This window comes from Massilia sp. GER05, assembly GCF_052056005.1.
GTDB classification, from domain to species: Bacteria; Pseudomonadota; Gammaproteobacteria; order Burkholderiales; family Burkholderiaceae_D; genus Telluria; species Telluria orientalis.
On record NZ_CP178858.1, the window covers coordinates 3,208,810 to 3,264,739 of the forward strand.

Annotated in this window: 52 protein-coding genes, 1 pseudogene and 1 riboswitch (2 of these 54 running past the window's edge); of the genes and pseudogenes, 19 read left to right on the plus strand and 34 right to left on the minus strand. The window is 67.5% G+C overall.

The window, feature by feature from the left end; genetic code table 11:
* From ACL58G_RS14395 to ACL58G_RS14405, 3 genes are all read right to left on the minus strand, one after another.
* A protein-coding gene (locus tag ACL58G_RS14395) for a TonB-dependent siderophore receptor (RefSeq protein WP_440967470.1) crosses the window boundary here: on the minus strand, positions 1-901 show its beginning. 1,235 nt of this gene lie to the left of the window's left edge; the window shows 901 of its 2,136 coding nt (coding positions 1-901); it begins with the start codon at positions 899-901; its stop codon lies off the left edge, out of view.
* An 84-nt stretch (positions 902-985) separates the two neighbouring features.
* A riboswitch (TPP riboswitch) is annotated at positions 986-1,085 on the minus strand.
* Between the two features lie 72 nt (positions 1,086-1,157).
* Complete coding sequence (locus tag ACL58G_RS14400; protein WP_440967472.1) at positions 1,158-2,315, minus strand: iron-containing alcohol dehydrogenase; 1,158 nt, start codon at positions 2,313-2,315, stop codon at positions 1,158-1,160.
* A gap of 75 nt (positions 2,316-2,390) precedes the next feature.
* Positions 2,391-3,347, minus strand: coding sequence for a DUF535 family protein (locus tag ACL58G_RS14405; protein WP_413341541.1), 957 nt, complete (start codon positions 3,345-3,347; stop codon positions 2,391-2,393).
* Between the two features lie 252 nt (positions 3,348-3,599).
* Here ACL58G_RS14405 and ACL58G_RS14410 point away from each other — a divergent pair, with 252 nt between their 5' ends.
* On the plus strand, positions 3,600-4,307 hold the full coding sequence (locus tag ACL58G_RS14410) for a glutathione S-transferase (protein WP_440967473.1): 708 nt from the start codon (positions 3,600-3,602) through the stop codon (positions 4,305-4,307).
* Positions 4,308-4,352: 45 nt separating this feature from the next.
* Here ACL58G_RS14410 and dkgB read toward each other — a convergent pair whose 3' ends face one another.
* Together dkgB and ACL58G_RS14420 are read right to left on the minus strand one after the other, a co-directional pair.
* Positions 4,353-5,162: a 2,5-didehydrogluconate reductase DkgB gene (dkgB, locus tag ACL58G_RS14415; RefSeq protein ID WP_440967475.1), complete on the minus strand. Its 810-nt coding sequence runs from the start codon at positions 5,160-5,162 to the stop codon at positions 4,353-4,355.
* A 16-nt stretch (positions 5,163-5,178) separates the two neighbouring features.
* Positions 5,179-6,387, minus strand: coding sequence for an MFS transporter (locus ACL58G_RS14420; protein WP_440967477.1), 1,209 nt, complete (start codon positions 6,385-6,387; stop codon positions 5,179-5,181).
* Between the two features lie 136 nt (positions 6,388-6,523).
* Between ACL58G_RS14420 and ACL58G_RS14425 the strand changes: the two genes are divergently transcribed.
* From ACL58G_RS14425 to ACL58G_RS14440, 4 genes are all read left to right on the plus strand, one after another.
* Positions 6,524-7,420 (plus strand): LysR family transcriptional regulator, encoded by an 897-nt coding sequence (locus ACL58G_RS14425; protein WP_440967479.1) that lies wholly within the window; start codon positions 6,524-6,526, stop codon positions 7,418-7,420.
* A 25-nt stretch (positions 7,421-7,445) separates the two neighbouring features.
* Positions 7,446-8,297, plus strand: coding sequence for a PhzF family phenazine biosynthesis protein (locus ACL58G_RS14430; RefSeq protein ID WP_440967480.1), 852 nt, complete (start codon positions 7,446-7,448; stop codon positions 8,295-8,297).
* 129 nt (positions 8,298-8,426) lie between these two features.
* Positions 8,427-9,200 (plus strand): hypothetical protein, encoded by a 774-nt coding sequence (locus ACL58G_RS14435; protein ID WP_440967482.1) that lies wholly within the window; start codon positions 8,427-8,429, stop codon positions 9,198-9,200.
* Positions 9,201-9,300: 100 nt separating this feature from the next.
* Positions 9,301-12,261: a putative bifunctional diguanylate cyclase/phosphodiesterase gene (locus tag ACL58G_RS14440; protein ID WP_440967484.1), complete on the plus strand. Its 2,961-nt coding sequence runs from the start codon at positions 9,301-9,303 to the stop codon at positions 12,259-12,261.
* A gap of 77 nt (positions 12,262-12,338) precedes the next feature.
* On the opposite strand, the gene ACL58G_RS14445 is transcribed toward ACL58G_RS14440, so the two are convergent.
* The 8 genes from ACL58G_RS14445 to ompR form a co-directional block, all read right to left on the minus strand.
* On the minus strand, positions 12,339-12,680 hold the full coding sequence (locus ACL58G_RS14445) for a DUF4124 domain-containing protein (RefSeq protein ID WP_413384545.1): 342 nt from the start codon (positions 12,678-12,680) through the stop codon (positions 12,339-12,341).
* A gap of 62 nt (positions 12,681-12,742) precedes the next feature.
* Positions 12,743-13,696, minus strand: coding sequence for a DMT family transporter (locus ACL58G_RS14450; RefSeq protein ID WP_440967486.1), 954 nt, complete (start codon positions 13,694-13,696; stop codon positions 12,743-12,745).
* 107 nt (positions 13,697-13,803) lie between these two features.
* Positions 13,804-14,445, minus strand: coding sequence for a hypothetical protein (locus ACL58G_RS14455; protein WP_413384549.1), 642 nt, complete (start codon positions 14,443-14,445; stop codon positions 13,804-13,806).
* A 164-nt stretch (positions 14,446-14,609) separates the two neighbouring features.
* Positions 14,610-14,993 carry a hypothetical protein gene (locus tag ACL58G_RS14460; RefSeq protein ID WP_413384551.1) on the minus strand — a complete coding sequence of 128 codons (384 nt, stop codon included), beginning with the start codon at positions 14,991-14,993 and terminating at the stop codon, positions 14,610-14,612.
* 61 nt (positions 14,994-15,054) lie between these two features.
* Positions 15,055-15,783, minus strand: a complete 729-nt coding sequence (locus ACL58G_RS14465) for a helix-turn-helix transcriptional regulator (protein ID WP_413384553.1) — start codon at positions 15,781-15,783, stop codon at positions 15,055-15,057.
* 248 nt (positions 15,784-16,031) lie between these two features.
* Positions 16,032-16,391, minus strand: a complete 360-nt coding sequence (locus ACL58G_RS14470) for a YXWGXW repeat-containing protein (RefSeq protein WP_413384555.1) — start codon at positions 16,389-16,391, stop codon at positions 16,032-16,034.
* A 107-nt stretch (positions 16,392-16,498) separates the two neighbouring features.
* Positions 16,499-17,845, minus strand: a complete 1,347-nt coding sequence (locus ACL58G_RS14475) for an ATP-binding protein (RefSeq protein WP_440967489.1) — start codon at positions 17,843-17,845, stop codon at positions 16,499-16,501.
* Positions 17,846-17,874: 29 nt separating this feature from the next.
* The gene (ompR, locus tag ACL58G_RS14480) at positions 17,875-18,639 is read right to left on the minus strand and encodes an osmolarity response regulator transcription factor OmpR (RefSeq protein ID WP_056137191.1); all 765 of its coding nucleotides are present in this window, start codon (positions 18,637-18,639) and stop codon (positions 17,875-17,877) included.
* Positions 18,640-18,858: 219 nt separating this feature from the next.
* Here ompR and ACL58G_RS14485 point away from each other — a divergent pair, with 219 nt between their 5' ends.
* The 4 genes from ACL58G_RS14485 (at position 18,859) to ACL58G_RS14500 (ending at position 23,182) form a co-directional block, all read left to right on the plus strand.
* The gene (locus tag ACL58G_RS14485; protein WP_413337438.1) at positions 18,859-19,239 is read left to right on the plus strand and encodes a hypothetical protein; all 381 of its coding nucleotides are present in this window, start codon (positions 18,859-18,861) and stop codon (positions 19,237-19,239) included.
* 117 nt (positions 19,240-19,356) lie between these two features.
* A complete protein-coding gene (locus ACL58G_RS14490) occupies positions 19,357-19,881 on the plus strand; it encodes a hypothetical protein (RefSeq protein ID WP_440967492.1) in 525 nt (174 codons plus the stop codon).
* Entirely contained in the window at positions 19,781-21,241 is a 1,461-nt protein-coding gene (locus tag ACL58G_RS14495; RefSeq protein WP_440968037.1) for a flagellar assembly protein A, read from the plus strand. The genes ACL58G_RS14490 and ACL58G_RS14495 overlap by 101 nt, the downstream gene beginning before the upstream one ends.
* Before the next feature lie 75 nt (positions 21,242-21,316).
* Positions 21,317-23,182, plus strand: coding sequence for a M2 family metallopeptidase (locus tag ACL58G_RS14500; RefSeq protein ID WP_440967494.1), 1,866 nt, complete (start codon positions 21,317-21,319; stop codon positions 23,180-23,182).
* Between the two features lie 160 nt (positions 23,183-23,342).
* Here the strand turns inward: ACL58G_RS14500 and ACL58G_RS14505 are convergent, their stop codons facing one another.
* Complete coding sequence (locus tag ACL58G_RS14505; RefSeq protein WP_440967496.1) at positions 23,343-24,374, minus strand: HDOD domain-containing protein; 1,032 nt, start codon at positions 24,372-24,374, stop codon at positions 23,343-23,345.
* 152 nt (positions 24,375-24,526) lie between these two features.
* Here ACL58G_RS14505 and ACL58G_RS14510 point away from each other — a divergent pair, with 152 nt between their 5' ends.
* Complete coding sequence (locus ACL58G_RS14510) at positions 24,527-24,991, plus strand: chemotaxis protein CheW (protein WP_413384565.1); 465 nt, start codon at positions 24,527-24,529, stop codon at positions 24,989-24,991.
* Here the strand turns inward: ACL58G_RS14510 and ACL58G_RS14515 are convergent.
* From ACL58G_RS14515 to dapC, 8 genes are all read right to left on the minus strand, one after another.
* Complete coding sequence (locus tag ACL58G_RS14515) at positions 24,988-26,955, minus strand: ATP-binding cassette domain-containing protein (protein WP_413384567.1); 1,968 nt, start codon at positions 26,953-26,955, stop codon at positions 24,988-24,990. The genes ACL58G_RS14510 and ACL58G_RS14515 overlap by 4 nt on opposite strands.
* Positions 26,956-27,081: 126 nt before the next feature.
* Positions 27,082-27,969, minus strand: coding sequence for a 50S ribosomal protein L3 N(5)-glutamine methyltransferase (gene prmB, locus ACL58G_RS14520; protein ID WP_413337432.1), 888 nt, complete (start codon positions 27,967-27,969; stop codon positions 27,082-27,084).
* Between the two features lie 15 nt (positions 27,970-27,984).
* Complete coding sequence (gene dapE / locus ACL58G_RS14525) at positions 27,985-29,136, minus strand: succinyl-diaminopimelate desuccinylase (RefSeq protein WP_413384570.1); 1,152 nt, start codon at positions 29,134-29,136, stop codon at positions 27,985-27,987.
* Positions 29,133-29,495, minus strand: coding sequence for an ArsC family reductase (locus ACL58G_RS14530; RefSeq protein ID WP_413384572.1), 363 nt, complete (start codon positions 29,493-29,495; stop codon positions 29,133-29,135). Before ACL58G_RS14530 ends, dapE begins: the two co-directional genes overlap by 4 nt.
* Before the next feature lie 313 nt (positions 29,496-29,808).
* Positions 29,809-30,489, minus strand: a complete 681-nt coding sequence (locus ACL58G_RS14535) for a hypothetical protein (protein WP_440967499.1) — start codon at positions 30,487-30,489, stop codon at positions 29,809-29,811.
* Between the two features lies 1 nt (position 30,490).
* A complete protein-coding gene (locus tag ACL58G_RS14540) occupies positions 30,491-31,633 on the minus strand; it encodes a PilT/PilU family type 4a pilus ATPase (RefSeq protein ID WP_440967500.1) in 1,143 nt (380 codons plus the stop codon).
* Positions 31,634-31,832: 199 nt separating this feature from the next.
* The gene (gene dapD, locus ACL58G_RS14545) at positions 31,833-32,672 is read right to left on the minus strand and encodes a 2,3,4,5-tetrahydropyridine-2,6-dicarboxylate N-succinyltransferase (protein ID WP_440967502.1); all 840 of its coding nucleotides are present in this window, start codon (positions 32,670-32,672) and stop codon (positions 31,833-31,835) included.
* 25 nt (positions 32,673-32,697) lie between these two features.
* Positions 32,698-33,918: a succinyldiaminopimelate transaminase gene (dapC, locus tag ACL58G_RS14550; protein WP_413384580.1), complete on the minus strand. Its 1,221-nt coding sequence runs from the start codon at positions 33,916-33,918 to the stop codon at positions 32,698-32,700.
* 108 nt (positions 33,919-34,026) lie between these two features.
* Between dapC and ACL58G_RS14555 the strand changes: the two genes are divergently transcribed.
* On the plus strand, positions 34,027-34,797 hold the full coding sequence (locus tag ACL58G_RS14555) for a YoaK family protein (protein WP_413384582.1): 771 nt from the start codon (positions 34,027-34,029) through the stop codon (positions 34,795-34,797).
* A gap of 166 nt (positions 34,798-34,963) precedes the next feature.
* On the opposite strand, the gene ACL58G_RS14560 is transcribed toward ACL58G_RS14555, so the two are convergent.
* On the minus strand, positions 34,964-37,174 hold the full coding sequence (locus ACL58G_RS14560; RefSeq protein ID WP_440967504.1) for a glycoside hydrolase family 31 protein: 2,211 nt from the start codon (positions 37,172-37,174) through the stop codon (positions 34,964-34,966).
* A 103-nt stretch (positions 37,175-37,277) separates the two neighbouring features.
* Positions 37,278-38,291, minus strand: a complete 1,014-nt coding sequence (locus ACL58G_RS14565; protein WP_440967506.1) for an AraC family transcriptional regulator — start codon at positions 38,289-38,291, stop codon at positions 37,278-37,280.
* Between the two features lie 95 nt (positions 38,292-38,386).
* Between ACL58G_RS14565 and ACL58G_RS14570 the strand changes: the two genes are divergently transcribed.
* The 4 genes from ACL58G_RS14570 to ACL58G_RS14585 all read left to right on the plus strand — a co-directional run bounded on the left by ACL58G_RS14570 (position 38,387) and on the right by ACL58G_RS14585 (position 43,747).
* Positions 38,387-39,979 (plus strand): FAD-binding oxidoreductase, encoded by a 1,593-nt coding sequence (locus ACL58G_RS14570; RefSeq protein WP_440967508.1) that lies wholly within the window; start codon positions 38,387-38,389, stop codon positions 39,977-39,979.
* The gene (locus ACL58G_RS14575; protein ID WP_440967510.1) at positions 39,976-41,544 is read left to right on the plus strand and encodes an FAD-dependent oxidoreductase; all 1,569 of its coding nucleotides are present in this window, start codon (positions 39,976-39,978) and stop codon (positions 41,542-41,544) included. Before ACL58G_RS14570 ends, ACL58G_RS14575 begins: the two co-directional genes overlap by 4 nt.
* Positions 41,534-43,111, plus strand: coding sequence for an FGGY-family carbohydrate kinase (locus tag ACL58G_RS14580; protein ID WP_440967512.1), 1,578 nt, complete (start codon positions 41,534-41,536; stop codon positions 43,109-43,111). Before ACL58G_RS14575 ends, ACL58G_RS14580 begins: the two co-directional genes overlap by 11 nt.
* A 78-nt stretch (positions 43,112-43,189) precedes the next feature.
* A complete protein-coding gene (locus ACL58G_RS14585) occupies positions 43,190-43,747 on the plus strand; it encodes a GNAT family N-acetyltransferase (RefSeq protein WP_440967514.1) in 558 nt (185 codons plus the stop codon).
* Between the two features lie 30 nt (positions 43,748-43,777).
* Here the strand turns inward: ACL58G_RS14585 and ACL58G_RS14590 are convergent, their stop codons facing one another.
* From ACL58G_RS14590 to ACL58G_RS14610, 5 genes are all read right to left on the minus strand, one after another.
* On the minus strand, positions 43,778-44,164 hold the full coding sequence (locus tag ACL58G_RS14590) for a hypothetical protein (RefSeq protein ID WP_440967516.1): 387 nt from the start codon (positions 44,162-44,164) through the stop codon (positions 43,778-43,780).
* Between the two features lie 15 nt (positions 44,165-44,179).
* On the minus strand, positions 44,180-45,508 hold the full coding sequence (locus ACL58G_RS14595; RefSeq protein WP_440967518.1) for a diguanylate cyclase: 1,329 nt from the start codon (positions 45,506-45,508) through the stop codon (positions 44,180-44,182).
* A 188-nt stretch (positions 45,509-45,696) separates the two neighbouring features.
* Positions 45,697-46,890: an aminotransferase-like domain-containing protein gene (locus ACL58G_RS14600; RefSeq protein WP_413343329.1), complete on the minus strand. Its 1,194-nt coding sequence runs from the start codon at positions 46,888-46,890 to the stop codon at positions 45,697-45,699.
* A gap of 129 nt (positions 46,891-47,019) precedes the next feature.
* Positions 47,020-47,481 (minus strand): RidA family protein, encoded by a 462-nt coding sequence (locus ACL58G_RS14605; protein WP_413384600.1) that lies wholly within the window; start codon positions 47,479-47,481, stop codon positions 47,020-47,022.
* 81 nt (positions 47,482-47,562) lie between these two features.
* Positions 47,563-48,483, minus strand: a complete 921-nt coding sequence (locus tag ACL58G_RS14610) for a DMT family transporter (RefSeq protein ID WP_440967520.1) — start codon at positions 48,481-48,483, stop codon at positions 47,563-47,565.
* Between the two features lie 110 nt (positions 48,484-48,593).
* Between ACL58G_RS14610 and ACL58G_RS14615 the strand changes: the two genes are divergently transcribed.
* Entirely contained in the window at positions 48,594-50,027 is a 1,434-nt protein-coding gene (locus ACL58G_RS14615) for a PLP-dependent aminotransferase family protein (RefSeq protein WP_440967522.1), read from the plus strand.
* A 3-nt stretch (positions 50,028-50,030) separates the two neighbouring features.
* Here ACL58G_RS14615 and ACL58G_RS14620 read toward each other — a convergent pair whose 3' ends face one another.
* Positions 50,031-50,957 carry a DMT family transporter gene (locus ACL58G_RS14620; RefSeq protein WP_440967524.1) on the minus strand — a complete coding sequence of 309 codons (927 nt, stop codon included), beginning with the start codon at positions 50,955-50,957 and terminating at the stop codon, positions 50,031-50,033.
* A 1-nt stretch (position 50,958) separates the two neighbouring features.
* Positions 50,959-51,168, minus strand: coding sequence for a hypothetical protein (locus ACL58G_RS14625; RefSeq protein ID WP_440967526.1), 210 nt, complete (start codon positions 51,166-51,168; stop codon positions 50,959-50,961).
* A gap of 97 nt (positions 51,169-51,265) precedes the next feature.
* Between ACL58G_RS14625 and ACL58G_RS14630 the strand changes: the two genes are divergently transcribed.
* The 3 genes and pseudogenes from ACL58G_RS14630 (at position 51,266) to aroQ (ending at position 53,444) form a co-directional block, all read left to right on the plus strand.
* Entirely contained in the window at positions 51,266-52,123 is an 858-nt protein-coding gene (locus tag ACL58G_RS14630) for a LysR family transcriptional regulator (RefSeq protein WP_440967528.1), read from the plus strand.
* 58 nt (positions 52,124-52,181) lie between these two features.
* Positions 52,182-52,958: pseudogene (locus ACL58G_RS14635) on the plus strand (transporter substrate-binding domain-containing protein); the annotation flags it as partial.
* A gap of 12 nt (positions 52,959-52,970) precedes the next feature.
* Positions 52,971-53,444 (plus strand): gamma subclass chorismate mutase AroQ, encoded by a 474-nt coding sequence (gene aroQ, locus ACL58G_RS14640; RefSeq protein WP_440968039.1) that lies wholly within the window; start codon positions 52,971-52,973, stop codon positions 53,442-53,444.
* Here the strand turns inward: aroQ and ACL58G_RS14645 are convergent.
* The 3 genes in view from ACL58G_RS14645 to ACL58G_RS14655 are tightly spaced (at most 4 nt apart) and all read right to left on the minus strand, a layout consistent with a single transcriptional unit that may run on beyond the window.
* Positions 53,422-54,030, minus strand: coding sequence for a GyrI-like domain-containing protein (locus tag ACL58G_RS14645; RefSeq protein WP_440967530.1), 609 nt, complete (start codon positions 54,028-54,030; stop codon positions 53,422-53,424). The genes aroQ and ACL58G_RS14645 overlap by 23 nt on opposite strands.
* Before the next feature lie 4 nt (positions 54,031-54,034).
* Positions 54,035-55,330, minus strand: coding sequence for an RNA polymerase sigma factor (locus ACL58G_RS14650; protein WP_440967532.1), 1,296 nt, complete (start codon positions 55,328-55,330; stop codon positions 54,035-54,037).
* Position 55,331: 1 nt separating this feature from the next.
* Positions 55,332-55,930: the 3' portion of a YciI family protein gene (locus ACL58G_RS14655; RefSeq protein ID WP_440967534.1), read on the minus strand. 283 nt of this gene lie beyond the right edge of the window; the window shows 599 of its 882 coding nt (coding positions 284-882); the start codon falls outside the window, past its right edge; the stop codon is at positions 55,332-55,334.

Genomic DNA, 55,930 nt, shown 5'->3' on the forward strand with positions numbered 1-55,930 from the left:
TCCAGTCCTGCGCCAGCTTGTATTCGAAGCGCAGGCCCACGTTGCTGTCCTTCGTCGTGACGGGGCGCGTCCACGGCTGGTCGTTCAGGAGCATCCTGGCCGACACGCCGGTCGGCAGCGTCGTGCCCTGGATCAGCTGGAAGCCGGGCGCCGTGATCTGGGCCTTGCGCTGGTAATCCATGTCCAGCTGCAGCAGCGCATCCGGCGTGATCTGCCAGTCGAAGGCGGCCGACACGAACTGGCGGTCGCCGTTCGCGCCGCGCACGTACGGGTGCAGGTCGGCGGCGGCCGCGTTGATGCGGTAGCCGAAACGGCGGTCCTCGAAGCGGCCGCCGAGATCGACGGTGCCGTACAGGGTGCCGCGCTCGGACACTTCCACGGTCGCGGAGCGCAGCGGCCCATTCGTCGGGCGCTTGGTCACGTAGTTGACGATGCCGCCCGGCGTGGCGATGCCGGCCGTGAGGCCCGCGAGGCCTTTCAGGATTTCGAAGCGTTCCTTGTTCTCCAGCGGGATCTGCGTATCGCCCGGGATCGCGAAGCCGTCCTTGCGATAGCTGTAGTTGTTGTCGAGGGCGAAGCCGCGGATGGAGAACTGCTCGGCATAGCCGACGGCGTTGTAGGCGTCGGCGACGGATGCGTCGAAGCGCACCGCCTCGGTCGTCGAGCGGATCGACAGGTCCTGCATCTGCGTGCGGCCCATGGAGATGATGGAGGCCGGGGTGTCGAACAGCGACGCTTCGCCGAAGCCGCCGACGCTGGCGCGGTCGACGGCGATGAAGCGGTTGCCCGTCACGACGACTTCGGCGACGGGGTGGGTGTCTTGTACCTGCGCGCAGGCGACGTGCGCGTACGCTTGCATCAGCGCGCAGGCCAGGATGGAGTACTTCAGTTGACGGTTCATGGTTTGCTCGTGTTCGCGCGCCGGCGATGGGCGCGCTGCTTTTTCTTAAAAGCCGGAGCCAACGGGGGAAGGGCAAACAAGGATGGGAACTGCGTTGCGCTTTCCTTCGCTGGCATTATCCAGATCAGGTACGAAGGGTATCTCTCACCCGGGAAGCGAACTCCCAGGACCCCTAGCGAAGGCGCGAGTGTAGCACAACGCGCCCTGTCGTGATGGTTCAGACAATAGACATGTTGTAAAGCGGATGGTTCCGCGATCAGGCGGCGCCGTCCAGCACCTCGCGCGCCACGTCCAGCGTGACCTCGCCGGTCTCGCCCATGCGCGTCATGCCGTGCGCTTCCAGTGCGGCGATCACGGCCGGGATCGCATCGCGGCCCAGGCCATAGTCGGACAACTTTGTCCCCACGCCCATGGCACGGAAGAAGTCTTCCGTGCGGGCGATGGCTGCCTCGATGCGCGCGTCCTCGTCGCCGCTGTGGAGGTCCCACACGCGGGCCGCATATTGCAGCAGTTTCGCCCGCTTGGCCGCGCGGCGCACGCGCAGCATCGACGGCAGTACGATCGCCAGCGTCTGCGCGTGGTCGAGGCCGTACAGCGCGGTCAGCTCGTGGCCGATCGTGTGCGTGGACCAGTCCTGCGGCACGCCGGTGCCGATCAGGCCGTTCAAGGCCAGCGTGGCCGTCCACATCAGGTTGGCGCGCACGTCGTAGTCGGCAGGCAGCGCCAGTGCTTGCGGACCGTCTTCGACGAGCGTCAGCAGCAAGCCTTCCGCAAAGCGGTCCTGCACCTTGGCCTGGGCCGGGACCGTCATGTATTGCTCCATCACGTGCACGAACGCGTCGACGACGCCGTTGCCCACCTGGCGCGCGGGCAGCGTGTAGGTACGGGTCGGGTCGAGGACGGCGAACTGCGGGTACACGGAGCGCGCGACGAACGCGAATTTTTCCCGCGTGCGCTTGCGCGTGATGACGGCGGCCGCGTTCATCTCGGACCCCGTCGCCGGCAGGGTCAGCACGACGCCGATGGGCAGCGCCGCGTGCACGTTCTTGGCGTGCTGTTCGAGGATGGTCCACGGGTCGGCGTCGAGCATGGCGCCCGCCGCGACGAACTTGGTGCCGTCGATGACGGAGCCGCCACCCACGGCCAGCAGGAAGTCCACGCGTTCGCGGCGGACGAGCGCGATCGCTTCGGATAACGTTTCGACCGTGGGATTCGGCTCGATGCCGCCGAACTCGAACACGGTGCGGCCGGCCAGTGCGGCCATCACGGCGTCGAACGTGCCGTTGGCGCGGATGCTGCCGCCGCCGTACAGCACGAGGACGCGCGCCTCGGACGGGACCAGTTTGCCGATGCGCTCGATCTGGCCGTCGCCGAACAGGATGCGGGTGGGATTATGAAAGTCGAAGTTGTGCAAGGTGATCCTCTGGTTTTGCTCAGAGGATCATTATCGCGCAGGTGTCCTGCCGGCGTGCGCCACGCCGGCAGGCTTTCAGGCCGGTTCGGGCACCGCGGCCGGATGCGCCACGTGCGCGCGCGCATGCAGCAAATGGCGCTGGATGACGGCGCGCGACGCGTCGCCGATCAGCCGCCAGTGCTCGCGCCGCAGCGCCGCGCGCTTGCGGTGCTTGGACGGCATCTCGGACAACGGCTTCACGTAGAACGGCAGCGGGATCAGGTAGCCGTCGCGGCCCGGCATTTCCTCGCCGCCGAGGATCTTCCAGAAGCCGTCATACGCGTTGGCGAAATGTTTTTCCGGATCGGGATCGTAGGCGATGTGCGCTTCGCTGCGGATCGCGACGACCTTGTCCATGCCGAGCGCCAGCGCGATGCCCTGCATGGCCGCGAAGCAGAAGAAGCTGGGCGAGTTGTTCGGGAAGACGCGTTCGAACGCTTCGAACGCGGCGCCGGAATCGATCCAGCGGCCCTGGTTGCGCGCGATGAACGGGACGACGGGCATGTCGACGCCCACCATGTCGCCTTCGAGCCAGCTGAAGGACAGGCGGTGCAGGCATTTGCCGTCCGCGATGAGGGCGAGGGTGAGGTCGCCTTCGGCATTGCTGCGCGAGGCCATCTCGAGCTGGATCATGAACGTGCTGCCCTCGGCCTCCTGCTGCCACAGGGGGAGGCAGCGCTGGCCGTAGACGGCGTCCAGGTAGCCGTCGTTGAACGTCGTTTCCTCGAAGCGGTAATGGCTCAGCACGGCCTGCACGCGCTGGCGCGGGCTCAGGCCCTTGATGAGGTAGTCGCGGTGGCTGAGGTGGTGGAACAGGTCGTCGCCGGCGTCTTGCGCGACGTGGTTGCGGTAGACGCCGAGCTGGCACAGCGCGCGGTGGTCGCGGTAATAGGCCAGCACGCGCAGGCTGCGCGCGATGCACAGCACCCACGACGACAGGCTGTACTGGCGGCGCCGGGCCATCCAGTGTTTGGTCAGGTGAGCGAAAATCATGATGCGCTCCGGGCAATCGTTATCGGTGGATTCGTCTTCGTACTTTGCTGAACGGCAGTGAATTGTTCAGCAGATCAAGATCGTAACCACCTACACCCCATCCCTCTATTATGATTTTCCGTTTTCATGTCTCTCATTTTTGTTGATTTTTTGTCAGGCAAGCGCCAGACGCAAGACTAGCACGATTGCCGCGCCGAACATCAAAATCCTGCTCGATAATTGAGTCAGACCGAACAAGTTGAGGAGGATGGCATGGTGTATGAACTTTTTTATTGGCCGAGCATCCAGGGCCGCGGCGAATTCGTGCGCCTGGCGCTGGAAGAGGCGGGGGTGCAATACGTGGACGTGGCGCGCGAGCCGGGCGGCATGGCGCGCATGATCGCGGCGATGGACGGCGCCGACCACCCGTCGTTCGCGCCGCCGTTCCTCAAGGCGGGCGACGTGACGGTGGGCCAGACCGCCAACATCCTGATGTTCCTGGGCGAGCACCATGGGCTGGCGCCACGGGATGTGCAAGGTAAATATTGGGTGAACCAGATCCAGCTGACCATTGCCGACCTGGTCGCCGAGACGCACGACACGCACCACCCGATCGCGACGTCGCTGTATTTCGAGGACCAGCGCCCGGAAGCCAAGCGCCGGTCGGCCGATTTCATCGACACGCGCATCCCGAAGTTCTTCGACTGGTTCGAGAACATCCTGGCCCGGCCCGAACCGAAGGACTACCTGCTGGGCGACACGGTCACGTACGCGGACCTGTCGCTGTTCCAGCTCGTCGCGGGCCTGCGCTACGCCTTCCCGAAGGCGCTGGGCCGCATCGACGCGGGCTATCCGCTGCTGGCGGCGCTGCACGACCGGGTGGCCGCGCGGCCGCGCATCGCGGCCTACCTGAAGTCCGGGCGGCGGATTCCCTTCAACGAGGAAGGGATCTTCCGCCACTACAAGGAGCTGGACAGGTAGGGCGGGCACACCGTGCCCACGCGTGACGCATGCGGTGTGTTGGCGTTACGAGTCCCACTGCGGCGCGAAGTCGGGGCTGACGAGCCGTTCGCCCCGGTCCAGCGCGTCGATGTCGGCGATGTCCTGCCGCGACAGGATCAGGTCGCGCGCCCGCAGGTTGCTCTCCAGGTTCGCGCGCTGCGTCGACGACGGGATCACGGCATATCCTTTCGCCATCGCCCACGCCAGCGCCACCTGGGCCGGCGTCGCGCCGTGCACCTGCGCGATGCGGGCGATGGTGGCATTGTCCATCACCTTGCCGTAGGCGAGCGGCATGTAGGCGGTGAGGTGGATGCCGGCATCGACCATGAACGCGTCCACTGCGCGGTTCTGCAGGAACGGGTGCAGCTCGACCTGGTTCGTCGCGATGTTGTCCGCACCGACGGCCGCAATGGCTTCGCGCAGCAGAGGAATCGGGAAGTTCGATACGCCGATGGCACGCGTCAGGCCGGACTCGCGCGCGGCCAGCAGCGCTTCCATGGATTCCGCGACGGACACCGCGGCGCCCGGCGACGGCCAGTGGACCAGGGTGAGGTCGACGTACTCCGTGCGCAGTTTCACGAGGCTTTCTTCGAGGCTGGCGCGCAGGCGGTTCGCGGCCAGGTTCTCCGTCCAGATCTTGGTGGTGACGAAGACGCCGCCGCGCGCCACGCCGGATTCTGCCAGCGCCTGGCCGACTTCGGCCTCGTTGCCGTAGATCTGCGCCGTGTCGATGTGGCGGTAACCCAGTGCCAGGCCGGTGGCGACGGAATCGATGGCTTGCCGCTCCTTCAGGCGGAACGTGCCGAGGCCCAGTTGCGGGATATTTGTATGCATGGTTTCTCCTTTCGATTCAATGCGTGGCGACGGCGCGTTCGCCGCGGACGGCGTGCCGCGGCGCCGGATCGCGCCGGTCCAGCCAGCCGGCCAGCGTGGTGAGGGCGAGCGCGCCGCTGACGATCAGGGCGCCGATCCACGGCGTGTGCATCAGGCCGAGGTGTTCGACGATCAGGCCGCCGCCCCAGGCGCCGATGGCGATGCCGACGTTGAACGCGGCGATGTTCAGGCCCGATGCGACGTCGACGGCACCCGGCGCATCGCGTTCGGCGCGCTGCACGACATAGACCTGCAGGCCCGGCACGTTGCCGAAGGCGACGGCGCCCCAGGCCAGCACGGTGACGAGGACGGCGATCTTGTTCGCGGCCGTGAAGTCCAGCACGAACAGCACGGCGGCCAGCAGCGCGAACACGATCTGCAGGGCGCGCACGGGGCCTTTGCGGTCCGCCAGCTTGCCGCCCCAGATGTTGCCGAAGGCGACCGACACGCCGTACACGAGCATCACGAGGCCGACGCTGTTCGACGAAAAGCCGGCGACCTGTTCGAGGATCGGCGCGAGGTACGTGAACGCGATGAACGAGCCGCCATAGCCCAGCGTGGTCATCGCATACACGAGCAGCAGGCGCGGTTTCTTCAGCACGGACAGTTGCGTCACAAGGCTAGCCGGCTTGCTGCCGGCGATGCCGCGCGGGACGAGCAGGGCGATGCCGGCGAACGCGATCACGCCCAGCAGCGCGACGGCCAGGAAGGTCATCTGCCAGCCGAAGTGCTGGCCGATGAACGTCCCGAGCGGGACCCCGGTCACGAGGGCCACGGTCAGGCCGCTGAACATCAGCGCGATGGCGCTGGCCGCTTTTTCTTTCGGCACGAGGCTCGTGGCGATCGTCGAACCGATCGAGAAGAAGACGCCGTGCGCGAGGCCCGTCAGTACGCGGGCGGACATTAGCGCGCCATAGCCGGGGGCCATCCACGCGGTCAGGTTGCCGGCCGTGAACAGCAGCATGAGGCCGAGCAGCAGCGTCTTGCGTGGCACCTTGCCGGTGAGGGCGGTCAGCACCGGCGCGCCGATGGCGACGCCCAGCGCGTACAGGCTCACGAGCAGGCCGGCGGACGGCACGGAAACGTTCAGGCTGGTTGCGATGGTGGGGATCAGGCCGACGATCACGAATTCCGTCGTGCCGATGGCGAAGGCGCTCAGTGTGAGGGCCCATAAAGCGAGTGGCATATTGTTCTCCTGTGAACCGTCGGGAACGACGATGGTTGCGGGGGCGCCGCTGGTTGCGTCGAGGAGGCATTCTCTCCGGCTGGTCTACAAAGAAAAACCCGCCGCCGTACAATAGACTTTTGACCTGGGAGCAAAAATGCTGGACGTGGGCGCGTTGATCGCATTCGCCGCCGTGATCGACACGGGTTCGTTTTCCAATGCCGCCGAGCGGCTGGGGCAGACGCCGTCCGGCGTGTCGCGCACCATCTCGCGCCTGGAGCAGCAGCTCGGCATGACCCTCATCCACCGCACGACGCGCCGTCTCGACCTCACCGAGGAAGGCAGCTGGCTGCTGGCCCGCGCGCGCCGCATCCTCGCCGACCTGGAAGAGACGGAGTCGCAGGCCGCCCTCGCGCGCGCGCAGCCCGCGGGCCTCGTGCGCGTGAATGCCGCCACGCCGACCCTGGATCACCTGATCGCCCCGCAGCTGGCGGACTTCCTCGATGCGTACCCCCAGGTGCAGGTGGAACTCACGAGCGGCGAGACCGTCGTCGACCTGATCGAAGAGAAGGCCGACGTCGCGATCCGCATCGGCCAGTTGACCGACTCGACGCTCAATGCCCGCCGCCTGGGCCGCAGCCGCATCCGCGTGCTCGCCGCCCCCGGCTATCTCGAACGCCACGGCACGCCGCGGCAGGTGGAAGACCTGCTGAAGCACCGCCTCGTCGGCTTCGTCGCGCCCGCGTCCCTGAACACGTGGCCGCTGCGGGCCGGCAAGGAAGAGGGCTGGCGCATCGCACCGCACGTGACGGCCACCAGCGGCGAGACGGTCCGCCACCTCGCGCTGCAGGGTGCGGGCATCGTCAGCCTGTCCGACTTCCTCACGCGCGCCGACGTCGCCGCGGGCCGCCTCGTGCCGCTGCTGGAAGAGGCGGCGCTGCCGTGGACCCAGCCCGTGTGGGCCGTGTTCTACAAGCAGGGCGCGCTGGCGCCGCGCGTGAAGGCGCTCGTCGACTTCCTCGCCGACCGGCTGGCCGGCGTGCTCGAACCCTGACCATCCATCCCCACAAGGAGACCGCATGACCATCACGACTTCGCACATCCTTCGCATCGCCGCATTCTCGGACGGCGACGCCGGCGGCAATCCGGCCGGCGTCTGGATCGGAGAGTCGATGCCGCCGGCCGACGAGATGCAGCGCCTGGCGCATGCCGTCGGCTATTCGGAGACGGCATTCGCTGCGCCGCACGGAAAGGGCTGGCGCGTGCGTTACTTCTCGCCCGCGTCCGAAGTGCCGTTCTGCGGCCACGCGACGATCGCGCTCGGCGCCGCGCTGGCCCGGCGCGACGGCGACGGCGTGTACGCGCTCGCGCTGAACGATGCCGACATCACGGTCGAAGGGCGGCGCGCAGGCGAGCGCGTGGCCGCCGCGCTGCAATCGCCGCCGACGTGGAGCCGCCCGGCCGCGCCGGAACTCGTCGCGGACGCATTGATGTTGTTCGGTTACCACGACGCGGACCTCGACCCCCGCATTCCGCCCGGCCTCGCGCACGCGGGCGCGAACCACCTCGTGCTGGCGCTGGCCAGCCGCGATCTGCTGGCCGCCATGCGCTACGACCTGGAGACGGGCCGCGCGCTGATGGAGAAGCACGGCCTGACGACGATCGTGCTGGCCTGGATGGAATCGCCGCGGCGTTTTCATACCCGCAATCCGTTCGCGATCGGCGGCGTTTACGAGGACCCGGCCACGGGCGCCGGCACGGCCGCGCTGGCCGGCTACCTGCGCGACCTCGGCTGGCCGCACGGCGGTGCCGTCGACGTCGTGCAGGGCGAAGACATGGGGATGCGGTCGTTATTGCATGCCGAAATCGGTCCGGAACCGGGTGGTTCGATCCGCGTTAGCGGGACGGCAAGAATGTTGGTGAAAGAATAATGAAATTGATCATGATTTATTGAAAATTGAAATAGGGGCAAAAGACACGCTTTTTCGACAATTTGTTAACCCCTGCAACGTTGATAAAGTTCAAAACATCCGTTTCTGAACATCAACACAGGAGTCAACATGGAAATGCGCCACCCTGGCGTTCTTCGCCCCGTCGTTACAGGCCCCGCCGCCGGCGTGGGCAAGCCGACCGAACGCCTGCCCTTCACCATCCGCCGCGTGGACAACGAGGCCGACTTGTGGAAAGCCGTCCGCGTGCGTCACGCGGCGTATGCACGCCACGTCCCGGACTTCGCGCGGCAGCTCGTCAAGCCCGAGTCTTCCGACTACGGCGACGACGCAATCGTTTTCCTCGCCGAATCCAAGCTGGACGGCGCCCCGCTGGGCACGGCCCGCATGCAGACGAACCTGCACGAGCCGCTGCATGTCGAAGAGTCCGTCGCGCTGCCCGACTGGCTGCGCGGCCAGCCGCTGGCCGAGATGAGCCGCCTGGGCGTGGACAACGGCCGCATCGGCCGCATGGTCAAGACCGCGCTGCTGAAGGCCGGCGTCATGTATTGCCAGCAGAATGGCATCCACTGGGCCCTGGCGACGGGCCGCGCGCCGATCGACCGCCAGTACGAACAGCTGACCTTCGTCGACGTGTTCCCGGAACTGGGCTTCGTGCCGCTGCGCCACGTGGGCAATATTCCGCACCGGATCATGGCGTTCGACATCACGACGATCGAGGAGCGCTGGACGGCCGCGCAGCACCCGCTGCTGAACTTCTTCTGCCACACGCACCACCCGGACATCGATGTCCGGGGCCATGCCGGTGTGCGGCCGCCGTTACCCAACGCGGGCAGGATGGGTGTTGTAATGCAGGCATCGGAATGGCATGAACTTGTTGCCTGATCCATTAATTGCATGACGGCACTACTGTAAAGCTGTATCCTTGCGAAACGATAACGGCCGCCCGCGCCCACGGGCCGCGATACGAGCTTCGCAGATACTCATGCAATTCACATCATCCGGTCGCTGGAAACTGCCGGGCATGGCGCAGTCCGCGCTGGACCTGACGTTCAAGGCGTTCGCCTATTATCTGATTCCGATCGTGATCGGTGTCGTTTCCATCGTCGCCCTCGTGTGCTGGGACAGCCAGTACGTGGCGGGCAGCAGCGATGCGCGCGACATCCGCGTCCTGAAGGAAACGGCTCCGCTGAGCCCGCCCGCGGCCAACGCCCGCCTGCATGCCGCCGTTCCGGTGTCGTACTTCGACACCCACCTGTCCGAAGCGCCCGTGTGGTTCCGCTTCAGCACGCGTCCGCGCGCGCCCGGCAGCATCGTCGGCGACGTCATCGAATTCCCGTCGCGCCACGCGGTCGATATTTCCTGCTGGGACGCCGCCACCCTGCAACTGCTCGGCATGGCCACGCGCGAGCAGGGCACGCCCTATCTGCATTCGTCCAAGGCCGGCTTCGCCCTGCAACTCACCGATCTGCCGCGCGAGATCCTGTGCCGCGGCACCTTCGCCGGCCCCGCGCGCGTGAACGTCGTGCAATGGCCGGAGACCCAGTTCGACCTGTCCGTCGAGGGGTTCCACCGCAAGTCGGGCCTGCTCGACGGCGGCATGATCGTGCTGTCGCTGTTCGTCCTGATCACCGCGCTCATCAACCGCCAGCCGCTGTACGTGCTGTTTTCCGGCTGGCTGCTGTTGAACCTGCGCATCGCCGGACTGTCGGCCGGCTGGGACATCCAGTGGCTGGGCATGACCGTGCCGCCGCAATGGATGCTGCTGGGCCGCTCGCTGACGATCGCGTTGTATGGCGTGTCCACGCTCACGCTGTACCAGGCCCTGTTCCGCGAAGAGCTCGTCAAGACGCGCTGGGCGATCCCGCTGCGCATCACGCAATGGGCGTGCATCCCGCTGCTCATCGGTGCCGTCACCATGCCGTACGGGACGTTCCTGCCGATGCTGTGGGTCATCATGGCCTTCGGCTTCACGCTGATGACGCTGGGCCTCATCACGATCATCATCCGTTCGCGCAACCGCGTGGCGGGCTGGTTCGCGGCCTCGTTCGCGCTGACCTATGTCGCCTCGCTGGCCGAGGTCGTGTCGGCGGCGCTCGGCATGCACCAGGTGCTGAACGTGATCAACAGCGTGACGGCGGCGCTCGCGTCGAGCCTGCTGGCCGCGCTGGCCGTCGCCGAGCAGATGCGCATGGAAACGCAGAAGCGCCGCGAAGCGCAGGAAAAGCTGGAACATGCCTACGAGGCGATGCCCGTCGGCCTGTTCACGCTGGACATGTACGGTAATATCGTGAGCGCCAACCCGGCCATGCGCAAGATGCTGGGCATCACCGAGATCGTCCCCGGGCGCACGTCGTGGAAGCAATTCTTCGCCGACAGCCTGTGGTCGGAATTGCTGGAGCAGGTGCACTTGCGCAGCGACGCCGAGATGCAGATCGCCAGCCGCGACGGCGCCCAGCGCTTCATGGTCAGCGCCACGCTCGCGCGCGGCCGCGTGGAGGCGGTGCTGCAGGACGTCACCGAGCAATACCAGGCCACCGAGCAACTGCGCTTCATGGCCAACAACGACCCGCTGACGAAAGTCTTCAACCGGCGCGGCATCGAAAAGATGTTCGAGGGCGCGGCCCAGCTGCTCAACGCGGGCAAGCCGCTGGCGCTGGCCTACATCGATCTCGACCGTTTTAAACTGATCAACGACCTGTTCGGCCACGCGGCCGGCGACGAAGTCCTGAAGCAGGTGTGCGAACGCATGGAACTGACCCTGGCGGGCGGCCAGAAGATCGGCCGCGTGGGCGGTGACGAATTCGTCATCGTCATGCCGGACACCGCGATCCCGCTGGCGTCGCTGATCTGTCGCGGCATCGTCGACCGCATCGGCGGCACGCCGTACCGCGTGGGCGACAAGGCGTTCCACGTGCGCGGCTCCGTCGGCCTGATCGAAGTCTCGCCGGGCATGCCGATGAAGGATGCCGTCTCCACCGCGGACCGTGCCTGCCGCGAGGCGAAGGGCGGACACCACGAAGGCCTCGTCGTGTACGAACGCGGTTCGAACGCGTTCCAGGAGCGCACCAACGAATTGAACCTCGTCGCGCGCCTGTCCGGTCCGGACGCCACCGAGGGCATGTTCCTCGAGATGCAGCCGATCATGTCGCTCTCCGCGCCGTACGAATCGCTGAACTTCGAGGTGCTGCTGCGCATGCGCGAGGCGGATGGCCGCGTGGCCCCGGCCGGCCCGCTGATCGCCGCCGCCGAGAAGAGCGGGCGTGCGGGCGTGATCGACCGCTGGGTGCTGTCGACGACGCTGTCGTGGATCGAGGACAACCTGGAATCGCTGACCAATACGCGCTTCGTGTGCATGAACCTGTCCGGCGCGTCGCTCAACGACGAGCGCTTCGTGCAGGACACGCTGGAAGTCCTGGCCCGCTACACGCACGTGGCGAGCCGCCTGTGCATGGAGATCACGGAAAGCGTGGCGCTGCACGACCTGGACAACACGCGCCGCTTCATCGACCAGGTGCGCAACTTCGGCGTGAAGGTGGCGCTCGACGATTTCGGCGCGGGCTACACGTCGTTCTCGTACCTGAAGGAGCTGCCGGCGGACGTGCTCAAGATCGACGGCAACTTCATCGTCAACATCAACGCGCACCCGGCCAACGTGGCCATCGTGGAAGCGATCGTCAGCCTGGCCGGCAACCTGGGCATGCGCACGATCGCGGAGTGGGCCGAGGACGCGGCCACGATCCGCACGCTGGCGGAAATCGGCGTCGACTACGTGCAGGGCTATGCGGTGGCGCGTTCGCAACTGCCGGAAAAGCTGCTCGCGGCAAGTTCATCGGCGAGCTTCATCCAGGGCGAGGACGTGCTGCAGCTCGTGCGCACGCTGGGCAGCTCGGCCAACGAGGCGGACCTGCGCGGGTTTGTCCCTTACGACGAACATTTGCTGTAGGGTGGGCGGCCTCCGCCCACGCTCGACGTCAACCTACCGCACAAGTCACGCGTGGGCTCGGGTGGGGGCCCCCCACCCTACTGGAGCCCCGCCAGGCGCGGGCGCGCATCCTGCAGCATCAGCATGCGCCGCGCTTCCTTCAGCGTGGCGATGTCGCGCGCCAGCTTCACGGGCGCCGCGAGATTCGGCCGTTTCCACGTCACGCGCGGCAGCTCGGCCGCGGGCAGCACGTGGCGCTGCGGCGGCAGAGGGCCGGTGTCGCGCGACACGGGCGTCGAGACCGAACCGGACGCGCAGGGCTGGTCGGTCAGCGTGACGTGACCATTGCTGTCCACACATTTGACGATCTCGCCGGCCCATGCCGGCGCCGCCAGTACCGCGGCGGCGATCATGCTCAGCAGTCTAACTGGGCGTTTCATGGTGTTCTCCTGTGCTAGGTTCCCATCGTGCCCGGCGCGGCCGCCTGCCTCTGTTCGGTGCTTCACCCAGTGCGCATGTCGGCCTCCAGCGCCGTCGTGACGCGCGTTTCTTCGCGATGGGCCCGGGTGCACAGGACAACTCCCGCGACCAGCAGCACCAGCGCGACCGCTTCGAGCGGCGTCGGCCAGCGGCCTTCCCACAGGTAGCCGTACAGCGACGCGAAGATGGTCTCGAACACGATCATCTGCCCCGTGAGCGTGAGCGGCAGCGCGCGGCTGGCCACGTTCCACAGGCCATTGCCGAGCACGGAACAGAACAGCGCCATCGCGCCGATGAGACCGGCGAAGCGCAGCCAGTCCGCGTTCGTGTGGACGAGCGTGTCGCCATACAACGCGGGCACCGCCAGCACGATCGCCTCGAGGCCCGTGACGACGCCCGTCAACAGGTTCCAGTCCTGCGCCGACACGTGGGCCAGCCGCGCCAGCCAGCGGCTGTTGCTGACGGCATACGTCGTCCACGACACGAGCGCGCCACCGGCGCACAGCAAGCCCGTCAGGGAGCCCCAGCCGGAGGTGGCAAGCGATTGCGAGCCGATGCAGACGAGCCCCGCCGTGCTGCAGGCCAGCGAGGGCAGCAGTTCGCGCAGTGTCGGAGAATGGCGCTCGCGGCTGCCGACGAGCGTGACGGCGAGCGGCAGCAGGCCGATCACGAAGGCCGTCATCGCGACGCCGCCCGTCTGCACGGCCTTGGCCAGCAACACGTAGTACAGGATATTGCCGATGAAACTGAGCCACGCGAGCGCCCGCCACTCGCGCCACCCGAGCGCGCCCTTCAGCCGGCGCCACGACGGCGCGACGAGCACGGCGGCGACGAGCCCGTAGGCGAGATAGCGCCCGGCGGACAGCTGCAGCGGCGGAAAATCGGCGGCCAGCCTGGGGGCCAGGAAGACGAGTCCCCAGAACGCGCCGGCGACGATGCCGGCCGCGATGCCGAGGAGGGTTTTGTGCGTGCTCACGGGATGCTCCAGATGCGGAAAGCATCCATTGTCGGGGGAGGGCGGCAGGGTGTCTTGGCTGGAACTACTGGCGAATTGACCGCGTCTCTCGATGCCTGTTTTGCGCGCTAGAGCACTGCCCGATTCTGCGAAATCGACCGGTTGAATTCGAGCCAGCTATTGCCGAGCTCCGTGATCTGGTAGTCGTTGCCGATACGCTGCAAAAACAGATTCGATTCCAGCCAGATCCGGATTTCCTCGCTCATCATGGGCGCTTCGAGGCCGCATTGAATGCTGTTGAGCGCACGCACGCAGGCATAATGCTTCAGCGCCTGCCGCCCTTTCACGGTGATCACGGGCTTGCCGTCGTCATCCAGGTGAATCAGGCCAAACCGTCGCAATTCAACGGGACACTCGGCAATCGTCATCCGGTGCATGCCGGTGTCCGCTTCAAAGCGAAGACGGTGCAGGATCGCCATCGCTGCCGCGTCGAGCGTGACCGGTTCGTCGTCGTCGGTCGACGCTGGCTGCGGCGCCGCGGACGCAGACGGCGCTTCATCGGTACGACGTCGCTGCGCGCGGCGTTCCTCGGGAATGGCCAGCACGCGCTCGACCAGCGCCTCGTCGAGGCCATTGCGCAAGAGTAGATTTTTCGCGGCGGCGTTGCCGAAACTGCGCCGCATGGCGAACATGGTACGCAGGATTTTTGCGGTGACGCCATCGGTACGTCGATCTCCCGAGCGTCGATCAGGGTGAATCACGAGAGCCATGGCCGCCAAAAGATGTGTCGATGATTAATAATAACAAAAAATCATCGAAATTGGAGGCTCAGGCTGTCATGTCTTACAGCGCGCGATTTTTCGAGCTTCCCCGGGAGAGCTTCCATTTGGCAGCGTCCGCTTCGGGCGAAAGGTCAGTCTTCGGCCAGCAGCTTTCATTTCTTGCGATGAAACCGCTGTGCCCCGATGGGCTTGCCGGCGGCATACTCGATCAATTCGATATGCCGGGTATCGTAGATCAACGGATAATTGATCCGCACCGCCGAGCCACCGCTGCCGCACGTACCGCCATCCAGCTGGAGCAGATAGGTCGGTATGCTGCCCTTGGCCCCCGCGATGAACTTCGTGCCGCGCGCGTTCACGTACACCGTTCCCGGCTTTTCCTGTTGTACCGCGAATCGGCGCATGCACTTGGGCACCGACTTGTCCCGCCCATGCCAGGCGATGGTGTCGCCCTTCACGGTAAGCGTCGTGTAGGGCGATCCCGCCTGCTCGTCCGCGAGCCAGCGTCCGGCAAACGGCACGGGTTCCGCCAGCACGGACGAACTGCAGCCAAGGCCGGCCACGACCGCAACGAGCCGTGCGCAAGACATTACACGCTCAGCCATGCCGATTCGCCCGCCGATACGCTCCAGGCGTCATCCCCGTCACGTCCCTGAGCGCCCGCGTCAGCGCGCTCTGGTCCGAAAAGCCTGCCGCCAGCGCGATGTCGGCGATGGAGCGCGACGTGTCCCCCAGCCACGCCTGTGCGCGTGCCAGGCGGACGTCGCGCAGCCACGCGTGCGGGCTCGTATCCAGTTCCGTGCGGAACAGGGCGTGCAGGCGGCTGACGGACAGGCCCGCGCGGCGCGCCATCGAATCCGTCGTCCAGGCGAGGCCGGGCTCCGCTTCGACGCTGGCCATGAGCGCGGCGAGGCGCGAGGTGGGGCGGGGCGCGTCCAGCGCGATGGTGTCGAGCAGCAGCGGGACCCAGCCGCGCAGCAGTCCGCGATCGAAGGCCTGCGTACGCATCACGCCCATGAATTCGACCAGCTTGCGCGCGCCCGGGCCGAGGCTCATGAACGGGCGGTCGAGCATGCGGTCCCAGGCCGGGTGCGACATGGCGGCCGGTTCGACGTCGAGGATCAGCGACTGGTTGGTCCCGATGCCGCACTGGGCGTGCCAGGCGTTCGGCGCGACGCAGGCGGCGCGCAGCGGGTCGAGCCGTCCCCGGCGGCCTTCGATGTCGAGCAGCACGGCGCCGCTCACGGGCAGCACCAGCTGGGCGAACACGTGGCGGTCGGTGACGATGTCGGCGCCGTAGGTGCGCAGGTGGAGGTCGGTATCCATGGCCGGCAGTCTAGCAGTGATTGTGCGACAAGGCCTACAAGTCGACGGGAAAAAATTTATGCGCCTGCCCTCTTGCAGGCGCGGTCGCCGGCCCAATTTGCCATCCTGATTCAGCGCCTTCGGGCGCGTGTCTCCTCTGTCTCCTCCAAGTGCAAACTTGGATTTACCGCCTGGCGCAGCAATGCGCGGGCGGTTTCTTTTTTGTGGTGCGCCCGGCCAGCCTGTCCGGGCGCGGTGCTGCGGCTGCGTCAGTCCCGGCGCGGATTGTTGGGATGGTCGTCGAACCGGTTCGGCACGCCGTCGCCGTCACGGTCGCCGCGGCGCCAGCCGCCGCGTTCCATCACCCAGCGGCCGTTGCGCTCGACCCAGGTCGGGGCGCGGTAGGCGTAGCCATGGCGCTCGCGCAGCCATTTGCCGTTCGTCCAGACGTAGCGGCCGTGACGCCATTCCCAATGGCCCGGCGCCCACACGTAGCCGTGGCGCGCGGCCGGGATGCGTTCGTCGCGCGGTGGGGGCGGGGCAGTGCGGATGACGACATCGGCGGCGGCCGGCAGCGCGACGCTGCCGAAGGAACCTGCAACCAAAGCGGCAATGAGCAGTTTTTTCATCTTGGCCTCCTCATAAGTAGGTGTAGGCCGACTGTACTGCCGCGTTGCGGGCGCGACCGTGCGGCGTTTCGCTTAACGCCGCAACTGATGATGCTGGAAGGGAATGCTCAGGTGGCCAGCGGCAACGCGAACTGCAGCACAAGGCCGCCGCCGTCGCGGTTGCGCACGGTGAGCTCGGCGTTGTGGCGGGTGATCACGCGTTCGACGATGGCGAGGCCCAGGCCCGCGCCGTTGGCCTGGCCGCGGGCGCTGTCCAGGCGGGTGAACGGCCGCAGCAGCTGCTCGATCTGGTCGTCCGGGACGCCGGTGCCGTGGTCGTTGATCTCGACGACCGCGCGGCGGCCGTGGCCCGTCATCCTGACGTGCAGGGCCATGTCGATCTCGGTGACGTCCGTGCCCGGCGTCTTGCCGTAGCGGCGCGCGTTCTCGATCACGTTGTTGATCACGCGGCGCAGGTCGGTCGAGTTGCCCATCACGTGGATGTCCGCGTCGATGTCGGTCGTCGTGCGCACGTCCGGCAGGCGGGCGGCCGCGTGCGCGCAATCTTCCAGCAGTTCCGAGAGGTTCACCGGCACGAACGTCGCGCTTTCCGTGGGGCGCGCGAAGTCGAGGAACTGGCCGATGATGGCGTCCATCTGGGCGATGTCCGACTGCATGCCGATGCGGGCTTCGTCCGACAGCGGCGCCATCTCCACTTCCAGCTGCATGCGCGCAAGCGGCGTGCGCAGGTCGTGCGAGATGCCGGCCAGGATTACGGCGCGGTCCTTCTCGAGCTGCTGCAGGTCGTCGACCATCTGGTTGAAGCTGCGGTTCGCCTCGATGATCTCGCGCGATCCTTTTTCCGGCAGCGGGGTGGGGCGCTTGCCTTGGGCGATCGAGCGCGCGGCCGCCGTCAGGCGCGCGAGCGGCAGGTTGACGAGGCTCGAGATCAGTGCCGCGCCCAGCAGCGACAGCACGCCGACCACCGTGGCCCAGCCGAGCCACTGCACGCGCGTGAGGCCGGGCAGCTTGTCGCGCTCGAGCATGAGCCAGTACTTGTCGCCGTCGATGTCGAAGCTGACCCAGAAGCCGGGGATCTCGTTGACCATGCGCGAGAAGCGCGTGTCCGGCCCCAGCTTGTCGCGCACGAGGGCGGCCACTTCCGGCATCAGCGAATTCGGCGGCGGCGGTTCGACCGTGTCCGTCGGCTTCACGTCGTAGATGCGGATGCCCTCGTTCGACACCAGCTCGAACAGCAGCTCGCGCCGCAGGTCGGGCGCGGAGTGCGTCAGCGCGGCCTTCGTGATGGTGACGACGGAGACGAGCAGTTCGGCCGTCTGCTCGACCTGCGGGCCGCGCTGGAAGACATTGAGCATGCCGATCCACGAGGCCATCGACAGGCCCGTCAGCATGGACAGCAGGAGGAAGGTGCGCCAGAACAGGCCACTCTTCATCCTGCCGAAAATCCGCGGCATGGCCTGTTCCTTCGACGTTGATGCGAACACTAGCGCGGCTGGCCTTCAGGAATGAATACGTAGCCCAGGCCCCATACGGTCTGGATGTACAGCGGGCTCGACGGGTCCGGCTCGATCAGCTTGCGCAGGCGCGAGATCTGCACGTCGAGCGAGCGGTCGAACACTTCGTACTCGCGGCCGCGCGCCAGTTCCATCAGCTTCTCGCGCGACAGCGGCTGGCGCGCATGGCGCGCGAACACTTTCAGCACCGAGAACTCGCCCGTGGTCAGCGGCACGGTCTCGCCGTTTTTCTTGAGCGTGCGCGTGCCGAGGTCCAGCACGAAGTCGCCGAATTCGAAGGTCTGCGGCGTCTCGCTCGGCGCGCCGGGGATCTCGTCCGGGCCCTTGCGGCGCAGGACCGCGTTGATGCGCGCCACCAGCTCGCGCGGGTTGAAGGGCTTCGGCAGGTAGTCGTCGGCGCCCATCTCGAGGCCGACGATGCGGTCGACGTCCTCGCCTTTCGCGGTCAGCATGATGATCGGGGTCTGGTCGCCGGCACCGCGCAGGCGGCGGCAGATCGACAGGCCGTCTTCGCCGGGCAGCATCAGGTCCAGCACGAGCAGGTCGTAGCGCTCGCGCAGCCACAGCTTGTTCATCGCGGGCGCGCTTTCGGCCGTCACGACCTGGAAGCCCTGTTCGGTCAGGTAGCGGCGCAGCAGGTCGCGCAGGCGCACGTCGTCGTCGACGACCATGATCCGGGCGGAGTGGCCGCCATTCGCGCCGGCCGTGCCGGCATTCGAGCTCGTTGCATTCATCGTTCTGTCGGATTTGTCAGATTAATGTCGCTATGGTAACGTCTTATGGCTCGACGCCAAGGGGGTATCGTTGAGCCATTACATTGTGTTACAAACTTTACCCAATTCGCCTTATGCCCGAAGACGATTCCTCATACACTGGCCTCATCGAATCGCAGCTTACACCACAGCTCAAAACCACAGCTTACTCCTGACACGGCAACGCGAATGAGGAACACCATGAACAGTGCGTTCACACATCACCACGCAGCGAAAAAGGCCGGCCGCCTGGCCCGCCGCGCTGTGCTGGCGTGCGCCCTGGTGCTGGGAGCCGGCGGCGCGTTTGCCCAGCAACACGGCGACCGGCGGGACGACCGCGGCGACCGGGGTGACTTGCAATCGCAATCGCAGCCGCAGTTCTCGCGTTTCCGCCTGCCCCCGCAGGACCGCGACCAGCGCGACGACATGCGCGCCTACGAGGAACAGCGCCGCGCCCAGCAGCAGGAGCAGCGCGAGCAGCAGCACGAGCGCCGCGGCAGCCGCATGACGCCGGACGAACGGCGCGACCTGCGCCGCCAGATCAATGAAGCGGGCATGGACCTGTACCCGCAGCGTCGCTGAAATTTCTTTGCATCAACTTAGTTGCTTGATGTTTATTTTCAGGTGACAACATGATACGCTAGCCGGATTCTGCCGCGGCCCAGCCCATGCCGCGGCATCAACCGCACGGAGCGTATCGTGACCACAGACCTTTCCGTAACGGCGACCCGCTTCGCCGCGACCGGTCCCGAGCATTGCATCGCCAAACGCGACGACGGCGTGTATGCCGATCCCTCCGTGCTCGGCACCACGCTGGTGGCGGCCATCGACAACGTCTACCGCGCGGGGAACTACTTCACCGGGATCGATTATCCCGTGCTGATGAAGGCGCTCTTCGGCCACGGTCCCGAGCTGCCGCAAGGGCCGGACGGCACGACGCTCGTGCGCTTCGCGGCCGACATCCAGACCTTCGATCCGGCGCGCCGTGCGCTGTACCGCGCCGTCAAGATCGGACGCGGCCATGCGGAATATTACTTCGAACCCGTTCTGGCTGCCCGACCCGGCCGACCCCGACGCCGCCGGCTTCCAGACCCGCCTCGATCTCGACGAATTCATCGCCGACGTGTGGATCAAGGGCATCCGCTTCGGCCTCGACCTGCCGGCCATCCGCGCGGCGCTGGAATCCACCAGGGCCGACCGCGTCACGGTCGCGCGCCAGCTTGATCCGGTGCCGGGCGAGGATGCGCACATCGTCGAAGTGTCGGATGACCTCCACCGCAGCGACGCGCCGCTCGAACTGGGCAACGGCCGCCTCGACCTGAACAGCTTCCAGAACCGCTTCCCGCAGATCCAGGCCGGCGTACGCCTGTTGAAGAAAGTCCCGGCGACGGCGGGCGCGATGGGCTTCGAGATGTCCGGCACACCGCTGCCGCCCGAGCCGGGGCGCGACGTCGACCTGCCGGCATATGCGGGCACCGGCACGAAGGTGGAGCGCACGCCGGAAGGCGAGTTCCTCGTGTCCAGCGCGGCCGGGTTCCTGATGGTCGATGCGAAGACGAGTCGCATCTCGGTCGAGGACAAGGTCGTCAGCCGCGACGGCGTCAGCGCCAAGACGACGGGTAACCTGAGCCTGACCGGCGACTACGAGGAGTTCGGCGAAGTCCAGGAAAAGCGCATGATCGAGGCCGACAGCATCACCGTGCACGGCGACGTGTTCGGCAGCCTCGTGTCGCGCGGCGGCACGGTCGATGTGCGCGCGAACCTCGTGGGCGGCAGTGCCCGCAATACGCGCGGCGACATCCACGTGCGCGGCGTCGCGTCGGCTTCGGTGCTGTGCGCGGAAGATGGCCGGATCGTCGTCGAGCGCGCGGAAAACTGCGTCATCGCGGGCACGCGCGTCGAGGTGAAGCACGCCGTCAACTGCGAGATCGTCGGCGACGAAGTCGTCGTGAACATGGCCGAGGGCTGCGCGCTCGCGGGCCGGCGCGTGACGGTGGAATGCACGGTGCCGCGCAAGCAGAGCGAGATGCTCGTGGCCGTGCTGCGCGAGGAAGGCCAGCAGATCGGCGAGGTGATCGCGGCGGTGACGCAGCGCGTCGCGCAGTTCGCCACCCTGGCCGCGCAGCTGAAGGCCGCGCAGGATGCGATGACGGGCAAGCCGGACGTGCGCCGCTACCTGATGCTGGCCACGCGCGTGCGCAAGGGCGAGATCAGCCTGACGCCCGAGCAGGCGCGCCAGTTCCAGAAGATGGCGCAGGACGTGGGCCCGGCGCTGAAGGCGCTCGGCGACGTCTCCGCGAAGATCAAGGCCGCGGAAGCGGAGCAGCAGGCGGGCACGCAGATGCTCGCGAACCTCGAGGCGCAGCGCGGCGACGCGGCCAGCATTTCCAGCGTGGCGATCGCCTCGGTGCAGGGCGAGACGCAGGTGCGCATCCTCGCCTACAGCTCCGCGGACGGCCAGCCCTGGCGGTGGTCGCCGCGCGAGATCCGCACCCGGCTGCGCGGGCCGCAGGCGGGAGAACTCCTGTTCATCGGCGGCGCGGGCAGCGTCGCGTGGTCCAGCGATACCGTCGCCGCGTCGTAAAGTTTATACTTGGGGGTGGCCACCAGGCCATACCCATAACGACTCCAATCCGACAGAGGGGAAACCTTGAACACCATGCGTCCCATCCTCCAGCGCCGCCCGATCGGCGCGCTGGTCGCCGCCATGTGCGCCGGCGCGCTATTCGCAGCGCCGGTCCATGCCGCAACGAAGGCAGCCAGCAGCAAGGGCAAGCCGACCGTGGCCGAAGCAGAGCGCTTCGTCGCCGAATCCGAAAAGAAGCTCGACCAGCTGGGCCTCGACGCCGGCCGCGCCGAGTGGGTGGCCGAGAACTTCATCACGCTCGACACCGAGACGCTGACCGCGCAGGCCAACGAACAATACCTGACCGTGAGCGGCGACATCGCCCTCAAGGCGCGCCGCTACAACGGCCTGAAGGTCTCGGACGCGAGCGCCCGCAAGCTGATGCTGATGCAGCAGTCGCTGATGCTGGAGAACGCCGACGACCGCGGCGCGTACGCGCGCCTGGCCGCCAGCATGACGGGCGCGTACGGCAAGGCCAAATACTGTCCGGCGGCCGTTGCTGGCGCGGCAAAGCCGGACTGCATGCCGCTGGGCGAACTGGAAAAAGTGCTGGCCACGAGCCACGACCCCGCGCGCCTGAAGGAAGTCTGGCTCGGCTGGCACGCCCAGTCGCCCGCGTACAAGCAGGATTATGCGAAGTACGTCGAGCTGTCGAACAAGGGCGCCCGCGCGATGGGTTATGCCGACACGGGCGCGCTGTGGCGCTCGCGTTACGACATGGCGCCGGATGCCTTCTCGGCCGAGATGGAGCGCCTGTGGCAGCAGGTGAAACCCCTGTACGACTCGCTGCACACGTACACGCGCTACAAGCTGCGCCAGGCCTACGGTCCGGACGTCGTGCCGGCCGACGGCCCGATCCCGGCCCACCTGCTGGGCAATATGTGGGCGCAGAGCTGGGACAACCTGTACCCGATCCTGAAGCCGGCCGGCCTCGAAAAGGGTGAAGACCTGACGGCGCTGCTGGAAGAGCGCAAGACGAGTGCCGTCGAGATGACGCGCTATGCCGAAGGCTTCTACACGTCGCTGGGCATGCGCAAGCTGCCGGCCACGTTCTGGGAACGTTCGCTGCTGACGAAGCCGCGCGACCGCGACGTCGTGTGCCACGCATCCGCCTGGGACCTGGACGGCAAGGACGACGTGCGCGTCAAGATGTGCATCACGCCGACGGCCGAGGACTTCCGCGTCATCCACCACGAGCTGGGCCACCTGTACTACGACCTCGCGTACAGCAACCAGTCGCCCATGTTCAAGAACGGCGCCAACGACGGCTTCCACGAAGCCATCGGCGACACCGTCGCGCTGTCGATCACGCCGGCCTACCTGAAGAAGGTCGGCCTGATGAAGACGGACCCGGATCCGAAGCAGGAGATCGGTCCGCTGCTGTACACCGCGCTGCAGAAGATCGCGTTCATGCCGTTCGCGTACAAGGTCGACAAGTGGCGCTGGCAGGTCTACGGCGGGCAGGTCAAGCCGGCCGACTACGACAAGGCCTGGTGGGCGCTGACGCAGCAGTACCAGGGCGTATCTCGTCCGGCACCGATCGCGGACGGCGGCTTCGACGCCGGCGCGAAGTTCCACGTCGCGAGCGACACGCCGTATGCCCGCTACTTCCTCGCCCATGTGCTGCAGTTCCAGTTCCACCGCGCGCTGTGCAAGGAAGCGGGCGACACGGGACCGCTGTACCGCTGCTCGATCTACGGCAACCAGAAGGCCGGCGCCAAGTTCCAGCAGATGCTGGAGATGGGTACGAGCAAGCCGTGGCCGGAAGCGCTGAAGGCCGTGACGGGGTCGGACAAGATGGATGCGACCGCGATGCTGGAATACTTCGCGCCGCTCAAGACCTGGCTGGATGAGCAGAACAAGCAGCTGGCCGTCGAAGACGCGAAGTTGAAACGCTGATATTCGTTTCGCGTGGGCTCGGGGAGCCCACCCTACAGCTGACATTCGTTTCGCGTGGGCTCGGGGAGCCCACCCTACAGCGTCGTAGGGTGGGCACCCCGTGCCCACGCGGCCGTCAAGCGACCGTGGTTGCTTTCAGCACCCCGTGCCCACGCGGACGTCAAGCGACCGTGGTTGCTTTCAGCACCGCATGGCACTCCGCCGCTTCGGGCGGGAGTCCCGCAAACAGGGCTTCATCCGCCTCGTCGACAAGTCCCTGCTCGACGAGCATCCGCACCTTCCCAAGATAATCCGCCAGCTTGAGCAAACGCCCCAGCGGCGACATGATCACGCCGCGCCGCAAATCGCCCTGTTCCAGCAGCGCGGTACTGACCGTCTCCGGAAAATTCCACTCGCGCGCGATGCTTGCGCACAGGCGGCGCGTGGCGCGGGCCAGCTGGGCGAGAAACACGTCGGAGCCGAGGCGCTCGCCGTCCTTCGCCTCCTGGTCCATGATGCGCAGGCTGACGATCAGCCCCACGTTCTGCAGCAGCCCGGCGAGGAAGGCGTCGAACGGTTCGACGCCGGCGCCGGCCATCTGGCGCGCGGCGATTGCGCAGCGCTCCGAATGCGCCCACAGGTGCGGCGCCAGGCGGCGTGTATAGAATCCCGAACGCACGTCGATGATGGGCCGGAACGCGACCGTCGTGATCAGCTGGCGCAAGCCCTCCTGGCCGATCAGGATCACTGCCTGTTCGACGCTCGTGATCGACTGGCCCGTTCCCCGGTAGCAGCTGTTGGCGAGACGGACGACGGCCGCCACCAGCACGGGATCCGTTGCGATCGTGCGCGACAGCGCGCTGCCGGAAAACGTCTCGCTGCGCAGGCTTTGCAGCAGTTGCGGGACCAGCCCCGGCATGCGCCGGACGAGCGCGGCGCCGGACTGCTGCGACGCGACGATCGTCGCCAGCGCCTCCAGCACGCGCGTCTCGGCGTCGGAGAGCTCCAGTCCACCGTCCGCGCGGTCGAACAGCCAGGCGTGCCAGGCGCCGTTGATCCGTTCCAGCTGCTCGAAGGAGACGGGTGCCGTGCCCGGTTGCGGCGCGGGTGACGCGGGCGCGGGAGCAGGGGCGGGAACAGGCTCGACGGCCGGCTGCGGCTGCGGTTGCGCCACGGACGGGCTGGAAAACAGGCTTTGCAGCCACCGGAACATCGTCATCCCCTTTAGGTCAATTCCGAACATTGTACGGACGTAAGCGCCGAGCGCAAGGTAGGAAATGTCTCATTGATTGTTGACTGCACTCAACAATTTCCAATCGTCATCGCTTTAGCATGGCGATCTTGAGGAAAGGATCCGCCATGCACATGACTACGACGACCACCACCCAATTCTTGAGTTTTACCCTCGGCGGCCTCGAGTACGGGCTCGACGTCGCCAAGGTGCAGGAACTCCGGGTACTCAAGGCACTCGAGCGCTTTACATCGGACGGCGAGATCGTCGGCGGCGTGGCCGTCTCGCGCGGCGTGATCATGCCGCTCGTCGACATGCGCGCCGCCTGCGGCACGTCGCCGGACGCGCCCGATCCGATGACGGACGTGATCATCCTCAGGCTGTCGACCTGCACGATGGGGATGGTGGTGGATGGCGTGACGGGCGTCGTCTCGCTGGCGCCCGAGCAGGTGTCGCCGGTGCCCGGTGCGGACCAGGCGCAGGTCGACTACCTGATCGGGCTGGGGCAGATGGGGGCGCGGCGGTTGATTCTGGTCGATATCGACCGGCTGATGTCGGTGCGCCGTCCGCAGAAGGACGGCGCGCGCCAGGTTGCCTAGGCTACCAAGCTTTCCAGCTGCTCCTGCAACTCCAGCCACTCGTTCTCGAGATTGCCCAGGTCGCGCGTCAGGAACGCCTGGTCGGCCACGAGATTCTTCAGCTCTTCCTTCTTGTCCGCCTCGTAGATGCCCGGCTCCAGCAGCCGGGCGTCGACCTCGGCCTTTTTCGCGTTCAGCTTGGCCATCTGCTCTTCCAGCCGCTTGATGCGGTTTTCGATGGGCTTCTTCAGCGCGGCCAGGCGCTGGCGTTCTTCCGCTTCCAGGCGCTTCTGTTCCTTGCGGTCGACGGCGGGCGCGGGTGCGGCCGGCGTCGATGACGGCAGCGGCGCGCCCGTGCCGGCATCGCCCTTCAGCTTGGTCTGGAACAGCCAGTCCTTGTAGTCGTCCAGGTCGCCGTCGAACGGTTGCAGGCGGCCGTCGGCCACGATGATGAACTGGTCGGTCGTCGCGCGCAGCAGGTGGCGGTCGTGCGAGACGACGACCAGGGTGCCTTCGAACTGCGCCAGCGCGAGGGTGAGCGCCTCGCGCGTTTCCAGGTCCAGGTGGTTGGTCGGCTCGTCCAGCAGCAGCAGGTTCGGGCGCTGCCACACGATCAGCGCCAGCGCCAGGCGCGCCTTCTCGCCGCCGGAGAACGGCTTGATGGAACTCGTCACCATATCGCCCGGGAAGTTGAAGCCGCCGAGGAAGTTGCGCAGCTCCTGCTCGCGCGTGGTCGGCGCGATCTTTTGCAGGTGCCACAGCGGCGATTCGTCGTGGCGCAGCATCTCGACCTGGTGCTGGGCGAAGTAGCCGATCACGAGGCCCTTGCCGAGGGTCGCCTTGCCCGCGAGCGGCGCGAGGTCGTTCGCGATCGTCTTGATCAGGGTGGATTTGCCGGCGCCGTTCACGCCGAGGAGGCCGATGCGCTGGCCCGTCTGCAGCGAGAAGTTCACCTTGTGGACGATGGTCTTGCCGCCGACCTTGTCGCCATGCGCGTCGAGCAACGGGTAGCCGGCGTCGACGTCTTCCATCACGAGCAGCGGATTCGGCGCCGAGACCGGGTCGCGGAATTCGAACGAGAACTCGGCCGCCGCGCGCAGCGGCGCCAGCTCTTCCATCTTCGCCAGCGCCTTCATGCGGCTCTGCGCCTGGCGGGCCTTGGTGGCCTTGGCCTTGAAGCGGTCGACGAACGATTGCAGGTGGGCGCGCGTGCGCTGCTGCTTTTCGTACGCGGCGGCCGCCAGCACGAGGTGCGCGGCGCGCTGGCGCTCGAACGCCGAGTAGTTGCCCGAGTAGCGCTTCAGCTTGCGCTCGTCGATGTGTACGACCACGTTCACGATCTCGTCGAGGAAGTCGCGGTCGTGCGAGATGATGATCAGGGTGCCGGGATAGCGCTTGAGCCAGTCCTCGAGCCAGATGATGGCGTCCAGGTCCAGGTGGTTGGTCGGCTCGTCCAGCAGCAGCAGATCCGATTGGCACATCAGCGCCTGCGCCAGGTTCAGGCGCATGCGCCAGCCGCCGGAGAAGCTGGCGACCGGTTGGCGCATCTGGTCCAGCGAGAAGCCCAGGCCCAGCAGCAGCTGCTCGGCACGGGACTGCACCGTGTACGCGTCGGCGTCGGCCAGCCCCGAGTGGACGTGGCCGATGGCGATGCCGTTCTCCGTCGTGTGGGGCAGGGCTTCCAGGCGGTCCAGCTCGGCCTGCAGGGTGCGCAGGTGGGCGTCGCCGTCGATGGCGTACTCGATGGCGGGACGGTCCAGCGCCGGGGTCTCCTGCGCGACATAGGCCATGCGCCAGCGCGCGGGGAAGTCGATCGCGCCCTGGTCCGGGTGCAGCTCGTTGCGCAGCATCGCGAACAGGCTGGATTTGCCGGCGCCGTTCGCGCCGATCAGGCCGATCTTGTCGCCGGGATTGAGGGTGAGGTCGGCGTCTTCCAGCAGCGGTTTCGTGCCGCGCATCAGGCTGACGTTGGAGAATCGGATCATGGGGGGGAACTGAGTTATCTTGACCAACGTCGCCCCTGCGAAGGCAGGGGCCCAAGTTCGTGGCAGATCACGCAAGCTTGGGTTCCCGCCTGCGCGGGAACGACGGTTTTAGGGCTGTCTTGGGAATTACTTCGCCAACTGCTCCGCCGTCAGCAGAAAGACGGCATCATCGCCCTGGCTCGTGGTCAGCCACGTGAGGCCCAGGTGTCCGAACGCCGCTTCCGCATACTCGCGCTCGTTGCCGATCTCGACGATCAGCACACCCTCGGGCGTCAGGCGCTCGGCCGCGCCGTCGACGATCTTGCGCACGAGGTCCATGCCGTCCTCGCCGCCGGCCAATGCGATCTGCGGCTCGCGCAGGTATTCCGGCGGCAGCTTGCCCATCGAATCGCTGTTCACGTACGGCGGGTTCGTCACGATCAGGTCGTATTTCTTGAACGGCACGTGCTGGTACAGGTCGGACTCGATCGGGTTCACGCGGCCTTCCAGCTTGTAGTCGCGGATGTTGCGCTCGGCCACGGCCAGCGCGTCCTTCGAGATGTCGACGGCATCGACGACGGCGTTCTGGAACGCGTCCGCCAGCATGATCGCCAGGCAGCCGGAGCCGGTGCACAGTTCGAGCACGTTTTCGACGCCGTCCGGATCCGCCACCCACGGGCTGAAGAAATTCGGGATCAGCTCGGCGATGAACGAGCGCGGCACGAGCACGCGTTCGTCGACGTAGAAGTTGTAGCTGCCCAGCCACGCCTCATTCGTGATGTAGGCGGCCGGCACGCGCTCGTTGACGCGGCGCTCGATGACGGCCATCACCTGCAGGATTTCTTCCGGCAGCAGGCGGGCGTCGAGGAAGGGCTCGAGCTTGTCCAGCGGCAGTTTCAGGGTGTGCAGGATCAGGTAGGCGGCCTCGTCGAACGCTTCGGCGCTGCCGTGGCCGAAGAACAGCTTGGCGCCGTTGAAGCGGGTCACGGCGTAGCGCAGCAGGTCGCGGGGCGTGCAGAAATGGGTCGTGGTCATGGCCAGGTCTCGTCGTTATGCCGCGGACGGCGGGATGGTGAGCAATCGCTCCAGCGTGCGCCGGTAGATGTTCTTGAGCGGATCGATGTACCGCACTTCGATGTGCTCGTCGATCTTGTGGATGCTGTCGTTGGGTGGCCCGAATTCTATCACCTGGGGGCAGATGCGGGCGATGAAGCGGCCGTCCGACGTCCCGCCCGTGGTCGAGAGTTCCGTCGTCACGCCCAGTTCCTGCTTGATCGAGCCGCAGATCGCGTCCGACAAGGTGCCCTTCGGCGTGAGGAACGGCTGGCCGGACAGCGTCCATTTCAGGTCGTAGTCGAGGCCGTGGCGGTCGAGGATCGCGTGCACGCGCGCCTGCAGGCTCTCGGCCGTGCTGGCCGTGGAAAAGCGGAAATTGAAGTCGACCTTCAGCTCGCCCGGGATCACGTTCGTGGCGCCGGTGCCGGCCGCGATATTGGACACCTGCCAGCTCGTCGGCGGAAAGTATTCGTTGCCTTCATCCCATTTCTCTGCAGCGAGCTCGGCCAGCGCCGGCGCCGCCTGGTGGATCGGGTTGCGCGCCAGGTGCGGGTAGGCGATGTGGCCTTGCACGCCCTTGACGACGAGGCAGCCGGACAGCGAGCCGCGGCGGCCGTTCTTGATCATGTCGCCCAGCACGTGGCTGGACGTGGGCTCGCCCACGAGGCAGTAGTCGATCGTCTCGCCCCGTTCTTCCAGCAGGTCGCAGACGATGACGGTGCCATCAAGGGCCGGGCCTTCCTCGTCGGACGTGAGCAGGAACGCGATCGAGCCGATATGGTCCGGGTGCGCGGCCACGAATTCCTCGACGGCGACGACCATGGCGGCGATCGACGTCTTCATGTCCGACGCACCGCGGCCGTACAGCTTGCCGTCGCGCCGCGTCGGCACGAACGGCTGCGACGCCCACTGGCTGGCGGGACCGGTCGGCACGACGTCCGTGTGACCGGCGAACACGAACACGGGCGCCGCGTCGCCGCGGCGCGCCCACAGGTTCGTCACGCCGTTCGACTCGATCGTCTCGCAGCGGAAGCCGAGCGGCGCGAGCAGCGCTTGCAGCTTCTGCTGGCAGCCCTTGTCCTGCGGCGTGACGGAATCGAGCGCGATCAGCTCCTCCGTCAGGAGTTGGGTGCGCGACGGCTTCATGCCGGCCAGTCCCCGAACAGGTCTTCGTACTGGGCGGCCGAAAAGCCGACGGACACGCGGCCGCCGCCTTCGAGAACCGGACGCTTGATGACGGACGGATTTTCCAGCATCAGGTCGAGGGCGCTGGCCTTGTCGACGACCTGCGCGCGGCGCTCGTCGGTCAGCTTGCGCCACGTGGTGCCCTTGCGGTTGACGAGCGTTTCCCAATCGATCTGCTCGAGCCAGCGCGCAACGGTGGCGCGGTCCAGGCCTTGCTTCTTGAAGTCGTGGAACTCGAATTCCTGGCCGTTGTCGGCGAGCCAGGTGCGGGCTTTCTTGACGGTGTCGCAGTTGGGAATACCGTAGAGGGTCTTCTTCATGGCGGTGGGTATTGCTGTTCGGGAAGGCGCGAAGGATAGCACAGGCCGGCTATCCCACCGATAGTTTACCAATGGCGAAGGGAGGGCGGCGTCATGTACGTCGATTAGACAAGGATTTAACATTTCCGTAAATTAACAACGTGAGTACATACCGGGCGATCCCATGCGTATCCTGGTCGCTTCCGCCTGTTTCCTGACGTTGCTGGCCGGCTGCGGAGGCCGTCGTGTGGAACGGGACCATGGCCTGCGGCGCCCGCAACGACAGCGGCCCGAACGCGCGCGTGAGCGGAATGACGGTAATGTCGAGGCCGGCTTACTTCTGCGGCTTGAAGGCGTGGCTGTTGTCGAATCCAAACTGCTGTTCGTCATACATCCGCTTCATCTTGCGCACCAGATGCGTTTGCAGGACGGGCGGCAGCTTGAAGTAGGACGCGCTGGCGGTGGTCGACCGTTGCAGGTCGAGGTTGCCCGTGATGGCCCGGATGGCGACTTTGGCGCCACGGTGAAAAGCGATCATCTTCAGCCGGCCTTCATAGGGGGCGCTCAGCATCTTGCCGTTGTCGCTGGCGTAGAAGCGGTAGACCAGGATCGGATCGACCAGGCCATCGCCGTCGATGTCGTCCAACTCGGTCAGCCTGGTCCACCATTGCACACCGGCCGTCCCCGCCAGTGCGCTATCGCTGACCGTGCCCATGGCCGCCAGGGTCGGCCCAGCGTTTATCTTGAACAAATACGCGCCGATTTTGCTCGACAAGGTGTCGTCACCGTAGCGACGGTCGCCGCTTTCGGTCAGGTACACCACGTAGTCGCCGCTCTTGTCGCGATAGCAGAAGTGGGCGAACACCGGCAAGGCCACCCTGGCGGCCTCGAGGGTATCGCGCTGCAGCAGGACGTCATCGCCGACGCAGCGCGAACCGGGCGCGGCAAGCGCATTCGAGGACGACAATACGAGAAGGCCGCACAGGAGTGCGGTCGACAGGGGACGGTCGGTCAAGTCAGCGATCCAGCGTGAATTCCGTGAACGACGGCCCATCCGGCTCGGCCGGCTTGGGCGCTTCCTCTTCCTTCGGCTTGCTGTCCGGCCCGTTATTGATCAGCCAGAGCAGATTGGTGGCCGAGTCGGCGTTGGCCAGCGCCTCCTCTTGCGTGATCAAATCGGCCTGCACGAGTTCCAGCAGCGCCTTTTCGAACGATTGCGACCCCGGCGACAGGCTCTTGTCCATCGCTTCCTTGATCTGGCCGATCTCGCCTTTTTCGATCAGGTCCGCGACGTAGCGCGTGTTGACCATGATCTCCACGGCCGCCGCCCGCCGCCCGCCGGCTTTCGCGCGCACGAGGCGCTGCGACACGATCGCCTTCACGGCGGACGACAGGTCCTGCAATAGCGCGGGGCGGTTCTCGATCGGGTAGAAACTGATGATGCGGTTCAACGCGTTGTAGCTGTTGTTCGCGTGTAGCGTGGCCAGCACGAGGTGGCCGGACTGGGCGTAGGCGAGGGCGGCGGCCATCGTGTCCTTGTCGCGGATCTCGCCGATCAGGATGCAGTCCGGCGCCTGGCGCATCGAATTGCGCAGGGCGACGTCGAAGCTCTTCGCGTCGCTGCCGATCTCGCGCTGGTTGACGATCGATTTCTTGTTCTTGAACAGGTATTCGATCGGGTCTTCCAGCGTGAGGATGTGGCCGTGGCGCTGCTCATTGCGGTGGTCGAGCATGGAGGCGATCGTCGTCGACTTGCCGGAGCCCGTGGCGCCGACGATCAGCAGCAGGCCGCGCTTTTCCATGATCAGTTCCGACAGCACGGACGGCAGGCCCAGCTCGGCGAGCGGCGGGATCGTGGCGGGAACGAAACGGAACACGGCGGAGATGCTGCCGCGCTGGCGGAACGCGGAGAGGCGGAAGCGGCCCAGGTTCGGGACCGAGATCCCCATGTTGAGCTCGTTGTCGCGGTCCAGCTCGTCCATCTGCTCGGGGGAGGCGATTTCCGACAGCAGCACGCGGATGTTGTCCGGCTCGAGCTTGTTCTGGTTGATCGGGATGAGGTTCCCGTTGATCTTGATGTGGACTGGGGAATTGACCGCGAAGAACATGTCGGACGCGTTCTTTTCCTTCATCAACTGGAACAGGCGTTCCATCATCATGGTGGTCTCTCCCTTGCTTCGCGGTAATTTTTCGCGTTTACGGGATTCTAACCTGATGGCGCGGTGGCGCAAATGCAATGGTGGGCTCGGGGAGCCCACACTACAACTGCCCGGCGTGGGGTGGGCTCCCCGTGCCCACCAACTACGATTCGACGCTGCCGTAGGGTGGGCACCCCGTGCCCACGCGAGCGCGCCGGGCTTACACGCCGCGCAGCAGCTCGTTGATACCCGTCTTCGCACGGGTCTTCGCATCCACCTGCTTGACGATCACCGCGCAGTACAGGCTGTACTTGCCGTCGCTAGAGGGCAGGCTGCCCGACACGACGACCGAACCGGCCGGGATGCGGCCGTACGACACTTCACCGGTCTCGCGGTTGTAGATCTTGGTCGACTGGCCGATGTACACGCCCATCGAGATCACCGAGTTCTCTTCGACGATCACGCCTTCCACGATTTCCGAACGGGCGCCGATGAAGCAGTTGTCTTCGATGATGGTCGGGTTGGCCTGCATCGGTTCCAGCACGCCGCCGATGCCCACGCCGCCCGACAGGTGGACGTTCTTGCCGATCTGGGCGCAGGAGCCGACGGTGGCCCACGTGTCGACCATCGCGCCTTCGTCGACGTAGGCGCCGATGTTCACGTACGACGGCATCAGCACGACGTTCTTGCCGATGAACGCGCCGCGGCGCGCGACGGCCGGTGGGACGACGCGGAAGCCGCCCTTGGCGAAGTCGTCGGCCGAGTAGTTCGCGAACTTGGTCGGCACCTTGTCGTAGAACTGCAGGCTGCCGCCGAGGCCCGCCGCCGAGCCCATTGGGGTGTTGTTCTCGAGGCGGAACGACAGCAGGACGGCTTTCTTGATCCACTGGTTCACGACCCAGCTGCCGGTGTCCTTCTGGGCGACGCGCAGGCTGCCGTCGTCAAGGCCGGCCAGCACGTGGGCGACGGCGTCGCGCACTTCGGCGCTCGCACTCGTCGGGCTGATGTCTGCGCGCTGTTCCCACGCGGTGTCGATGATGGTCTGGAGTTGTTGGGTCATGATAATGGTCTATACAGGTGGTGTTTCAGGAAGCCTTGAGATCGTTGCAGAACTGGACGATGCGGTTCGCCGCTTCCAGTCCTTCGTCCACTTCGGCGACGAGCGCCATGCGGATGCGGTTGCGGCCCGGATTGCTGCCGTGCGCGTCGCGCGCCAGGTAACTGCCGGGCAAAACCGTCACATTATATTCGGCGTACAGGCCGCGTGCGAACTCCGTGTCCGACAGGCCCGTACGGCGCACGTCGGCCCACAGGTAGAAGCCCGCGTCCGGCAGCTCCACGTCCATCACCTGCTTCAGGAGCGGGGTGATGAGGTTGAACTTTTCCTTGTACAGCGTGCGGTTTTCCTGCACGTGGGCCTCGTCGTTCCACGCGGCGATCGACGCGGCCTGCACCGGCGGCGACATCGCGCCGCCGCAGTAGGTACGGTACAGCAGGAATTTCTTCATCAGTTCCGGATCGCCGGCAACGAAGCCCGAGCGCATGCCCGGCACGTTCGAGCGCTTCGAGAGGCTCGAGAACACGATCAGGTTCGCGTACGGACGCGCGCCGCCGCTGCGGCCCAGCTGGTGCGCCGCTTCCAGCGCGCCCAGCGGCGGCGTGGAACCGAAATAGATCTCGGAATAGCACTCGTCGGCCGCGATCACGAAGCCATGGCGGTCGGCCAGCGCGAACAGCTCGCGCCAGTCGTCCAGCGACAGCACGGCGCCCGTCGGATTGCCCGGGGAGCACAGGTACAGCAGCTGCACACGGGACCATACCTCGTCCGGCACGCTGGAGTAATCGCAGGCGAAGTTGCGGGCCGGCTGGGAATTCACGAAATACGGCTCGGCGCCCGCCAGGTAGGCCGCGCCTTCGTAGATCTGGTAGAACGGATTCGGGCTGACGACGAGCGCGCCCGGCTTGCGCGGATCGATCACGGTCTGCGCGATCGCGAACAGCGCCTCGCGCGAGCCGTTCACCGGCAGCACCATCGTGGCCGCATCCAGCGCCGGAATCCCGTAGCGGCGCTCCAGCCATGCGGCGATCGCGGCGCGCAGCGGCTCGTTGCCGTGCGTCGTCGGATACGTGGCGAGGCCGGCCATCGCATGCGTCAGCGCTTTCTGGATGAACGCGGGCGTCGGATGCTTGGGCTCGCCGATGCCGAGGCTGATGGCGTTGTAGTCGGGATTCGGCGTGACGCCGGCGAACAGCTGGCGCAGCTTTTCGAACGGGTACGGGTGCAGGCGGTCGAGATGTGGATTCACGGCGATGTGTTTTCCTGGCGATATTCGAGGTGAGAAGGGCAATTATAGCCACGTGAACCCGGGTGCGTTAGTATTGACGTAAGGAATCCCAATCGGACCCATTCAATCATGCAGCGCTCCGTCGACTATGTCCGCACCCTGACCGCCCAGGCGCGCAGCGCCCGGGCCAACCGCCACCTCGGCTATGCACTGGCCGGCGTGGCCGGGGCCGTGAACGCCGGCGGCTTCCTCGCCGTGCAACAGTACACGTCGCACATGACGGGCATCGTGTCGTCGGCCGCCGACAATCTCGCGCTGGGCGCCTTCGACCTCGTGCTCGACGCGCTCGGCGCCATCGTCTCGTTCCTGCTGGGCGCGGCCACCACGGCGATCCTCGTCAACTACGGCCGGCGCCGTGCGCTGGCCAGCGAATACGCGTTGCCGCTGCTGTGCGAAGCCATGCTGCTGCTCGCCTTCGGCGTGCTGGGCGCCCAGTTGTCCAGCGTGCGGGGCCTGTTCGTGCCGGCCACGGTGATGCTGCTGTGCTTTACGATGGGCCTGCAGAACGCGCTCGTGACGAAAATTTCGCATGCGGAGATCCGCACGACGCACATGACGGGCATCGTCACCGACATCGGCATCGAACTCGGCAAGATGATGTACTGGAACGTGGACGATGGCCTGACCAGCCCTCCGCACCCGCGCGTGGCCGCGAACCGCGGGCGCCTCGTCCTGCTGTGCGGCCTGCTGGGGGCCTTCTTCGGCGGCGGCGTCGCGGGCGCGCTCGGCTTCAAGATCTTCGGCTACGTGGTGACGGTGCCGCTGGCGCTGCTGCTGTGCGGCCTCGCCATCGTGCCGGCGCTGGACGACCTGCGCGCCCGGGCGCGCAGGTTCAAGTGACGCCGACGGACCGCATACGTTCGCGTGGGCACAGGGTGCCCACCCTACCGTACGCTCAGCGAGTAGGGTGGGCTCCCCGAGCCCACGCGTTACACCGTACGCTCAGTTGCCGCAGTGCGGCAGCGGCACCGACGCCGCCTTGCCGTCATACACGACCTTGACGATCTCACCGGCCTTGGGACCGCAACGCACCGCGAACGCCTGGCGGGCCGGCATGCCGTCGTAGCGGCCCTGGCGCGGCGCGATGTCGAGGCGTCTCGGCTCCGTCGTTCCACGTCATCCGCACGACCGCATACGCGCCTTTCTCGTAGGCGTAACCGTCGCCGCCGTCGTCGTACAGCTCATAGGCGCCATCCTTGCCCGGATAGACGACGAGGTCCACCGGCGCATCCGACTTCTCGTCCGCGAACTGCTTCACGGGGCCCAGCGGCAGGATGCTGCCGGCGCGGACGTAGAGGGGAATGGTCGCGATGTCGGCCTTCGCCGTCACGACCTGGCCGCCGGCCAGCCGCGCGCCGCTCCAGAAGTCGTACCACGCGTCCTTGCCGGGCAGGTAGACGTCGCGCGCCTGTGCCTTCGCCTGCACGACGGGCGCCACGAGCAGGGCCTTGCCGAACATGTACTGGTCCGGGATGTGCAGCGCGTGCTCGTCCTCGCGGAAGTCGAAGGCGAGGGCGCGCATCATCGTGCCGTCGTTGTGCGTGACGTCCCACGACGCCGAATAGATGTACGGGAGCAGGCGGTAGCGCAGGTCGATGTAGTCGCGCATGATCTTCTGCGTGGCGTCGTCGAACTGCCAGATCTCCTTGCCGTCGCCGGTGCCGTGCACGCGGAACATCGGGTTGAACACGCCGAACTGGAACCAGCGCGTGAACAGTTCCGCGTACGCCGGATCTTTCGGCGAACCGCCGAAGAAGCCGCCGATGTCGGCCGACCAGTACGGGATACCGCTCAGCATGAAATTCAAGCCGGCCGGGATCTGGCGGCGGAACACGTCCCAGTTGCCCATCGTGTCGCCCGACCACGTGATGGCCGCGTTGCGCTGCTGGCCCGCGTAGGCGGAGCGGGTCAGGATGAACGCGCGCTTGCCGGGCTGGTCGCGCTTCATCCCGTCATGCACGGCGGTCGTGTGCAGCAGAGGATAGGCGTTGTAGACGACGCTGCCCGGACCGGCGCCGGTCTGCAGTTCGCGCATCTGCCCCCACCAGCCGCCCAGTTCCGCTTCCGACGCGTCCAGCCACCAGCCGTCGAAGCCGAGCGTGCCGAGGCCGCGCATGACCTGGCGCCAGTACAGGTCGCGGGCGCGCGGGTTGTACGCGTCGTACCAGCGGCCCTTGCCGGCCGGGTAGACGTTCGGATAGGTGGGCGGGTACAGGCCGCCCATCGCGTCCAGCGCCTTCGTGTTGGCGGTATCCGGGTCGAGGCGGGCCCACACGGAGATGATCGTGTGGACGTTCTGGTCATGCAGTTTTTTCACCATCGCGGCCGGAGCGGGGAAGCGCGCCTTGTCGAATTCGTGGCTGCCCCACTGGCCCGGCAGCCAGTACTGCCAGTCCTGGATGACCGCGTCGAGCGGCACCTTCATCTCACGGTATTTCGCCGCGACCGACAGCAGCTCGTCCTGCGTCTTGTAGTGTTCCTTCGACTGCCACAGGCCCCACGTCCAGCGCGGCATCATGGGCGCCGTGCCCGTCAGGCGGCGGTAGCCCTTGATCACGTCGTCCAGTTCCGGGCCGTACATGAAGTGATAATCGACGCCGCCGCCCGCTTCCGAACGGATCAGGATCGGCGGTCCGGACGGGATGTCGACCTCGACGTCCGTGACGGCCGCGTTGTTCCACAGGATGCCGTAGCCCTTGGGCGAGACCAGCATCGGCACGGCGACGTCGCGGTTCGCCTGCTGCAGGCGCACGATGTTGCCGCCGTAGTCGAGCAGGCCATTCTGGTGCTGGCCGAGGCCGTACAGGACCGTGCCATGGTCGTCGTTATAAAAGCGCTGCACGACGCCGCGCGACAGGTCGCGGCCGCCTTCCTTGACGATCTCCTTGCCGTCCGGCGTCTGGAACGAGACGTTGCCGTCCTGGCGTCCCACGCGCACCTTCAGGCCGGCCGTGGACAGCGTCCACGCGTCGGCGGATTCACCGATGTCGAACGCGATCTTCTGCGGCTGCGCGATGACGGCCGGGTTGTAATTGCCCGTGTAGCCCGCGGGGCCGAAGCGGACGTGGACGACGCGCGGCGCCACCGGCTCGATCGTCAGCACGCCCTGGTCCGTGCGCACCTCCATGCCCGTGCCCACGCGCTGCATGGTCGGCGGCGCGGCATGTGCCGCCAGTGCGCACGCGGACAGGCCTCCAATGAATAATGATTTCCACATTTGTATTGACTCTCTGTGTGTAGTCCAGCCCAGCGGCCGGGTCAACCTGCCGTTATAGCAAAACCGCAGCGGGCATCCGTTATGAAAACGCCCACGTCCACATCTATTTTTTACCGGCCGTCCGTTCCCGCCACGCGCCGGGATTCATGCCCGACCATTCGCGGAACGCATGCGTGAACGCGCTCTGTTCCTGGAAGCCGAGCAGGAAGGCGATGTCGACGAGCGACAGCCCGTCCTGGCGCAAGTACGCCATCGCGAGCGCGTAACGGGCAGCATCGAGCACCTGCTGGAACGTCGCGCCGGCGTCGGCCAGCTTGCGCTGCAAGGTGCGCGGGGACAGGTCCAGCGCCGCGGCGATGCCGGCCAGCCGCACGGGTTCGCGGGCGAGCGCGTCGACGATGGCCGCATGGACCTGCGCGACGATCCCGCTGGCCGTTCGTTCCCGTTCGCGCAGCAGGCGTTCGGCGTGCTGCTGCAGTAGCGGGTACATGGTGATGTCCGCGGCGGGCAGCGGCAGCGCGAGGAGGGAGGCGTCGAAGTCGGCGGTGTGCGCGGACGCGCCGAAGTCCGGCATCGTGCCGAGCACGCGCGCGTACTCGGCCGGGTCGGCATCGGGCGGGCGCGCATGCGCGAACGCGAGGGCGCGCGGCGCGAGCGGACGTCCCGCGAGCCACGACCCGAACGTGCGGATGCCCGCGAACACGCTTTCCGCCAGGTGCCGGCTCGCATGCGGATAGCGGCTCGTCCACGTGTAGCGGGCGAGCGCGCCGCGCGGCTCCAGGCGCGAGCGTCCGAGGTCGTGTGCCAGCTGTTCGTAGCGTTGCGTCTGATCCAGCGCCTGGCCGATGTCGCGGCAGGCCAGCAGCACGAGGCCGTACACGCTGTACGTGCCGGGCCGCACGTGCTCGCCCATGTGCAGGCCGAAATGCGGATCGCCCGCGAGGCGGCTGCCCGCGTCCAGCAGGGCGATGTAGTCGGCGGCCGGCAGCGGGTCCGATGCGATGGCGGCGAGACCGGCGCTCGATGCCAGCGCGGCCGCGTCGATACCGCGCGCGGCGGCCGTCTCCAGCAGCGGCTGCAGATAGGCCGCGGTGACCCGGGGCGGCGTGGCTGGCATGTTCGAACAAGCGCTTGGCATGAATCCGCAATACGGTCGTGATGACGCAAGGCAGTATAGCCGCAGGATGAACACTGTGTACGGAGAAAAGACCGATGCGACGCTGGAACGGCTGGGGAGACGATACGATCGAGGTGGCGCTGGGCGAGTCCGCGCTGGATTTCCTGCGCGGGCAGGTCGGCGCCAGCGCGGCCCCGCGCGACGCCGGGTTCGACGCGCTGTGCGCTGCCCTGCCGCCGGGCCGGCTGCCGGCGCATCCTTTGGTCGATGCGGCGCCGCAGACCCGCCTGACGCATGCGGCGGGCCAGAGCCTGCGGGACTGGCTGCGCCTGCGCTACGGCCGCATCGGCACCGTGCCGGATGGCGTCGCGTTCCCGGAAAGCGGCGCCGACGTGCGCACCCTGCTGCGCTGGGCCGCGGACCACGACGCGGCCGTCGTCCCGTACGGCGGCGGCACGAGCGTCGCCGGACACCTGGATGCGGTCGGCGCGCGGCCGACCTTGTGCGTCGACATGGCGCGCATGCGGGCTCTCGTGTCCATCGACGTGGAGGCGCAGCTGGCAGTGTTCGAAGCCGGCGTGGCCGGCCCGGACCTGGAAGCGCAGCTGCGCGCGCACGGCTACACGCTCGGCCACTTCCCGCAATCGTTCGATTATTCGACGCTGGGCGGCTGGGTCGTGACGCGTTCGTCCGGCCAGCAATCGCTGCACTACGGCCGCATCGAGCAGCTGTTCGCCGGCGGCCGGGTGGAGACGCCCGCCGGCCCGCTCGCCATCCCCACCTTTCCCGCGTCCGCCGCGGGCCCCGACCTGCGCGAACTGGTGCTGGGGTCGGAAGGACGGCTCGGCATCCTGACGGAAGCGGCGGTGCGCATCAGCCGCCTGCCCGAATACGAAGCGTTCCACGCCGTGTTCTTCCCCGACTGGACGGCGGCCGAGCGGGCCGCGCGCACCATCGTGCAGGCGCGACTGGGCCTGTCGATGCTACGCCTGTCGAACGCGGTGGAGACGGCGACGATGCTCACCCTGGCCGGCCACGGCCGCCAGGTGGCGCTGCTGGAGACGTGGCTGAAGCTGCGCGGCGCTGGCCCGGATAAATGCATGCTGCTCGTGGGCGCGAGCGGAGAGAAGGCGCAGGCACGTGCCGCGCTGAAGCCGGCGCTGGCGCTCGCGCGGCGCGATGGCGGCGTGCACGTCGGCCGGGGACTCGGCGAGCGGTGGAAGCGCAACCGCTTCCGCAACGTCTACCTGCGCAACAGCGCGTGGACGTACGGCTATGCGATCGACACGGTGGAGACGGCGCTCGATTGGCCGCGCGTCACGCCCGCCATGCGTGCCATCGAACGGGCCGCGCACGACGCCCTCGCGCGCGACGGCGAGCGGGTGCACGCGTACACGCACCTGTCGCACCTGTATCCGCAGGGCGCGAGCGTCTACTCGACGTTCATCTGGCGCCTGGCGGGCGACTACGACGCGGACCTCGCGCGCTGGCGCCTGCTGAAGACGGCGGTGTCCGAAGCGATCGTCGCGAGCGGCGGCACGATCAGCCACCAGCACGGCGTGGGCCGCGACCACGCGCCGTGGCTCGCGCACGAAAAGGGAGAACTGGGCATGGCCGCGCTGCGCACCCTGTTCCGCGCATTCGATCCGGACGGCCGCATGAACCCGGGCAAGCTGGTGACGCCATGAGCGGCGCCTTCTCCGCGCTGTGGCAGCGGGGCGGTCGCGCGGGCCTGGCGGACGTGCTGGCGCGCGACTGGGACGTGCTCGTGATCGGCGGCGGCATCAGCGGCGCCGGCGTGCTGCTGGAGGCCGCACGGCGGGGGCTGAAGGCGCTGCTGGTCGAGCGCCACGATTTCGCGTGGGGCACGTCGAGCCGCTCGTCGAAGCTCGTGCACGGCGGCCTGCGCTACCTGAAGGGCGGCCACGTGCGGCTGACGGCGGAATCCGTGCGCGAGCGCGAGATGCTGCTCGCCTGCGCGCCCGGCCTCGTCGAACCGCAGGGCTTCGCGTTCGCGCAGTACGAGGGCGGGCGAGGCCGGCGCAGCTTCCTGGCCGGCCTCGCGGTCTACGACATGATGGCGGGCCGGCGCGAGCGGCACTGGCTCGATGCCGACGATTTTCTGATGGCGGCGCCGAATGTAAAGCGGGACGGTCTTGCGGGCGGCATCGTCTACACGGACGCGCGCACGGACGATGCCCGCCTCGTGCTGCGGGTCTTGCGCGAGGCGCTCGATCATGGCGCGGCGGCCGTCAATTATCTCGGTGCGAGCGAGTTGCTGCGCTCCCCGGATGGCCGCGTGTGCGGGGCGCTGCTCGCCGGCGACGGTACTGACTACGCGGTGCGTGCCCGGGTCGTCGTCGATGCGACGGGCGCGTGGTCCGGCCCTCTGCACGGCGCCGGCCCGCGCCTGCGTCCGCTGCGCGGCAGCCATCTCGTGCTGCCCGCGTGGCGGCTGCCGCTGGCGCGCGCGGTGAGCCTGATGCATCCGCACGACGGCCGGCCCGTGTTCGCGTTTCCGTGGGAAGGCGCAACGCTGGTCGGCACGACGGACCTGGACCACACCGACGGCATGGATCGCGCGGCCCGCATCACGCGGGCGGAAGTGGCTTATCTGATGGCGGCGCTGCAGGCGCAGTTCCCGCATCTGCAACTAATCGACCGGGACGTCGTGGCCACTTACGCGGGCGTGCGCCCCGTCGTCGCGGGCAAGGAGGGCGGGGCGCCGTCGCGGGAAGGGCGCGAGCATGTCGCGTGGAGTTCGGCCGGCCTCGTGGCGATTGCCGGCGGCAAGCTCACGACGTTCCGCGCCATTGCGCTCGATGCGCTGCGGCTGGTAAAACAGCAGCTGCCCGGCTGGAACGATCCGCTCGATGCGCGCGCCGTGTTCGCGCCCGTGTCCCAGGTCGGCGCCGGTGTGCCGCGGCGTCTCCACGGCCGTCATGGCGCTCGCGCGGCGGCGCTGCTGGACGCCGCGCGGCCCGGCGAACTGGAACGGATCCCCGGGACGGAGACCGCGTGGGCCGAACTGCGCTGGGCCGCACGCGCCGAAGCCGTCCGCCGGCTGGACGACATGCTGCTGCGCCGCACGCGCCTCGGTCTGCTGCTGCGCGACGGCGGCACGGCGCACATGGACCGCATCCGCGCCATCTGCCAGCCGGAGCTCGGCTGGGACGATGCCCGCTGGGCGCAGGAAGACGCCGCGTACCGCGCGCACTGGACCTTTCACCACGGTTTGCCACATGAAGACTAGAAAGCACTGCGACGCGACGACGATCCTCGCCATCGACAACGGCACCCAGAGCGTGCGCGCGCTGCTGTTCGACCTCGCCGGGAACATCGTCGCGAAATCGCAGGTGATGCTGGACCCGTATTTCTCCACGCAGCCCGGCTGGGCCGAGCACGACCCCGAGGATTACTGGCAGGCGTTGTGCCGCGCATGCCAGGGCCTGTGGACGCAGCCCGGCGTCCGGCGCGACGCCATCGCCGGCGTGGCCGTGACGACGCAGCGCGGCACCGTCGTGAACCTCGACCGCAACGGCCGGCCACTGCGGCCCGCGATCACATGGCTCGACCAGCGCCACACCGACACCGTTCCGCCGCTTTCGTGGTGGTGGCGCACGGCGTTCAAGCTCGCGCGCGTGGACGGCACCATCGATTATTTTCGAGGCGAGGCGGAGATCAACTGGATCCGCGCGCACGAGCCCGACGTGTGGGCCGCGACGGACAAGTTCCTGCTGCTGTCCGGCTACCTGAACTGGCGGCTGTGCGGGCGCTTCGCGGATTCGTCCGGCTCGCAGGTCGCGTACGTTCCATTCGATTACAAGCGCCGCCGCTGGGCCGGCCCGCGCGACTGGAAGTGGCAGGCGCTGGCCGTCGAGCCGCGCATGCTGCCGGAACTCGTCGAGCCGGGCGACCGCCTGGGCGAGATCGGTCGGGATGCGTCCGACGCGACCGGCATCCCGGCCGGCACGCCGCTGCTGGCCGCGGCGGCCGATAAAGCCTGCGAGGTGATCGGTGCCGGCTGCCGCGAACCGCACGTCGGATGCCTCAGCTACGGCACGACGGCGACCATCAACACGACGGGCACGCGCTACGTCGAGGTGACGCCCTTCTTGCCGCCGTATCCGGCCGCGATCCCGGGCGCGTACAGCAGCGAGGTGCAGGTGTTCCGCGGGTACTGGATGGTCAACTGGTTCAAGGAGCAGTTCGGCCACCGCGAACAGCAGCGCGCGCTGGCGGAAGACGTGGCGCCGGAACAGCTGTTCGACCAGCTGGCGCGTTCCGTCCCGCCCGGATCGATGGGGCTGATGCTGCAGCCGTACTGGACGCCCGGCATCCGCGTGCCGGGCCGCGAAGCGAAGGGCGCGATCGTCGGCTTCGGCGACGTGCACACGCGGGCGCACGTGTACCGCGCGATCCTGGAAGGCCTCGCGTACGCGCTGCGCGAGGGGAAGGAACGCATCGAAAAGCGCAGCGGCGTGGCGATCACGGAACTGCGCGTGTCCGGCGGCGGATCGCAGAGCGATTGCGCGATGCAGCTGACGGCCGACATCTTCGGCCTGCCGACGTCGCGCCCGCACGTGTACGAGACGTCCGGGCTGGGCGCCGCCATCGACGCGGCCGTGGGGCTGGGGCTGCACTGCGATTTCGCCACGGCGATCGGCGCGATGACGCGCGTGGGGCGGGTGTTCGAGCCGGTGCCGGCGCATCGCGACGTGTACGAGCGGCTGTACCGGCAGGTCTATTTGAAGATGTATCGGCAGTTGCAGCCGTTGTATCGGGAGATTGCGGAGATTACCGGGTATCCGAAGCGCTGACTGGCGTCGGCCCTGCTGCTTGCTCCAAAAGCAACAAGCTCATACACTGAGCCTTCCGAGTTACCCTGTGGAGTGGCTGTGAACGACGACCCGACCGATTCCCCGGAGAATAGCGAGTTCATCACTTCTGTTCCCTGCCTTCACACGGAACGGCTCCTCCTGCGCGAATACCGGCGCGAGGACTTCGACGCATTCGCGGCACACCTGGCCGACCCGGTCAGCGCGGCCCACCTGGTCCCGGCCGACCGCCATGCCGCCTGGCGCATCTTTTGTTCGCAAGCGGGACTGTGGCTCATCCACGGTGCCGGGTGGTGGGCTGTCGAGGAAAAGGCGACGGGTCGGCTCGTCGGGAGCGTCGGCGCGTTCTTTCGCGAGGATTCCGCCGTGATGGAGCTTGGCTGGAATACCTATCGCGAATGTTGGGGCCGCGGATTCGCGAACGAAGCGGCGGCGGCCGCCATGCACCATGCGCTCGAGGTCCGGCGCGAACCGAAAGTCCGCGCTGTCATCGCTGCGGCCAATGAATCGTCGCTGCGCGTCGCCCAACGCCTTGGCCTGACTTACGAAGCGGACACCGAGATATACGGCAAAGCGGTCGGCATTTATACGCGAGCGCGGGGAAGCCCGGTCGTTTAGGCGCGCAGGAGCACACGGCAAAGTGGGGCGTCACGGCGTCCGATGGTCGGGCGATTGCCCATCGCCACGCGCCATCCGCAGTGTCGGATTGGCCAGCGTCACGACGCTCGTCCCCACTGACGCCGCGCACAGCATCAGCAGGCCTGTCCCCCATACCTTGTCCAGGTTCAGGTCGAACCCGCCGATATACCACGGATAGTAAAAATCGCCCCCGAACACGAAACCGCCGCCGCGCTCCGTGATCGGGCCGAACAGCAAGACGGAGACGGCGAGGTTAGTGGCGATGACCGGAGCGCGCGACAAGCGCGTCCCAAGATAGCGGGTCAGCAGCCAGTTGAGCAGCACAAGCGCCGGGGCCACCCAGTACGGATACAGAACAATAACGATGAAGAATACCCAGTCGCCAAGGCTGGTCATGGGAAATTCACAGGATCAATACGCCGCCGCGTCGTGCACCACATCCCACGCCGCCCCGACGATGGTCGATTCCACCCGATTGCGCCCCCCGGCCTTGGCCGCATACATCGCGCGGTCCGCGCACACGAACAGGTTGTCGATCGCATCGAGCTGCGTCGGCACGATCGTCGCCACGCCCACGGACACCGTGAGCCAGGTTGACGTCGTCGAACCTGGATTCGGGATTTCCAGCGCCGCTACGGCCGCGCGGATCATCTCCGCCAGGAGCGCCGCGTTTTCCGCGGGCGTCTCGGCGAACAGCAGCACGAATTCCTCGCCGCCGTAGCGTGCCGCCAGGTCGGTCGGGCGCGCGGCGTGGTCCTGCAGCGTCTGCGCGACCTTCTGCAGGCAGACGTCGCCCGCCGCGTGGCCCAGCGTGTCGTTGTACAGCTTGAAGTGGTCGACGTCCAGCACGACCAGCGACAGCGGCTGGGCGTTGCGGATGGCGCGGTGCCATTCCTTGTCCAGGAAGGCGTCGAAGTGGCGGCGGTTGGCGATCTTGGTCAGCGGGTCCAGCATCGCGGCGCGCTGCAGCGCGTCCTCGGATTGCTTGTGGTGCGTGATGTCGTGCAGCAGGACGACGAACAGGCCGTCCGCCGCGTGCATCGGCGTCATCGTCAGGTCCATCGCGCGCAGGTTGCCGTCGCGGTGGCGGATCTTCACTTCGCGCGTGCCGTAGGCCATCGCATCGAGGCCTTCGCAGCAGCCGGGTTCCTTGCAGTCCAGCAGCTCCTTCAGCGACTGGCCGACCAGCTCCTCGGGCGCATAGCCCAGGTAGCGGTCGCACGCCGGGTTCGCGTACTGCACGCGGCCGCAGCCCTCGACGATCAGCAGGCCCTGGTCCATGCTGTTGACGATCATGCGCAGGCGGTCGGTCTGTTCCGACTGGGCGTCGCCGCTGCGCAGGCGCAGCTGGGCGCGCACGCGGGCGCACACTTCTTCCAGGCGCAGGGGCTTCGGGATGTAGTCGGCGGCGCCCGTGTCGAAACCGGCGACGATGTCTTCCGTCTCGCCGCGCGCGCTCATGAAGATCACGGGGATGCGCGTCGTGGCCGGATGCGCCTTCAGGCGGCGGCACGTCTCCAGGCCGTCGATGCCGGGCATGACGACGTCCAGCAGGATCAGGTCCGGCTTGACGCGTTGGGCGATGTCCAGCGCGCGGTCGCCGGAAGTGGCGACGAACGTCTGGTAGCCTTGACGCAGCATCATCGAACGCAGCGTGCCGAGGTTGTCGGGCGCGTCGTCGACGATGAGGATGGCGGGCTTGCGCGGGTCGGCAAGCGGCACGGGCACTGGGTTGGTCATACGGTGCTTTGCGAGGACTGCACGTTTATATTGCGTCCAAAATCATACACCTCGTAGCACTGACGTGGGGCAACAAGTTCTTTTACAGATGGAAAAATCTGTAACTTTTGCGCAACTTACAATTGTCTGACGTGTTCAACAATTGTTGATGCCCGGCGGTATCGCTACCGCCGGGCTGGAACAAGGGCTTACATCTGGTCCTTGATCAGCTTGCCGAGGGTCGCGATGCCTTCGCGGATGCGCTCCGGCGGCACCGTCACGAACGACAGGCGCAGCGTGTTCGTTTCCGGCTTGTTGGCGTAGAACGGGGCGCCCGGGACGAACGCGACGCGGGCGGCGATCGCCTGGTCCAGCAGTTTCATCGCGTCGATGTGCTTCGGCAGCGTGACCCAGATGAACATGCCGCCTTCCGGACGGGTCCACGTCACGCCTTCCGGGAACTGCTCGGCCATCGCGTCCAGCATCACCTGGCACTGGTTGGCGTACAGGTTGCGGATGGTCGGGATGTGTTCGTTCAGGAAGCCGTCCTTGACGACTTCGTGCACGACCATCTGCGTCAGCGTGGCGGTGTGCAGGTCGGCGGCCTGCTTGGCCAGCTCGAGGCGGCGCACGAGCGGCAGCGGGGCGACGACGTAGCCCAGGCGGATGCCCGGCGTCAGCACTTTCGAGAACGAGCCCATGTAGATGACGCCGTCCGGGTTCATCGACAGCATGCGCGGCATCGGCTCGCCCTTGTACGACAGCGCGCCGTACGGATCGTCCTCGATCAGCGGCAGGCCGAGGCGGGCGCAGGTTTCCACCAGTTCGCGGCGGCGCTCGATGGACAGCGAGCGGCCGGTCGGGTTCTGGAAGTTCGGCAGCGAGTACAGCAGGCGTGCACCCTTGGCCAGCGGCTCGATCGACGACGGCACGAGGCCGTGGTCGTCCGTGTCGACCGACTGGAATTCCGGACGGTAGACCGAGAACGCTTGCAGCGCGCCGAGGTAGCTGGGGGTTTCCACCAGCACGCGCGAGCCTTCGTCGATCAGGACCTTGCCGAGCAGGTCGAGGGCCTGCTGCGAGCCGGACACCATCAGGATCTGTTCCGGCACGATTCTTGAACCTTCCGTGGACAGGTAGTCAGCCACCCATTCGCGCAGCGGCGCGTAGCCGTCCGTCGGGCCGTACTGCAGCGCTTGCTTGCCGTTTTCGCTGAGCACCTTGTCGTAGGCTGCCTTCATGCGTTCGACGGGGAAGGTGGCGGGCGAGGGCAGGCCGCCGGCGAAGGAGATGATCTCCGGACGCTGGGTGATCTTCAGGATCTCGCGGATCGCCGAGCTTTGCAGCTGCTGGGCACGTTCCGAGAACTGCCACTGGATGGGATTGGGGTTTTCGATTTTCATACTGGTCTCACAGGAAGGGCCACGATGGTGCGTCGGCCATTATAAAGCACGCCGGGTAGGCTGCTCTCTCAATAGAGGAGCACGCCTGATAAGCATGCTCCGGTTAAATTTCTGTAGCAGGCCGATAGTTTATTCCACTTCGGCGATCAGTTCGATCTCGACCGAGGCACCGAGGGGCAGCGACGCCACGCCGAAGGCCGAGCGCGCGTGCTTGCCCGCGTCGCCGAACACTTCGCCCAGCAGTTCCGAGCAGCCGTTCGTGACGAGGTGCTGTTCCGTGTAGTCCGGCGTCGACGCGACCAGGCTCATCACCTTGACGATGCGCTTCACGCGGTTCAGGTCGCCGCCGACGGCCGCCTGCAGCGTGCCGATCAGGTCGACCGCCACGGCGCGCGCCGCCGCCTTGCCCTGTTCCGTCGTCTTGTCCTTGCCCAGCAGGCCGGTGTGCACCGTGCCGTCCGCATTCTTGGAAATGTGGCCGGACAGGAAGACCAGGTTGCCGGTCTGTGCATACATGACATAGGCAGCCGCCGGCGTCGCCGGTGCCGAGAGGGTGATGTTCAGTGCGTTGAGTTTGTCGTAGACGGACATGGATTCCCCAGGGTTGTTTGAAAAGAAAGCCGTTATTGTACGACTTGCCGGACGGCGTGGGCGTGCCTGAATACATAGTCATTATCGCCTCACCTGCATGCGCCGGCCCAGTGCCACGGTCGCGATCACGGCCAGCGCGAAGCCGACGTTGGCCAGTGTGAGCGTTTCGCCGAGCAGGACGGCGGCCCCGGCCAGCGACAGGAACGGCTGCAGCAGCTGCACCTGTCCCACGCGGGCGACGCCGCCCAGCGCCAGGCCGCGGTACCAGAAAAAGAAGCCGATGAACATCGAGAAGACGGTGACGTAGCCGAACGCGAGCCAGCTGGCCGGGCCGACGTCGCTCAGGCGGCCGATCTGCTCGCCCTCCAATACCAGCAGCAGGACGGCGGCCGGAACGGCGGCCAGTACGAGCGCCCAGCAGATCGTTTCCTGCCCGCCCAGCGTGCGCGCCAGGCGGCCGCCTTCCGCATACCCGGCCGCGGCGGAGACGATGGCGCCGAACATCAGTACATCGGCCGCCTGCAGCGCGCCACCGCCCTGGCTCAGCGCGAACGCGACGACCAGCCCGGAACCCAGCAGCGCGACGAACCAGAACCGGTTCGATGGCCGCTCGTAGCCCCGAACGGCCGCGTACAGCGCGGTCGCCAGCGGCAGCATCCCCGCCAGCACGGCACCGTGCGACGCCGGCACGCTGCGCATCGCGATCGAGCTGAGCAGCGGAAACCCGAGCACGCAGCCGAGCCCCACGATGACCAGGGGCCGCAGCGCCGCGCGTCCCGGCCACGCCACGCGGCGCATGCGCAGCCAGCCGGCGGCCAACACGGCGGCGCCCAGCGCGCGTGCCAGCGTGAGGAACAGTGGATCGAGCTCGCGCACCGCGAGCCGCGTGAACGGCAGGGTGAGGCTGAAGATGGCGACGCCGATCAGGCCGAGCAGCATGCCCCGCGCTTCGTCGGACGTCGTGCCGACGGTCGGCGTCGGTGTGAGGGTGGTGGGACGCATCAGTTCTCCGGTTGTCGTTGCAGCAAACTTTGGTCAGGGTTATGCTAGTCCGGACGAGCAGTACAGTCCCTATACACTTACCGATATCCTTTTCGCACTGTAATGGTGAAATGACCGATACAACGATCCCGACCTTGCTGTCACGCGATTCCGGCGAACCGCTGGCCGACCAGATCGTCCGGATGATCAGCGCGCGGATCGACGACAAGCAGCTGCGCGTCGGTAGCCGCATGCCCTCGATCCGCCGCTTCGCCGCGGCGCATGGCGTCTCGCCGTTCACGGTCGTGGCCAGCTACGACCGCCTCGTCGCGCAGGGCTACCTGGAATCGCGCCGCGGCGCCGGCTTCTTCGTGCGCGAGCGGGCGCCGCTGAATACGGCGCTGCGCCGCGACGACCCGGACATTGCGGGCGCGCTGGAAAAGCGCGCGCTGGACGTCGTCTGGCTGGTCCGCCACATGTTCCGCCAGATGCCGGGCCAGCCGACGAGCGCGGCGGGCGTGCTGCCGACCGCGTGGCTGGACGGGCAGGGCGTCGCCAACGCGCTGCGCGCCGTCAGCCGCCAGAACAGCAGCGCGCTGCTGAACTACGCCAGCCCGCAGGGGTACGCGCCGCTGCGCAAACAGCTGCAGCGCAAGCTGGCGGAACTGGAAATCGCGGCCGCGCCCGAACAGTTCGTGACGACGCTGGGCGTGACGCAAGGCCTGGACCTCGTCGCGCGCGAGTTCTGCCGCCCCGGCGACACCGTGTTCGTCGACGACCCGGCCTGGTTCCTGATGTTCGGCTCGTTCGCCGCGATGGGACTGAAAGTGGTCGGCATCCGGCGCCAGGCGGACGGCCCGGACCTGGCCGAGTTCGAGGCGCTGGCGGCGCTGCACAAGCCGCGCCTGTACATCATCAACTCGGTGCTGCACAACCCGAGCTCCACGTCGCTGTCGGCCGCGAAGGCCTTCCAGATCCTGCGCATCGCCGAGCGCCACGACATCACGATGGTGGAAGACGACATCTATTGCGACCTGCACCCGGGCGGTTCGCAGCCCGCCACGCGGCTGGCGGCGCTGGACCAGCTGCAGCGCGTGATCTACCTGGGCGGCTTTTCGAAATCGCTGGCGCCGAACCTGCGTGTGGGCTTCATCGCGGCCTCGAGCGACATCGCGCAGCGCCTGGCCGACCGCAAGATGCTGGCGACGCTCTCCACGAGCGACCTGGGCGAGCGGGTCGTTTATAAAATCCTGTCCGAGGGCGTGTACCGCAAGCACCTGGACCGCATCCGTACCCGCCTGGACGCCATCCGCCCGCCGGTGCTGCGCCGCATCGAGTCGCTCGGCATGACCCTGGAGCCGGCGCCGACGGCCGGCATGTTCGCGTGGGCGGACTGCGGCCGCGACACGAACGTGCTGGCCGCCCGCGCGATGGACGAGGGCTTGCTGCTGGCGCCCGGCAGCCTGTTCTCGCCGACCCAGCTGCCGTCCACGAAGCTGCGTCTGAACGTGGCAGCCATGGAGGACGACACCGCGTGGCGCTTCCTCGAGCGCTCATTGGCCTGATGGTCAGGGGAGCTTGATCGACACGACGCCGGCCAGCAGCACCAGCGCGCCGGCGAACCGGACGCCGGAGACGGCGCTCTTCGGCAGCCCGAACAGGCCGAACCGGTCGGTCAGGATCGCCACGACCTGTTGCCCGGCGATCGTGAATCCGACCGTCGCGGCCGCGCCGATCACGGGCAGCGCGAGGAAGACGGTCGTGACGTAGCACACGCCCACCGGTCCGCCCAGCCACGCCCACCACGGTATGGCGCACAGCCCGCCGAGCTGCGGACGTTCGTTGCGATTCAAGGCCATCGCGAGGGCGAGCACGATCGCCATGCCCGCCGTCGCGACGGCGAAACTCGCGAGCGACACGACCAGCGGCGCACCGACGGTCCGCGCGACGGCCGCGTTGAGCGCACCCTGCATGGGCAGCACGCCGCCGCACAGCGCGGCCGCCGCGACCCACGCCGGCTCAATCCGGCGGGGCGGGGCACCTGCCGCGGGACGCTGGCCACGCACGATCAACAGGATGCCGGCGGCGACGCAAGCGGCGCCCAGCCACGTGAACGGTCCGGGCGCGCGCTGGACGACGCCCAGCAGGCCGGCACCGTCCAGCAGCAGCGAGGTGAACGCCTGCCCCGCGATGAACAGCCCGATCGTGGTGACGGCGCCGATGCGCGGGATGAACACGATCCCCGCGACGACAAACAGGGCGCTGGCGAGGCCGCCCAGCAGCTGCCACCAGTGGGCTTGCCCCAGCCGGCCCAGCGCGGGCAGGGCGCCGCCGGCGGTGACGGCCAGGAACAGCAAGACGGTGGCGACGAACAGTTGCAAGGTCGCGGCGGCGAACGGACTCGCGACGGCCTTGCCCAGGCGCGCATTGGCGGCAGCCTGCAACGGCAGGCCGCAGCCTGCCAGGAAGGCGATAACGATATAGATCGTATTCATGTCAGGCTTTCCGCATCTTGCTCGCGGCCCGCGCGACGGCCGGACGCTCCGCGATCCTGCGCAGCCAGGCGTCCACGTGCAAATAGTCGCGCGGGGCGATGCCCGGCTCGTCGCAGGCGACGTGGTGGCCCCGGTAATCGAGGCCGGGTTCTTCCAGCGCGATGATGAGTTTCCTGCCGTTCGGGGTGGCGGCGACATAAGCGGTATACATGCTTCCCTCCTGTGATTGACAGGGGAGAGCGTAGCTTGTGCAAAAATGGATGAACATTCTATTTGTTCAGACATTGCTTGTCTGTTTTTGCATATCCATGGACTGGGACGACTGTCAATACTTTCTGGCGGTGGCGGGCAGCGGGTCCGTCTCGGCCGCCGCGCGCCGGCTCGGCCAGAGCCACTCGACGGTGCTGCGCCGGCTGGACAAGCTGGAGACGGCGCTCGACGTCCGCTTGTTCGAGCGCTTCCAGACCGGCTACGTGCTGACGGCGAGCGGCGAGGAGTTGCAGGCCATGCTGGCGCCAATCGGCGAGGGCATGCAGGACATCGAGCGGAAGCTGGCCGGGCAGGATGCGGCACTGCAGGGCACGATCCGCGTCACGACGACCGATACCCTGATGGCCGTGCTGCTGCCGGTGCTGGCGGATTTTCGCGCGCGCTACCCCGGCATCCAGTTGCAGATCACGGTCAACAACAGCTTCCTGAATTTGTCGAAGCGCGATGCGGACGTCGCCATCCGGCCGTCGAACACGCCGCCGGACAACCTCGTCGGCCGCAAGGCCGGCACCCTGCGCACGGCGCCGTACGCGTCGGCGGCCTATCTGGCGCAGCGGCCGCGGGGAGACCACGCGTGGATCGCGCCCGACGACAGCCTCGCGCACCTGCGCCAGGCCAGCTGGCTGCGCGAGCACGTGCCGGCGGAGAAAATCGCCGCCAGCGTGGATTCGCTGCTGGGCATGGCGGCTGCCGTCGAGGCCGGCCTGGGCGCCGGCATGCTGTTGTGCCTGCTTGCGGATGCACGGCCGGGGCTCGTCCGGCTGGCCGATCCCGATCCGGCGCTGGACACGGACGTGTGGATCCTCACGCATCCCGACCTGAGGCGCGTGCAGCGGATCCGGATGTTCACGGCGTTCGTCTGCGACGGGCTCGCGGCGGTGCTCGGCCCGGCTTGACAGGCATATTCTCTTGTCCTACGCTGCGCGGTCCGCGGCGGACAGACAAAGGAACAGCATGCACGCAGCAACGATTTTTAGAGCCGGGATGGCCGTCCTGCTGACAGCTGCACTGACGCCGGCGCAGGCCGGCCGGCTGGACGACATCGCCGCGCGCGGCGTGCTGCGCGTGGGCAGTACGGGCGACTACAAGCCTTTCAGCTACCGGCAGGCCGGCGGCGGCTTCATCGGCATGGACGTGGAGCTGGCAGGCGAACTGGCGCGCTCGCTCGGCGTGCGGCTGGAACTGGTGCCGACCACCTGGCCGACGCTGATGGCCGACCTGGGGGCGGACAAGTTCGATCTCGCGCTGAGCGGCGTCTCGGTGACGGCCGAGCGCCAACGGCAGGCGCTGTTTTCGGTGCCGTATCTGCACGACGGCAAGACGCCGATCACGCGCTGCGAGAACGTCGCCCGGTACCAGGCGCTGGCGCAGATCGACCGGCCGGAGGTGCGGCTGATCGTCAATCCGGGCGGCACCAACGAGCGCTTCGCGCGCGCCCGGGCGCCGCACGCCCGGCTGATCGTGTACCCGGACAATGTGACCATCTTCGGCCAGATCGTCAGCGGTGCGGCCGACCTGATGATGACCGACGCCATCGAAACCCGTTTGCAGCAGCGCCTGCATCCGCAGCTGTGCGCGGTGCATCCGGAGGCGCCGTTCGACATGGCGGAGAAGGCCATCCTGCTGCCGCGCGATGCGGCGCTGAAGACGTACGTCGACCGCTGGCTGCAGCAGCGCCTCGACGACGGCGACGTGCCGCGGCGCCTGGACCGCTGGCTGGCGTTCCCCTGGGGGCTGGAGCCGCTGCGCCAGGCCATCGACCAGCGCCTGCTGCTGGCGCAGGATGTGGCGCGGGCCAAGTGGAATGCGAAGGCGGCCATCGAAGACCTGCCGCGCGAGGAACAAGTCATCGCCGCGGCCGTGCGCCAGGGCGGCGTGCTGGGCCTGCCGGAAGCATGGATCCGCACCGTGTTCCGGGCGCAGATCGAAGCCTCCAAGACGGTGCAGCGCGCGCTGTACGAGCGCTGGCAAGCGGAGGGCGCCGGCCGCTTCGACGACGCGCCCGACCTCGGCAAGGCCATCCGTCCCGAGCTGGACCGCCTCACGACCCAGCTGCTGCGCGCCATGGCCGACAACCAGGCCCTGTTGCATGACAGCGGCCGCAAGGCCGACGTCGCCGTCGCCATGCATGCGCTGCAGGCACGCGCCGTCAATCCGGCGGCGGCCGGGCAGGCACTGGCGCCGTTCCTGTCCGCTACGCCATCGGCTGGCGAATGACCGTCTTCCACCGGGCCGGATCGGCACGGCGGATGTCGCTCAGGTAGATTTCGTGGTGCTTGCCGGCGAGGCGGCCGCGCGCCTCGATGAAATCGTGCACCCGCTGGATCGTCGGCCCCTCTTCGGTGAACGGGCCGACATGCAGGATCTGGGCGCACGGGCCTTCCGTGAAATGTTCGATCCGCAGCGCGTCCACGGTGTGCAGGCCCTTCTTGCGCTTCACTTCCGCCATCGCGTCGCGCAACAGCGATTCGTCGACGAAGGCCGGCTGGTGGATCATCATCGTCCACCGCCACTTCGTCCGGTCGTTGGCGACGAACGACGCCATGTCGTCCGACCACCACAGGCCCTCCAGCGGCATCACCGCGTAGTCGATGGCCGCCGGTCCCTTCTTGACCATGAACTTGGCCGTATAGGACACGGAGAACAGCGCTTCCACGGCCCGCGCATAGTGCGGCGACGTGTTCGGATCGCCCGCGCCGTCGATCATCAGGTAGCGGATTGCGGGGACGTCCACGTGCACGACGTCGCGCGCGGACGGCTGGTACAAATGCTTGAGGTCTTTCTTGAGGTCGATTTTGTTCACGGGGCTATCTCTCCAGTAGCGCACTCGACCGTGCACGCTCCAGCAGCAGCGCCTGCTCGCGCTCGTTCTGCGTGAGGCCGGCAGCCCGTTCGAACTCCGCCTTCGCTTCCGCATGCCGGCCCAGTTTCGCCAGCAGGTCGCCGCGCACGCTCGGCAGCAGGTGGTAGTTGCGCAGCGCCGGCACGTCGAGCAGCGCGTCGGCGAGGGCCAGGCCCGCGTCGGGACCATAGGCCATGCCCAGTGCCACGGCGCGGTTCAGTTCCACGACGGGAGATGGCGTCAGTTGCGACAGCGCATCGTACAGCGCGGCGATGCGGGCCCAGTCGGTCGCGTCGGGCGTGAGCGCGCGCGCGTGGCAGGCGGCGATGGCGGCCTGCAGCGCGTACGGGCCGAGGGCGCCGAGGCGGCCCGCGCGGTCGAGCGCGGCCAGGCCGCGGCCGATCAGCAGGCGGTCCCAGCGCGAGCGGTCCTGGTCCATCAGCAGGATCGGCGCGCCGTCCGGGCCCGTGCGTGCGCGCTCGCGCGAGGACTGGATTTCCATCAGCGCGACGAGGCCGTGGACTTCGCCCTCGTCGGGCATCAGTTCCGCCAGCACGCGGCCGAGGCGCAGCGCCTCGCGGCACAGTGTCGGCCGCAGCCATTCGTTGCCCGCGCTCGCGGAATAGCCTTCGTTATAAATCAGATAGATCACCTGCAGCACGGACGCGAGGCGCGGCTTGAGTTCGTCGTCGCGCGGCACCTCGAACGGCACGCGCGCTTCCGCCAGCGTGCGCTTGGCGCGCACGATGCGCTGGGCAACCGTCGCTTCCGGCACGAGGAAGGCGCGGGCGATTTCTCCGGTGGCGAGGCCGCCCAGCAGTTTCAATGCCAGCGCCGCGCGCGCCTCGGCCGACAGCACGGGGTGGCAGCAGACGAAGATCAGGCGCAGCACGTCGTCGTCGATCTCGCCGGCGGTCTCCTGCGTCAGCGCGGCCAGCTCGGCCGGGTCGCGGAAACTGCCGCCGTCCGCGAGCAGGTTGTCCATCTCCCAGCTCAGCTCGCCTTCCTTGCTGGCGTGCATGGCGTGGTGGCGCAGGTGGTCGAGGGCGCGCCGCTTGGCCACCTGCATCAGCCACGCGCCGGGACGGTCCGGCACGCCGTCCGCCGGCCAGCGCTCCAGCGCTTCCAGCAGCGCATCCTGGGCGAGTTCCTCGGCCCGGCCGAGGTCGCGCAGCATGCGGGTCAGCGCGCCGACGATGCGCGCCGACTCCATGCGCCAGACGGCCTCGACGATCTTGCCCGTGTCGGCGCCGCGCGTCATGTCACGGACGGTTCCAGGCCGGTTGCGGGGCCAGCTCGGCGCGCAGGGCGGCGTCGAGCTGTTCGGCGCGCACGCTGGCATCCTCGCGCAGCCGCGCCGTGGCCGCATCGACCGGCGCGTGCTTGCCCAGCGGCGCGATCAGTGCCACCGGCCGGACCTCGACCTCGACTTCCGGCCCGGTCGGATAGGGCAGGGTGCGCGCCCAGTCCAGCGCGGCATCGATGGAGGACGCGCGGATCATCCAGAAGCCGGCGATCAATTCCTTGGCTTCCGCGAACGGGCCGTCGATGATGCTGGCGCCGCCGTTCGCCACGCGCACGCGGGCGCCGCGCGCGGTGGATTTCAGGCCGTCGCCGGCCAGCAGCGTGCCGGCCGCCGCGTGGATGGCGTTGAAGGCGTTCAGCCGGTCCAGCTTTTCCTGCAGCGGGATGGCGTCGCGCTCGGTGCCGGCGTCGGACCGCAGCAGGATCGCGTAGCATGTGTCGTCGCCGGCGGCGCCGGGCGGGATGCCCGCGCAGCCGCCGGGGCAACCCGTCTCGCGCAATTCCACCGTGACGTCGTCGTTGGCGGAGACCACGCCATTGGCCTGCAGCCATGCCA

Coding starts and splice junctions, on each gene's coding strand:
- ACL58G_RS14405 (WP_413341541.1), bottom strand. CDS start 3,347: ATGATTTTCGCTCACCTGACCAAACACTGGATGGCCCGGCGCCGCCAG.
- ACL58G_RS14410 (WP_440967473.1), top strand. CDS start 3,600: ATGGTGTATGAACTTTTTTATTGGCCGAGCATCCAGGGCCGCGGCGAA.
- dkgB (WP_440967475.1), bottom strand. CDS start 5,162: ATGCATACAAATATCCCGCAACTGGGCCTCGGCACGTTCCGCCTGAAG.
- ACL58G_RS14420 (WP_440967477.1), bottom strand. CDS start 6,387: ATGCCACTCGCTTTATGGGCCCTCACACTGAGCGCCTTCGCCATCGGC.
- ACL58G_RS14425 (WP_440967479.1), top strand. CDS start 6,524: ATGCTGGACGTGGGCGCGTTGATCGCATTCGCCGCCGTGATCGACACG.
- ACL58G_RS14430 (WP_440967480.1), top strand. CDS start 7,446: ATGACCATCACGACTTCGCACATCCTTCGCATCGCCGCATTCTCGGAC.
- ACL58G_RS14435 (WP_440967482.1), top strand. CDS start 8,427: ATGGAAATGCGCCACCCTGGCGTTCTTCGCCCCGTCGTTACAGGCCCC.
- ACL58G_RS14440 (WP_440967484.1), top strand. CDS start 9,301: ATGCAATTCACATCATCCGGTCGCTGGAAACTGCCGGGCATGGCGCAG.
- ACL58G_RS14445 (WP_413384545.1), bottom strand. CDS start 12,680: ATGAAACGCCCAGTTAGACTGCTGAGCATGATCGCCGCCGCGGTACTG.
- ACL58G_RS14455 (WP_413384549.1), bottom strand. CDS start 14,445: ATGGCTCTCGTGATTCACCCTGATCGACGCTCGGGAGATCGACGTACC.
- ACL58G_RS14465 (WP_413384553.1), bottom strand. CDS start 15,783: ATGGATACCGACCTCCACCTGCGCACCTACGGCGCCGACATCGTCACC.
- ACL58G_RS14470 (WP_413384555.1), bottom strand. CDS start 16,391: ATGAAAAAACTGCTCATTGCCGCTTTGGTTGCAGGTTCCTTCGGCAGC.
- ACL58G_RS14475 (WP_440967489.1), bottom strand. CDS start 17,845: ATGCCGCGGATTTTCGGCAGGATGAAGAGTGGCCTGTTCTGGCGCACC.
- ompR (WP_056137191.1), bottom strand. CDS start 18,639: ATGAATGCAACGAGCTCGAATGCCGGCACGGCCGGCGCGAATGGCGGC.
- ACL58G_RS14485 (WP_413337438.1), top strand. CDS start 18,859: ATGAACAGTGCGTTCACACATCACCACGCAGCGAAAAAGGCCGGCCGC.
- ACL58G_RS14500 (WP_440967494.1), top strand. CDS start 21,317: ATGCGTCCCATCCTCCAGCGCCGCCCGATCGGCGCGCTGGTCGCCGCC.
- ACL58G_RS14505 (WP_440967496.1), bottom strand. CDS start 24,374: ATGTTCCGGTGGCTGCAAAGCCTGTTTTCCAGCCCGTCCGTGGCGCAA.
- ACL58G_RS14510 (WP_413384565.1), top strand. CDS start 24,527: ATGACTACGACGACCACCACCCAATTCTTGAGTTTTACCCTCGGCGGC.
- ACL58G_RS14515 (WP_413384567.1), bottom strand. CDS start 26,955: ATGATCCGATTCTCCAACGTCAGCCTGATGCGCGGCACGAAACCGCTG.
- prmB (WP_413337432.1), bottom strand. CDS start 27,969: ATGACCACGACCCATTTCTGCACGCCCCGCGACCTGCTGCGCTACGCC.
- dapE (WP_413384570.1), bottom strand. CDS start 29,136: ATGAAGCCGTCGCGCACCCAACTCCTGACGGAGGAGCTGATCGCGCTC.
- ACL58G_RS14530 (WP_413384572.1), bottom strand. CDS start 29,495: ATGAAGAAGACCCTCTACGGTATTCCCAACTGCGACACCGTCAAGAAA.
- ACL58G_RS14540 (WP_440967500.1), bottom strand. CDS start 31,633: ATGATGATGGAACGCCTGTTCCAGTTGATGAAGGAAAAGAACGCGTCC.
- dapD (WP_440967502.1), bottom strand. CDS start 32,672: ATGACCCAACAACTCCAGACCATCATCGACACCGCGTGGGAACAGCGC.
- ACL58G_RS14555 (WP_413384582.1), top strand. CDS start 34,027: ATGCAGCGCTCCGTCGACTATGTCCGCACCCTGACCGCCCAGGCGCGC.
- ACL58G_RS14560 (WP_440967504.1), bottom strand. CDS start 37,174: ATGTGGAAATCATTATTCATTGGAGGCCTGTCCGCGTGCGCACTGGCG.
- ACL58G_RS14565 (WP_440967506.1), bottom strand. CDS start 38,291: ATGCCAGCCACGCCGCCCCGGGTCACCGCGGCCTATCTGCAGCCGCTG.
- ACL58G_RS14570 (WP_440967508.1), top strand. CDS start 38,387: ATGCGACGCTGGAACGGCTGGGGAGACGATACGATCGAGGTGGCGCTG.
- ACL58G_RS14575 (WP_440967510.1), top strand. CDS start 39,976: ATGAGCGGCGCCTTCTCCGCGCTGTGGCAGCGGGGCGGTCGCGCGGGC.
- ACL58G_RS14580 (WP_440967512.1), top strand. CDS start 41,534: ATGAAGACTAGAAAGCACTGCGACGCGACGACGATCCTCGCCATCGAC.
- ACL58G_RS14590 (WP_440967516.1), bottom strand. CDS start 44,164: ATGACCAGCCTTGGCGACTGGGTATTCTTCATCGTTATTGTTCTGTAT.
- ACL58G_RS14595 (WP_440967518.1), bottom strand. CDS start 45,508: ATGACCAACCCAGTGCCCGTGCCGCTTGCCGACCCGCGCAAGCCCGCC.
- ACL58G_RS14600 (WP_413343329.1), bottom strand. CDS start 46,890: ATGAAAATCGAAAACCCCAATCCCATCCAGTGGCAGTTCTCGGAACGT.
- ACL58G_RS14605 (WP_413384600.1), bottom strand. CDS start 47,481: ATGTCCGTCTACGACAAACTCAACGCACTGAACATCACCCTCTCGGCA.
- ACL58G_RS14610 (WP_440967520.1), bottom strand. CDS start 48,483: ATGCGTCCCACCACCCTCACACCGACGCCGACCGTCGGCACGACGTCC.
- ACL58G_RS14615 (WP_440967522.1), top strand. CDS start 48,594: ATGACCGATACAACGATCCCGACCTTGCTGTCACGCGATTCCGGCGAA.
- ACL58G_RS14620 (WP_440967524.1), bottom strand. CDS start 50,957: ATGAATACGATCTATATCGTTATCGCCTTCCTGGCAGGCTGCGGCCTG.
- ACL58G_RS14625 (WP_440967526.1), bottom strand. CDS start 51,168: ATGTATACCGCTTATGTCGCCGCCACCCCGAACGGCAGGAAACTCATC.
- ACL58G_RS14630 (WP_440967528.1), top strand. CDS start 51,266: ATGGACTGGGACGACTGTCAATACTTTCTGGCGGTGGCGGGCAGCGGG.
- ACL58G_RS14650 (WP_440967532.1), bottom strand. CDS start 55,330: ATGACGCGCGGCGCCGACACGGGCAAGATCGTCGAGGCCGTCTGGCGC.